Source organism: Streptomyces albidoflavus (genome assembly GCF_000719955.1).
Lineage (GTDB): Bacteria > Actinomycetota > Actinomycetes > Streptomycetales > Streptomycetaceae > Streptomyces > Streptomyces albidoflavus.
Genome location: NZ_JOII01000046.1, coordinates 1 through 45,283, shown reverse-complemented (window position 1 = coordinate 45,283; position 45,283 = coordinate 1). Strand labels below are relative to the sequence as shown.

General features: G+C 74.7%; 39 protein-coding genes and 1 pseudogene. 19 read left to right on the top strand and 21 right to left on the bottom strand.

Annotated elements, in window-relative coordinates; all coding sequences use genetic code 11:
- Positions 1–110 precede the first annotated feature (110 nt).
- Positions 111–1,373 carry a serine hydrolase domain-containing protein gene (locus IF45_RS0128970; RefSeq protein WP_030310473.1) on the top strand — a complete coding sequence of 421 codons (1,263 nt, stop codon included), beginning with the start codon at positions 111–113 and terminating at the stop codon, positions 1,371–1,373.
- 11 nt (positions 1,374–1,384) lie between these two features.
- Here the strand turns inward: IF45_RS0128970 and IF45_RS34500 are convergent.
- Together IF45_RS34500 and IF45_RS0128960 are read right to left on the bottom strand one after the other, a co-directional pair.
- Positions 1,385–1,459: pseudogene (locus tag IF45_RS34500) on the bottom strand (MarR family transcriptional regulator); the annotation flags it as partial.
- A 252-nt stretch (positions 1,460–1,711) separates the two neighbouring features.
- Positions 1,712–2,755, bottom strand: coding sequence for a sodium:calcium antiporter (locus IF45_RS0128960; RefSeq protein ID WP_003950126.1), 1,044 nt, complete (start codon positions 2,753–2,755; stop codon positions 1,712–1,714).
- Between the two features lie 144 nt (positions 2,756–2,899).
- On the opposite strand from IF45_RS0128960, the gene IF45_RS0128955 reads away from it, so the two are divergent.
- Entirely contained in the window at positions 2,900–3,100 is a 201-nt protein-coding gene (locus IF45_RS0128955) for a hypothetical protein (RefSeq protein ID WP_030310471.1), read from the top strand.
- Positions 3,101–3,113: 13 nt separating this feature from the next.
- On the opposite strand, the gene IF45_RS0128950 is transcribed toward IF45_RS0128955, so the two are convergent.
- Genes IF45_RS0128950 through IF45_RS0128935 form a run of 4 tightly spaced genes read right to left on the bottom strand, consistent with a single transcriptional unit; the run spans position 3,114 to position 8,919 of the window.
- Positions 3,114–5,693, bottom strand: coding sequence for a bifunctional FO biosynthesis protein CofGH (locus tag IF45_RS0128950; protein ID WP_003950124.1), 2,580 nt, complete (start codon positions 5,691–5,693; stop codon positions 3,114–3,116).
- 44 nt (positions 5,694–5,737) lie between these two features.
- Complete coding sequence (locus tag IF45_RS0128945; RefSeq protein WP_015507318.1) at positions 5,738–6,055, bottom strand: cupin domain-containing protein; 318 nt, start codon at positions 6,053–6,055, stop codon at positions 5,738–5,740.
- A 45-nt stretch (positions 6,056–6,100) separates the two neighbouring features.
- Positions 6,101–6,712 (bottom strand): GNAT family N-acetyltransferase, encoded by a 612-nt coding sequence (locus tag IF45_RS0128940; protein WP_008404336.1) that lies wholly within the window; start codon positions 6,710–6,712, stop codon positions 6,101–6,103.
- Positions 6,709–8,919 carry a penicillin acylase family protein gene (locus tag IF45_RS0128935; RefSeq protein WP_078842949.1) on the bottom strand — a complete coding sequence of 737 codons (2,211 nt, stop codon included), beginning with the start codon at positions 8,917–8,919 and terminating at the stop codon, positions 6,709–6,711. Before IF45_RS0128935 ends, IF45_RS0128940 begins: the two co-directional genes overlap by 4 nt.
- Positions 8,920–9,097: 178 nt before the next feature.
- Here IF45_RS0128935 and IF45_RS0128930 point away from each other — a divergent pair, with 178 nt between their 5' ends.
- On the top strand, positions 9,098–9,820 hold the full coding sequence (locus IF45_RS0128930; RefSeq protein ID WP_003950120.1) for a siderophore-interacting protein: 723 nt from the start codon (positions 9,098–9,100) through the stop codon (positions 9,818–9,820).
- 18 nt (positions 9,821–9,838) lie between these two features.
- On the opposite strand, the gene IF45_RS0128925 is transcribed toward IF45_RS0128930, so the two are convergent.
- Positions 9,839–10,333, bottom strand: coding sequence for an NUDIX domain-containing protein (locus IF45_RS0128925; protein WP_030310466.1), 495 nt, complete (start codon positions 10,331–10,333; stop codon positions 9,839–9,841).
- A gap of 247 nt (positions 10,334–10,580) precedes the next feature.
- Here IF45_RS0128925 and IF45_RS0128920 point away from each other — a divergent pair, with 247 nt between their 5' ends.
- Positions 10,581–11,471, top strand: coding sequence for a class I SAM-dependent methyltransferase (locus tag IF45_RS0128920; protein ID WP_030310464.1), 891 nt, complete (start codon positions 10,581–10,583; stop codon positions 11,469–11,471).
- A gap of 21 nt (positions 11,472–11,492) precedes the next feature.
- On the opposite strand, the gene IF45_RS0128915 is transcribed toward IF45_RS0128920, so the two are convergent.
- Both IF45_RS0128915 and IF45_RS0128910 read right to left on the bottom strand, forming a co-directional pair.
- Positions 11,493–12,131 carry a pentapeptide repeat-containing protein gene (locus IF45_RS0128915; RefSeq protein ID WP_030310462.1) on the bottom strand — a complete coding sequence of 213 codons (639 nt, stop codon included), beginning with the start codon at positions 12,129–12,131 and terminating at the stop codon, positions 11,493–11,495.
- A gap of 68 nt (positions 12,132–12,199) precedes the next feature.
- Positions 12,200–13,327 carry a baeRF2 domain-containing protein gene (locus IF45_RS0128910; protein WP_030310460.1) on the bottom strand — a complete coding sequence of 376 codons (1,128 nt, stop codon included), beginning with the start codon at positions 13,325–13,327 and terminating at the stop codon, positions 12,200–12,202.
- A gap of 282 nt (positions 13,328–13,609) precedes the next feature.
- On the opposite strand from IF45_RS0128910, the gene afsR reads away from it, so the two are divergent.
- From afsR to IF45_RS0128890, 4 genes are all read left to right on the top strand, one after another.
- On the top strand, positions 13,610–16,633 hold the full coding sequence (afsR, locus tag IF45_RS0128905; protein ID WP_015507322.1) for an SARP-family global regulator AfsR: 3,024 nt from the start codon (positions 13,610–13,612) through the stop codon (positions 16,631–16,633).
- 233 nt (positions 16,634–16,866) lie between these two features.
- Positions 16,867–17,010 (top strand): hypothetical protein, encoded by a 144-nt coding sequence (locus IF45_RS33490; protein ID WP_008415289.1) that lies wholly within the window; start codon positions 16,867–16,869, stop codon positions 17,008–17,010.
- Between the two features lie 222 nt (positions 17,011–17,232).
- Entirely contained in the window at positions 17,233–17,607 is a 375-nt protein-coding gene (locus IF45_RS0128895; protein ID WP_003950114.1) for a VOC family protein, read from the top strand.
- Between the two features lie 50 nt (positions 17,608–17,657).
- The gene (locus IF45_RS0128890) at positions 17,658–18,188 is read left to right on the top strand and encodes a GNAT family N-acetyltransferase (protein WP_018895979.1); all 531 of its coding nucleotides are present in this window, start codon (positions 17,658–17,660) and stop codon (positions 18,186–18,188) included.
- Between the two features lie 36 nt (positions 18,189–18,224).
- On the opposite strand, the gene IF45_RS0128885 is transcribed toward IF45_RS0128890, so the two are convergent.
- Positions 18,225–18,776 carry a hypothetical protein gene (locus IF45_RS0128885; RefSeq protein WP_010643224.1) on the bottom strand — a complete coding sequence of 184 codons (552 nt, stop codon included), beginning with the start codon at positions 18,774–18,776 and terminating at the stop codon, positions 18,225–18,227.
- Between the two features lie 156 nt (positions 18,777–18,932).
- Complete coding sequence (gene afsK / locus IF45_RS0128880; protein WP_015507324.1) at positions 18,933–21,308, bottom strand: protein serine/threonine kinase AfsK; 2,376 nt, start codon at positions 21,306–21,308, stop codon at positions 18,933–18,935.
- Between the two features lie 622 nt (positions 21,309–21,930).
- On the opposite strand from afsK, the gene IF45_RS0128875 reads away from it, so the two are divergent.
- Positions 21,931–22,578: a TetR family transcriptional regulator gene (locus IF45_RS0128875; protein WP_003950109.1), complete on the top strand. Its 648-nt coding sequence runs from the start codon at positions 21,931–21,933 to the stop codon at positions 22,576–22,578.
- Positions 22,579–22,809: 231 nt separating this feature from the next.
- Positions 22,810–23,484 carry a pyridoxine/pyridoxamine 5'-phosphate oxidase gene (locus IF45_RS0128870; RefSeq protein WP_030310458.1) on the top strand — a complete coding sequence of 225 codons (675 nt, stop codon included), beginning with the start codon at positions 22,810–22,812 and terminating at the stop codon, positions 23,482–23,484.
- A gap of 106 nt (positions 23,485–23,590) precedes the next feature.
- Here IF45_RS0128870 and IF45_RS0128865 read toward each other — a convergent pair whose 3' ends face one another.
- Together IF45_RS0128865 and IF45_RS0128860 are read right to left on the bottom strand one after the other, a co-directional pair.
- Positions 23,591–24,031 carry a peptidoglycan-binding domain-containing protein gene (locus tag IF45_RS0128865; RefSeq protein WP_008403996.1) on the bottom strand — a complete coding sequence of 147 codons (441 nt, stop codon included), beginning with the start codon at positions 24,029–24,031 and terminating at the stop codon, positions 23,591–23,593.
- A 196-nt stretch (positions 24,032–24,227) separates the two neighbouring features.
- Complete coding sequence (locus IF45_RS0128860) at positions 24,228–25,118, bottom strand: GNAT family N-acetyltransferase (RefSeq protein WP_030310456.1); 891 nt, start codon at positions 25,116–25,118, stop codon at positions 24,228–24,230.
- 255 nt (positions 25,119–25,373) lie between these two features.
- Here IF45_RS0128860 and IF45_RS0128855 point away from each other — a divergent pair, with 255 nt between their 5' ends.
- Positions 25,374–26,561: a flavin-containing monooxygenase gene (locus IF45_RS0128855; RefSeq protein ID WP_030310455.1), complete on the top strand. Its 1,188-nt coding sequence runs from the start codon at positions 25,374–25,376 to the stop codon at positions 26,559–26,561.
- A gap of 795 nt (positions 26,562–27,356) precedes the next feature.
- On the opposite strand, the gene IF45_RS0128850 is transcribed toward IF45_RS0128855, so the two are convergent.
- Positions 27,357–28,565 (bottom strand): MFS transporter, encoded by a 1,209-nt coding sequence (locus tag IF45_RS0128850; protein WP_010643238.1) that lies wholly within the window; start codon positions 28,563–28,565, stop codon positions 27,357–27,359.
- A gap of 175 nt (positions 28,566–28,740) precedes the next feature.
- Here IF45_RS0128850 and IF45_RS0128845 point away from each other — a divergent pair, with 175 nt between their 5' ends.
- Positions 28,741–29,754: a GlxA family transcriptional regulator gene (locus IF45_RS0128845; RefSeq protein WP_030310454.1), complete on the top strand. Its 1,014-nt coding sequence runs from the start codon at positions 28,741–28,743 to the stop codon at positions 29,752–29,754.
- Positions 29,755–29,770: 16 nt separating this feature from the next.
- Here IF45_RS0128845 and IF45_RS0128840 read toward each other — a convergent pair whose 3' ends face one another.
- The 3 genes from IF45_RS0128840 to IF45_RS0128830 all read right to left on the bottom strand — a co-directional run bounded on the left by IF45_RS0128840 (position 29,771) and on the right by IF45_RS0128830 (position 31,926).
- The gene (locus tag IF45_RS0128840) at positions 29,771–30,250 is read right to left on the bottom strand and encodes an ATP-binding protein (RefSeq protein ID WP_030310453.1); all 480 of its coding nucleotides are present in this window, start codon (positions 30,248–30,250) and stop codon (positions 29,771–29,773) included.
- Positions 30,251–30,747: 497 nt separating this feature from the next.
- The gene (locus tag IF45_RS0128835; RefSeq protein ID WP_003950101.1) at positions 30,748–31,275 is read right to left on the bottom strand and encodes an EF-hand domain-containing protein; all 528 of its coding nucleotides are present in this window, start codon (positions 31,273–31,275) and stop codon (positions 30,748–30,750) included.
- 240 nt (positions 31,276–31,515) lie between these two features.
- Entirely contained in the window at positions 31,516–31,926 is a 411-nt protein-coding gene (locus IF45_RS0128830) for an STAS domain-containing protein (protein ID WP_044474690.1), read from the bottom strand.
- A 441-nt stretch (positions 31,927–32,367) separates the two neighbouring features.
- On the opposite strand from IF45_RS0128830, the gene IF45_RS0128825 reads away from it, so the two are divergent.
- Both IF45_RS0128825 and IF45_RS0128820 read left to right on the top strand, forming a co-directional pair.
- Positions 32,368–32,946 carry an RNA polymerase sigma factor gene (locus IF45_RS0128825; protein WP_008403983.1) on the top strand — a complete coding sequence of 193 codons (579 nt, stop codon included), beginning with the start codon at positions 32,368–32,370 and terminating at the stop codon, positions 32,944–32,946.
- Complete coding sequence (locus tag IF45_RS0128820; protein ID WP_030310452.1) at positions 32,943–34,055, top strand: maleylpyruvate isomerase N-terminal domain-containing protein; 1,113 nt, start codon at positions 32,943–32,945, stop codon at positions 34,053–34,055. Before IF45_RS0128825 ends, IF45_RS0128820 begins: the two co-directional genes overlap by 4 nt.
- A gap of 36 nt (positions 34,056–34,091) precedes the next feature.
- On the opposite strand, the gene purU is transcribed toward IF45_RS0128820, so the two are convergent.
- Positions 34,092–34,991, bottom strand: coding sequence for a formyltetrahydrofolate deformylase (purU, locus tag IF45_RS0128815; protein ID WP_003950097.1), 900 nt, complete (start codon positions 34,989–34,991; stop codon positions 34,092–34,094).
- Positions 34,992–35,832: 841 nt separating this feature from the next.
- On the bottom strand, positions 35,833–36,333 hold the full coding sequence (locus IF45_RS0128810) for an SCO4402 family protein (RefSeq protein ID WP_003950096.1): 501 nt from the start codon (positions 36,331–36,333) through the stop codon (positions 35,833–35,835).
- 115 nt (positions 36,334–36,448) lie between these two features.
- Between IF45_RS0128810 and IF45_RS0128805 the strand changes: the two genes are divergently transcribed.
- Positions 36,449–37,717 (top strand): ABC transporter substrate-binding protein, encoded by a 1,269-nt coding sequence (locus IF45_RS0128805; protein WP_030310448.1) that lies wholly within the window; start codon positions 36,449–36,451, stop codon positions 37,715–37,717.
- Positions 37,718–37,747: 30 nt separating this feature from the next.
- Here the strand turns inward: IF45_RS0128805 and IF45_RS0128800 are convergent, their stop codons facing one another.
- Positions 37,748–39,253 carry a hypothetical protein gene (locus IF45_RS0128800; protein ID WP_030310446.1) on the bottom strand — a complete coding sequence of 502 codons (1,506 nt, stop codon included), beginning with the start codon at positions 39,251–39,253 and terminating at the stop codon, positions 37,748–37,750.
- Between the two features lie 274 nt (positions 39,254–39,527).
- The gene (locus IF45_RS0128795) at positions 39,528–40,910 is read right to left on the bottom strand and encodes an NsdA family TPR-like regulatory protein (RefSeq protein WP_008404015.1); all 1,383 of its coding nucleotides are present in this window, start codon (positions 40,908–40,910) and stop codon (positions 39,528–39,530) included.
- A 442-nt stretch (positions 40,911–41,352) separates the two neighbouring features.
- Here IF45_RS0128795 and IF45_RS0128790 point away from each other — a divergent pair, with 442 nt between their 5' ends.
- From IF45_RS0128790 to IF45_RS0128775, 4 genes are all read left to right on the top strand, one after another.
- Entirely contained in the window at positions 41,353–42,006 is a 654-nt protein-coding gene (locus IF45_RS0128790; protein WP_030310444.1) for a bifunctional DNA primase/polymerase, read from the top strand.
- A gap of 139 nt (positions 42,007–42,145) precedes the next feature.
- Positions 42,146–42,601, top strand: coding sequence for a DUF6003 family protein (locus tag IF45_RS0128785; protein ID WP_008404018.1), 456 nt, complete (start codon positions 42,146–42,148; stop codon positions 42,599–42,601).
- A gap of 152 nt (positions 42,602–42,753) precedes the next feature.
- On the top strand, positions 42,754–43,602 hold the full coding sequence (locus IF45_RS0128780; protein WP_030310442.1) for an ABC transporter ATP-binding protein: 849 nt from the start codon (positions 42,754–42,756) through the stop codon (positions 43,600–43,602).
- A partial coding sequence (locus IF45_RS0128775; RefSeq protein ID WP_037638730.1) for a hypothetical protein occupies positions 43,599–45,283 on the top strand: 1,685 nt, incomplete at its 3' end. The genes IF45_RS0128780 and IF45_RS0128775, both read left to right, overlap by 4 nt.

Below are 45,283 nucleotides of genomic sequence, written 5' to 3'. Positions count from 1 at the left end.
ACCGCCGAGATCTACACGTAAGGAGTCGTCGGCAGCGTCAGATGTGTATAAGAGACAGGCGTTCTGGTCCCCGAGAGGCACCCCGCCCCTCCCCGACCAGGAGACGCCCCATGCCCCAACACCCCACCCGCACGCTCGCCTTAACCCTGTCCATAGCCCTGGCCACCGGCGCGGCAACCCTGCCCCCCGCCTCCGCCACCCCAGCCGAGCACCCGACCACCAGCCCAGCCGCCCCCTCGACCACGCCCACCTCCCCCGCAGCCCAGCCAAATTCCCCCCACCACCAAGCCACCCTCTCCGCCCTCGAAGACCTGGTCGACAAGGGCACCCTCCCCGGCGCCTCCGCCGAAGTACGCCACCGCGAAGCCCGTTGGACAGCCCAGGTAGGCCAAGCCGACACCGCAACCGGCTGTGAACGCACCCCGGACGACCACTTCCGGGGCGCCAGCATCACCAAGACGTTCATCGCGACCGTGCTGCTTCAACTGGAGGCGGAAGGGCGGCTCGGTCTGGACGACTCGGTCGAGGAGTGGCTGCCCGGGCTGGTGCGGGGGGACGGGTACGACGCCGAGGCGATCACGGTGCGGCAGTTGCTCAACCACACCAGCGGGATCGCCAATTACACCGACGACCCGGAGTTCGTCCACCGGGCCGCCGGGCCGGGGTTCCCGGAGCACCGCTACGACTCGCACACGCCCGAGGAACTGGTGGCCCTCGCGATGACGTATCCGCCGTATCCCGAGCCGGAGTCGGCGCCGATGTACTCCAACACCAACTACGTGCTGGCCGGGATGGTGATCGAGGCGGTGACCGGGCGTTCGTACGCGCGGGAGGTCGAGCGGCGGATCATCCGCCCGCTGAAGCTGGGCGGAACGTCCTTCCCGGGCGCAGATCCCACGATGCCGGAGCCGCACCCGGTGGCGTACTCGCGGCTGCACCAGGACGAGCCGGATGCCGCGGTTCATGACGCGACCGAGCAGAACATGAGCTGGCTGGGGGCGGCGGGTGACGTCATCTCGACCGCCGGGGATCTCAACCGGTTCCAGCGGGCGCTCGTGAGCGGGAAGCTGTTGCCGCGCGCCCAGACGAAGGCGATGTTCGCCGAGGTGCCGGCGGGTGACGGGACGGGGTACGGGCTGGGCGTGGAGTTCGCCGAGACCTCGTGCGGGGTGAAGGTGGTCGGCAAGAGCGGGCGGACCAACGGGTCCGTCTCCGCGATGGTCGGCACGCCGGACGGGCGTCATCAGCTCACGTTCAACATCAACGGGGACTGGATCGGGAACGGGCTGCTCTACGTCAACGTGATCGAGGCGGAGTTCTGCGGGAAGGTGCTGGAGCCGGAGGAGGGGCGGGCCGGCCCCGTGGCGCACTAGCGAGCGGCGAGCCGGTCCAGCAGGCCGGTGGCCCGGCCCGGCGGGATGCGGTCCTCGTGGGTGACGCGTCGGGTCAGCCTGCCCATGGCCGTACAGGGAAGGAACTCCACTGTCCGAAGCCGCAGTCGGGATCGGGCGCACCGCCGTCACGGGCGTCGCCGCCCGCCGGGCCATCGGCAGCCGGGGCAATCCGAGGGTGGAGGTGGACGCCGTGCTACGCGGGCGAGGGCGTGCGGCGTACCTCCGCCGAGCGCGCCGCGCACCTGGCGAAGCTCGTCGCCGCGTACCCGGCGGGTCGGTCCTGCGCCGGGCGTGACGGAGCGACAGGGGGGCGCCGCTCAGACCGCCAGTGTCACCATCGTCCCCGCGTAGACAACCACGAGCAGCCAGCCGTCGAAGCCGAGGCGGAGCCAGCCGGTCTTCTGGCGGACCAGGAGGCCGGCCAGGACGACGGTGGTCATCAGCAGGGCGGCGGCGCTGAGGAAGAGTTCGTCGCGGCCGGCGGCGTGGAAGAGGGAGCCGCCGGAGTACGCGAGGTCGCCGATGGCGAGGTTGAGGACGTCGAGGCAGTTGCCGCCGATGATGGCGGCGAAGGCGAGGGTGACGGCGCCCCGGCGGACGGCGGCGATCGAGGTGACGGCCTCGGGCAGGGCGTTGATGATGCCCATGATCCCGGCGCCGACCAGGCCCGCGCGCAGCCCCGTCGAGGAGAGCACCACCTGGGCGGCCTGGGTGACGGCCCAGCCGGCGACGATGACGACGCCCGCGATGGCGCCGAACTCCACCCAGAGGGTGCCGGTGCGGCGGCCGGCGTACGTGCCCTCCGGCTCCTCGTCGGGCACGTCCTCGACGGTCTCCTTGGTGCGGACCGCCTCCCACGCCTGCCACATCGGGTCGTCGGTACGGCGGACCAGATGCAGCCCGCCTATGTAGACCAGGACCAGGACGATCGAGGCGGGGTGGACCCCGGCGACCGTCACCTCGGGGCTGAAGGTGGCCATCAGGGAGAGGCCGAGGAGCCCGGCGAGCAGGACGCCGAAGAGGAGGTTCTGCAGGGAGGCGGCGGCGTGTTCGAGGTTGGCGCGGCGGTGGAAGGCGTCGGCGGCGACCACGGCGAGGGTCTGCGCGGCGATGCCGCCGACGGCGTTGCCGTACGCGAGCCGGGGTTCGCCGTCGACGGCGGCGACGGTGGTCATCACGATTCCGGAGAGCGAGGTGACCAGGCCGAAGAGGACGGCGCCGAAGACCGCCTCGCCCCACCCGGTCCGGTCGGCGAGGGTGTCGCCCACCCCGGCCAGCCGCACACTGCACCAGACCGTCACCGCTCCGGCGAGGAGCAGGACGACCACGCTCCACCCGAGCGTCCACTCCCCCGAGAGCACCCCTGTCGCTGTCATGGGGAGCCGTCTGCCCCGGTGGGGCGGGGGTAGGCCGGGCGGTGTTGAGCCCCTGGCGCGGGCGAGGGGGACGGGGGATCATCCAGGGGCCCGGATGAGGTGTCCGGGCACCTGAACAGGGGGAAATCCATGCGCTTGCGTACCGCCGCGGCCTCCGCCGCCCTCGTCCTCACCGCCGTGCTCTCGGCCGCGGCCTGCTCGCCGGAGTCCGAGGGGCGCCCCGAGTGCGAGGGCACCGCCGGGCAGATCCCGGCCGGCTGCGCGGTCGAGCCCTCCTTCGCCGAGACCGAGGCGGGCGAGCCCGCCGACGGCGAGCCCGCCACGCCCTGACCCGGCGCGCGCCTCAGTCGGCGAGCGGCAGCAGCTCCGGGAGGTGCCCGTCGGACGCCTCGGCCGCCGCGACGCGCTCGGCCGGCACCTCGCCGTAGAGCGTGGTGCGCGGCCGGGCGGGTCGGCCGGCCAGGGTGGCGATGGCACGCAGGTCCTCGATGGAGCGGTACGAGCCGTAACGCGAGCCCGCCATGCGGGAGATGGTCTCCTCCATCAGGGTGCCGCCGAGGTCGTTGGCGCCGGAGCGGAGCATCTCGGCGGCGCCCTCCGCGCCGAGCTTGACCCAGCTGGTCTGGATGTTGGTGATGTGCGGGTGGAGCAGGACGCGGGCCATCGCGGTGACGGCCCGGTTGTCGCGGGTGGTGGGGCCGGGGCGGGCGATGCCGGCGAGGTAGACCGGCGCGTTGGTGTGGATGAAGGGGAGCGTCACGAACTCGGTGAAGCCGCCCGTCTCCTGCTGGATGGCGGCCAGCGTGCGGAAGTGGCCGAGCCAGTGGCGGGGCTGGTCCACGTGCCCGTACATCATGGTGGAGGAGGAGCGCAGGCCCAGTTCGTGGGCGGTCCTGACGACCTCGATCCAGTCGGCGGCGGGCAGTTTGCCCTTGGTGAGGACCCAGCGGACCTCGTCGTCGAGGATCTCGGCGGCGGTGCCGGGGATGGAGTCGAGCCCGGCCTCCTTGGCGGCGGTGAGCCAGTCGCGGATCGAGAGGCCGGTGCGGCTGGCGCCGTTGACGACCTCCATCGGCGAGAAGGCGTGCACGTGCATACCGGGGACGCGTTCCTTGACCGCCCGCGCGATGTCGAAGTACGCGGTGCCGGGCAGGTCGGGGTGGATGCCGCCCTGCATGCAGACCTCGGTGGCGCCGACCTCCCACGCCTGGGCGGCCCGGTCGGCGACCTGGTCGAGGGAGAGCGTGTAGGCGTCGGCGTCGGTGCGGCGCTGGGCGAAGGCGCAGAAACGGCAGCCGGTGTAGCAGACGTTGGTGAAGTTGATGTTCCGCGTGACGATGTACGTGACCTCGTCGCCGACGGTGGCGCGGCGCAGGTCGTCGGCGATGGAGCAGAGCGCGTCGAGGGCGGGGCCGTCGGCGTGCAGCAGGGCGAGGGCCTGGTCGTCGCTGAGCCGGGTCGGGTCGTCGGCGGCCTGGGCGAGGGCTTCGCGGACGTCGCTGTCGATGCGCTGCGGGACCATCCCGGGGGCGGCCTGTTCGCGCAGCGCCTCCCAGTCGCCGTAGACGGCGTCGAAGTCGGCGCGGCGATCGCCGGTGCGGCCCTCGGTGTCGATGGTGCGGTGCAGGTCGGTGCGGCCGGTCGCGGTGAACCCCTCGTCGGGCTCCTGCCAGGGCAGCCCCTCGGGGAGCGCGTCCTCGCGGGCGAGGCCGGTCTCCGGGTCGGCCAGGGCGCGGACGTGCGGGAGGAGGCGCGGGTCGAGCCAGGGTTCGCCGCGGGCGATGAACTCCGGGTAGACGGTGAGGCGTTCGCGCAGCTCGAAGCCGGACTCGCGGGTGCGCTCGGCGAGCTGGTCGATGTGCGGCCAGGGGCGCTCGGGGTTGACGTGGTCCGGGGTGAGCGGCGAGACCCCGCCCCAGTCGTCGATGCCGGCGCCGACGATCAGCGCGTACTCGGCGTCCACCAGGTTGGGCGGGGCCTGGATGCGGGCGGCCGGGCCGAGGATGTGGCGGGCGACGGCGATGCAGGCGGCCAGCTCCTCCAGTTCGGCGTCGGGCATGGCGCGCATCGCGGTGTCGGGCTTGGCGCGGAAGTTCTGGACGATGACTTCCTGGATCGACTGGTACTGGCGCTGGATGCGCCGGAGCTGGAAGAGGGCGTCGGCGCGCTCCTCGTAGCTCTCGCCGATGCCGATGAGGACGCCGGTGGTGAAGGGGACGTTGGAGCGGCCGGCGTCCTCCAGGACGCGCAGGCGGACGGCGGGCTCCTTGTCGGGCGAGCCGTGGTGCGGGCCGCCCGGCTCGGACCACAGCCGGGTCGCGGTGGTCTCCAGCATCATGCCGAGCGAGGGCGCGACGGGCTTGAGCCGCTGGAGGTCGGTCCAGCTCATGACGCCCGGGTTGAGGTGCGGGAGCAGGCCCGTCTCCTCCAGGACGCGGATGGCCATGGCCCGGACGTAGGCGAGGGTGTCGTCGTACCCGTGGGCGTCGAGCCATTCGCGGGCCTCGGGCCAGCGGTCCTCGGGCCGGTCGCCGAGGGTGAACAGGGCTTCCTTGCAGCCGAGTGCGGCGCCCTGGCGGGCCACCTCCACCACCTCGTCGGGCGAGAGGTACATGCCGTGGCCCTCGCGGCGCAGCTTGCCGGGGACGGTGACGAAGGTGCAGTAGTGGCAGCGGTCCCGGCAGAGCCGGGTCAGCGGGATGAAGACCTTCTTGGAGTACGTGATGACGCCCGGCCGTCCGGCCGCCTCCAGGCCGGCGTCGCGCACGCGGGCGGCCGAGGCCGACAGGTCCCGCAACTGCTCGCCCCGCGCCTGGAGCAACACCGCCGCCTCGGCGGTGTCCAGCGCCACCCCGTCCCGGGCCCGCTTGAGCGCTCGGCGCATGGCATTCTCGGTCGGCCGTCCCGGCTGCGCATCAGTCATACAGGCAGCATACGAGCGGGGTCCGGCCGGCGGTGCGGCCCCGGTCAGTCGTTGACGGCGGTCAGCAGCACGGCCGCGTCCTCCACGGCGAGCAGGCCGTGGCGCTCCTGCGGGACCGGGTGGAGCTGGCCCGACCTCAGTTCGGTGTCGCCGGAGACGGTGGTGATGAGGACGACGCCGCGCAGCACCTGGAGGGAGGCGGCCGGGGGCGCGTTGTGCTCGTCCAGACGGGTCCCGGCGGTCAGCGCGATGATGCTCTGTCGCAGGCAGTCCTCGTGGACGAGGAGGTGGGCGCTGCGCCCGTGCGGGTCGGCGTGGGCCGCGGTCACGTGCTCGTCCGCGAGGGCGTTGAGGTCGTCCATGGGGCCACTCTGCCCCAGCCTCGACGCCCTCGCGATCCGGGGCTGTCAGCGGTGGGAGACGGCCTTGACGGCGGCCTCCGCGTCGGCCCGCTCCAGGAAGGCGAGCCGGGCCCGCTTCTCGGGCTTGTCGATCTCCGGGCCGAGCACGAAGCCGACCCGGCGCAGCCGCTCGATGGCCCGCTCGTTGCGCGCGTCGGGCTCGACGACGATCCGCCGGCGGCCGGGGTCGGTGAGGATGTAGTCGATCAGGGCGATGATGAGGCCGCTGCTGAAGTTGGCGACGGGCTGGCCGCCGTGGGCGGGGCCGATCAGCAGGTGGACGCCGTAGTCGCCGGGCCGGACGTCGTAGCACTCGCCGAGCGGGTCGGCCTCGGGCTCGTAGGTCTGGAAGAGGGCGGCGGGGCGGCCGCCGAGGACGGCGAGGAAGGCGTGGTGGGTGGTGAGGCCGTCCAGGAAGGTGTACGTCTCGTGGACCTCCTCGCGGGTGTAGCCGTTCATCCCCCAGAACTTGGCGCGCTCCTCGGTGACCCAGGCGTACAGCAGGTCGAGGTCGGCGTCCGGGTCGACGGGGACGAGACGGACCTCGCCGAAGCCGTCCACGTGGTGGCGGTGGACCGGGGTGCGGTCGCTGAGGTCGGGGCTGGGGATGCTGCTCATCGGGCGGGGCTCCTGTCGGACGGGGTGGGCAGGGGGACGGGGCGCAGCCGGGCGAAGTCGGTGACGACGGGGACCAGGCCGCCCTCGCGCCACAGCGGGAGCTGGTCGCGGGCGTGCGGGTCGCCCGGGACGCCCGAGGCGCCGAAGGGGACGGCCCAGAGGCTGTCGTCGCGGCGGGCGAGGTCCCAGACGTAGCGGGCGGCGGGGCCGCGGGCGAAGAGGTGGGTGATGCCGGGGAGGCTGGAGGTGGAGAGCACGCAGTCGTGGTCGCCGCCGACCGAGGGCCACTCCTCGCCGGAGGCCACCGCCTGCCAGGGCGCGAGCCGGTGCAGGGCGCCCCAGGGCTGCTCGCTGTCGTCCTGTGCGGCCGCCTCCAGCGCGGCGGCGGCCAGCGCGAGCCGCTCGTCCTCGGTGACGGGCCCGCCGGTGAGCAGCGATTCGAGGGCGTAGGCGATCCGGGCGGTGGCGAAGAGCCAGGGCCGGAAGACCGGCGGGTAGCCGTCGGCGCGGGCGGGCCCGTCGGTGCCGGTCAGCCCGGTGAGCGCGGGGTGGGCGGCGAGCAGCCGGACGACCTCGGCGCGGAAGGCGGCGTACCGGGCGGCGTCCACCGAGCCGGTCTCCATGTGCCGGTCCCAGGCGAGCAGCCGCTCCCGCAGGCGGCGGGCGGGCTCGCCGAGGGCGGCCGGGTCGAGGCGGCCGAGGAGCGCCAGCAGCGGCCGGGCGGAGGCGAGATAGGTGTCCGTGTGGACGGCGGCCATCTCCCCGGCGCGCCAGCCGGTGCGGGCGGTGAGCAGGGCACGGATGCGGTCGGCGCGGTACGGCGGGGCGAACTCGGTGCCGAGCGGTCCGGCGAGCCCGCGCTCGTTGGCCATCACGGCGATGCCGGGCTCGGCCCAGCTCGCGGCGGGCGCCTCGGGCAGCGGCTCGGGCTCGTCCTGCCAGGCGTGGTCCGCCTCCCAGGCGGGGACGGGGCCGAGCCGGTTGGCGGCCGGGCGGCGCGGGACGTACCCGGCGGCGCGGTGCAGCAGGCCGCCCTCGGTGTCGGCGGCGAGCAGGACGTTGACCGGCTCCACCCAGTGGTCGACGGCGGCGGACACGTCGGCGACGGTCCGTGCGGCGAGCAGCGCGGGCAGCGTCTCGAAGCCGAGGCGCCCGGAGACGCGCGGGTGATGACGCAGCGCCAGCGCGTTGGCGGGCTCCGCCCCGCCCTCCTCGCCGGGCAGCGGCCCGGCGTCCGGCCCGCCCACGACCACGGTCCCGCGCCCCGTCTCGACCACCTCCACGGTGACCGGCTCCCCGCCCGCGACCTGGTACGTCTCGGTGTGCGCCGCCACCCCCTCCCAGCCGCCGGGCCCGTACGCCTCGACGGCGCCGCCGGTGCGCCGCAGCCGCTCCCGGTAGAGGTCCTGGTAGTCCGCCATGGCGTTGGTGATGGCCCAGGCGACCTGCCCGGTGTGGCCGAAGTGGGCGAGGCCGGGGACGCCCGGGACGGCGAGGCCGACCACGTCGCGGCCGGGCGCCGCCAGGTGGATCTGCTGGTAGACCCCGGGGTCCTCGATGAACCGGTGCGGGTCGCCCGCCAGCAGCGCGGCGCCGCTCGCCGTACGGTCACCGGTGACCAGCCAGCCGTTGCTGCCGGCGGTGCCGGGCCCGTCGGTGGCGAAGAGCGGGACGGCGTCGGGGCCGAGGCGGCGGGTGAGTTCGCCGCGCCAGAGCTTGGCGGGGAAGCCCGCGAAGAGCAGGTGGGTGGAGAGCCACACCCCGAGCGGCGTCCACGGCTCCCAGGGGGCGGGGCTGCTGCCGGTCCGCGCGAACTCGGGGGCCCGCTCGTGCGCCCCGTCCGCCAGCGCGTCGGTGACCCCCTCGGCGTACGCGGCGACCCAGGCGGCCGTGTCGGCGTCCAGCCGCTCGTAGCACCGCCGGGCGGTGTCGGCCAGCCGCGTCCAGCGGGCGAGCCCGTCCCAGTCGGCGGCGTCGGGCCCGAGGAAGGCGGCGCTGGTGCCCAGCACCCTGTGCTGCTCGACATGGAGCTGCCAGGCCCGGTCGAGCGCGGTCACATACCCCTGGCCGTACGCCAGTTCCCGCGCCCCGCCCGCCCGCACGTGCGGGATGCCCCAGTCGTCCCGGAACAACGCGAAGCCTGGCCGCCCCCCGGCTCTGCCCGCTCTCCCGGCCCCGTCGGTTCTCTCGGCTCTCTCGGCTCTCATCCGTCCCCGCTGCTCCCCGCCCGTCACCGGGCATCGGTGTATCGATGTGCCGTCAGGTGTGTCCGCGGCCGCCCGGCGCGCCGCCCCCGGCGGCTCCCCCGAACCTTCCCCCAGCCTCCACACCCGCAAAGATTTAGGTTAGCCTAACCTAAAGTAATCATCAGGGGAGGAGACCACCGTGGGTCACGGCTGGGAGGGCGTCGTCCTCAAGTTGCTGCGTGGCAAGGACTTCACGTTCACCGTCACGGGCACCGAGGAGGTCACCCCGGAGTACCGCAGGGTGCGCTTCACCGACGGCGGGCTGCTGGCCCAGTCGGGCGTCCACCCCACGATGTGGGTCCGCGTCTGGTTCGAGCGCGACGGCAAACCGCACCAGCGCGCCTACACCCTGGTCGACCCCGACCCGGAGCAGGGCACCTTCAGCCTGGAGTTCGCCCTGCACCAGGGCACCGCCAGCGACTGGGCCCGCACCGCCGCCCCGGGCGACACCATCGACGCCACGGTCCAGGGCACCGGCTTCACCGCCCCCGACCCGGCCCCGGCCCACCTCTACGCCGTCGCCGACCCGGCCTCCCTGCCCGCCCTCAACTCCCTCCTCGACACCTTCCCGGCCACCCCGGCCACCATCTGGTTCGAGACCCCGGACGAGGCCGGGCCGGCCACGAAGGGCCTGCCCTTCCGCACCGACCCCTCCCGCCACACGGTCCACACCGTCCCCCGCGAACGCGCCGGCGCCCGCCTCACCGAGACGGTGAAATCCGCCCTCCCCGCCTTCCCCACCGACGCCTACCTCTGGATAGCCACCGACACCCACACCACCCGCACCCTGGCGGGTTGGGCCCGCAAGGAACTGGGCGCGTCCAGGGAACGGGTGAGCGCACTGGGGTACTGGCGGCCGTGACGCCCCGCCCCTGCGCCCTCAGGCGCCCCGGTCGGTCCTGGTGACCGCGGTGTCGCGCTCCGCCCCCACCCCCAGGATCAGCTCCCGGTGCGAGGCGATCAGCCCCGGCGGGAGGCGGTCCGGTGCGTACCATCCGGCGTCCAGGATCTCGCGTGGGTCCAGGCGCATCGTCCCCCCGCTGAGCCGGGCCTCGTAGGCGGCCTCGGCGCGGAGGCGGTAGCCGCTGGTGAGGCGGACCAGGGGGCCGGGGGTGACGTCGAGGCCGGTCTCCTCCTTGACCTCGCGGACTACGGTCTGCTCGAAGGTCTCGCCTCGGCGGGCGTAGCCGGTGGGCAGGCCCCAGGGGGTGTCCTTGCGCCACAGGCGGTGGTGGAGGAGGAGGACGCGGCCCTCGTCGTCGCGGACCACGCCGGTGACGCCGACCATGAAGGTGGCGTGCGCCAGCCACATCACCCGCCATTGCAGCGGGCCGCGCAGCCGGTGCCAGAGCGCGCCGATGAAACGGTTGACCATGTCCGCACCTCGTCCTTCGCACCGCCGCCGCCCGTCCCTGGCAGCGTACGAGGCCGGGGCGGCGGGCGGCGACGCGGCACGGGGGCGGCCGGGGGCAGGGGGGCGTTCGCCTGGGTGCGCGGGCCCGGTTCCGTAGACTCGGGGCCATGACTTCCGCCTGACGTTCCGCATCCCGCCCCGCCACCGGCCGCCGCGCGCTCCTCGCGCGCCCGCCGGGGCAGCCGCACGCGCACGCACCGGAGTCACCGTGACCGACCAGCACCCCCTTTTCGCCGCCCTCACCCGGCTCGCCGCCCGCCCCGCGCCCTACGCGCTCCTCACCACCCCCGAGCTGTGGACCGACCCGCACCTGGCCGGGCGGATGCTCGCCGCCCACCTCGACCCGGCGGTGGACCTCTCGACGTACCGGGCCTCCTTCGTGGCCCGCGCCCTGACCTGGCTCACCGAGACGTTCCAGGTCGGGCCGGGCGTGCGCGTCGCCGATCTCGGCTGCGGCCCCGGGCTGTACGCGACACCGCTGGCCCGGACCGGGGCGCGCGTCACCGGCATCGACCTCTCCGAGGGCTCGCTGGCGTACGCGCGGCGCGAGGCGGCGCGGGAGGGGACGCCGGTGCGGTACGTCCAGGGGGACTACCTGGAGTGGGGCGACGCGGCGGCCGAGGACGGTGAGCGGTACGACCTCGTCCTGCTCGTCATGCGGGACTACTGCGCCCTCGCCCCGCACCAGCGCGCCCGCCTCCTCGCGGCCGTACGGGAACGGCTGGCGCCGGGCGGGTCGTTCGTCCTCGACGTGGACGCGGTGGCGGCCTTCGCCGCGGTCGAGGAGGGGTGTGCCTACGCGCCCGGACTGATGGACGGCTTCTGGTCGCCGGAGCCGTACACCGGCTTCCGGCACACCTTCCGCTACGCGGAGGGCGAGGTGCCCGGCGGCGGGCCCGTCTCGCTCGACAAGTACGACATCCTCACCGCCGGCGGGCACCGGGTCTTCTGCAACTGGGTACGCCACTTCACCCCGGAGACGCTGGCCGCCGAGCTGACCGCGGCGGGGCTGACGCTCCGGGAGGCGTACGGGGACCTGGCGGGCGCCCCGTACGCGCCGGACGGGCCGCACTTCGCGGGGGTGGCGGGCCGGGGCTGACGGCGCGTCCGGCGCCGGGCCTCACGCCACCTCGAACCCCATCGCCACGGCGATCCCCACCGCCTGGGCCGGGTCGATCCGGGCGCCGGCCAGGGCGGTGCGGTCCAGGGTGCGGGCGTCGAGGGCACTGAGGTCGGAGCCGCGCAGGTCGGCGCCGGTGAGGCTGACGCCGGCGAGGAGGGCGCCGGAGAGGTCGGTGCCGGTGACCTCGGCCTCGTCCAGGCGGGCGCCGCGCAGGTCGGCCTCGCGCATCCGGACCCCGTCCAGAACCGCCTTGCGCAGGTCGGCGCGGGGGAAGGAGGTGAACGACCAGTCGCCGCCGGTCACCTTCAGCAGCCGGAAGGAGCAGGCGTCGAAGGTGGAGCCGACCGCCTTGCACTGGTCGAGGCGGGCGTCGAAGAAGGAGCAGCGGCGGAATTCGCAGTGGGTGAAGGCGGTGGCGGTGAGGTGGGAGACGTTGAAGCGGACGCCGGAGAAGGTGCAGCGGTCGAAGCGGGCGCCGCTGCCGGTGGTCTCCGTCCAGTCCGTGTCGTAGAAGTCGCAGGCGGTGTAGGTGAGGCCGGTGAGGTCGCGGCCGTACCAGTCGTCGCCGCGCAGGGTCTCGCCGGTGACGGGGGCGGGGTCCTCGGGGTGGAGGGAGGCGGGGTCGGGTGCGGGCATGAGGCCGATTGAACACCCCGGCACCGACAACGCCCGCCCCGCCCGCCCCCGGGTCGGCCGGGTCCGCCCTACCGCAGCAGCGCCCCGGTCCCGTCCGGCACCTGATGGGGCGTGAGGATCTCGGAGAACTCCGCCCCGGCCGCGACCGCCGAGCGCAGCAGCAGCGCCCCGGCCTGCCCGGCGAAGGCGGTCGGGTCGCCGTCGAGGGCGGGGGCCTGGGTGGCCAGCGCCCGCGGGTCGGTGGCGGAGGCGTACAGCTGCGGGTCGTGGTCGCGGTCGGCGGCGAGGAGGAGGGCGGTGGCACGGCCGCGTGCGAAGGCGGTGGCGGTGTCGGGGACGCCCTCGGCGGCCCGGTGGCGGGCCAGGTCGCCGCGGAACCGTTCCAGGGTGGCGCGGTGGCGGGCGGTGGTCGCGTCGTGCAGGGCGGCGTCGACGCTGCGGCGCAGTGCGGCGAGGGCCGCGGGGTCGCCGCCGCTGGGGCGCCCGCCGGTGACCAGGACCAGGTCGGGCGGGATGTCGCCGGGGGCCGAGAAGGCGGGCGAGAGCCGGTCGCGGAGCGATTCGAGGGCCTGGGGGTCGCCGGTGACCGCGACCATGCGGGCCCTGACCTCGCCGACCGCCGCCAGCACGTCCTGCGCGACCTGGCCGGCGACGTCGGCCCAGGGGCCCTCGCGGCGGCGCCGGGTGACGCCGGTGACGGGCCCGTCGGCCAGCAGCCCGGCCAGGTGCAGGGTGGTGCCGTGGAAGGTGCGGCGGGTGTCGGGCTGTTCGGCGCTGACGGGGAAGGCGTCGACGTCGGCGCCGTGCTCGTCGACGGCCACGACGACGTGCGGGAGCTGGTGGTCGAGGTCGACGACGAGGGCCAGCGCGTCGGGGATCGGCAGCAGCGCGGCCTGGTCGCGCAGCGGCGGTGCGGCGAGGGTGTGCACGCCGAGGAGCCGGCCGTCGGCGGCGAAGACCGATTCGCCCTGTGGTCCCGGCAGGTCGGGGACGCCGCCGACCGCCTTGTCCAGGACGGTCAGGGTCGCCTCGTCGCAGCCGTGTTCGGCGAGGCCGTCGCGCAGGGCCCGCCAGCGGTGCTCGATGTGGGTGGCGGAGAGGCGGTCGTCGTGGGTGGTGTCGAGGTGGACGGAGGCGACGGGCGCCCCGAGGTTCTCGGCACTCTCGTAGAGGGATACGACGGAACGCAGATCCATGACGTCCGGGGCCGGGCCCCGCCACCTCCAGCTCAGACCGGTCCAGCGCGGGCAGGATGCCCTTTTTAGCACGATCGGGGCGTTATGACGGGCGGGGTGGGCCCACCGGCCGGTCGGCGCGCGGACGGCCGGTGGGCGCGGGGCGCGTGGGCGGGCCCTGTGAGAGCTGGCTCTCACGCCTGCCGCAAGCGGAGTGGACAAGGCAGACTGTCCCCTGCGTTTCCCCGTGTGCACAGGGGCGGGACCGAAGAGGCGCGGACGATGTGGACGCAGGGGGTCGGGATGAACGGCGGAGCACCGGTACCGGAGCAGCGCTCGGTCTCCGGCGGCGTGCCGGAGCAGCCCCCGGGGCCGGACTCGGAACGGATCGCTCCGGCGGACGGCACGGGGACCGCGGACGCCTCCGGAGCCCGCAGCCCCGGTTCCGCGATGCGGTACGCGGTCCTCGGCCCCGTACGGGCCTGGCGCGGCGGCGACCGGCTCGCCCCCGGCACCCCGCAGCAGCAGGCCCTGCTCGCCGTGCTGCTGCTGCGCGAGGGCCGCACCGCCACCGCCCCCGAACTCATCGACGCCCTGTGGGGCGAGGACCCGCCCTCGCAGGCGCTCCCGGCGATCCGCACGTACGCCTCCCGGCTGCGGAAGGTCCTCGACCCGGGCGATCTCACCAGCGTCTCCGGCGGCTACGCGCTCACCGTGCCGCACGGCGCGCTGGACCTGACGGTCGCCCAGGAGCTGGCGGCCGAGGCGGAGAAGGCGGCCGGATCCGGCGACCTGTGCCAGGCCCGCGCCCTGCTCAACAAGGCGCTCGGCCTGTGGGACGGCGAGGCGCTGGCCGGCGTCCCGGGCCCGCACGGCCGCACCCAGCGCACCCGCCTGGAGGAGTGGCGGCTCAGCCTCCAGGAGAACCTGCTGGAGATGGACCTCGAACAGGGCTGCCACACCGAGGCCGTCTCGGAGCTGACGGCGCTCACCGCGGCCCACCCGCTCCGCGAGCACCTGCGCGAACTGCTGATGCTCGCCCTGTACCGCTCGGGCCGCCAGGCCGAGGCCCTCGCCGTCTACGCCGACACCCACCGCCTGCTCGCCGAGGAGCTGGGCGTCGACCCGCGCGCCGGGCTGCGGGAGCTGCAGAGCCGCATCCTCGCCGCCGACCCGGCCCTCGCCGAGCCCGAGACCGCGGCCGAGCAGCCCGCCTCGGCGCCGGTGCGCCCCGCCCAGCTCCCCGCCACCGTCCCGGACTTCACCGGCCGGGCCGCCTTCGTCGCCGAACTGGGTGACGCGCTCGGCTCGGTCGGCGGCCGGGTCATGGCGGTCTCCGCCGTCGCGGGGATCGGCGGCGTCGGCAAGACCACGCTGGCGGTGCACGTCGCGCACGCCGCCCGGGCCGCCTTCCCCGACGGCCAGCTCTACGTCGATCTCCAGGGCACCGACGGCAGCGCGGCCGAACCCGAGACGGTCCTCGGCTCGTTCCTGCGCGCCCTCGGCACCCCGGAATCGGCCGTTCCGTCCGGTCTGGACGAGCGGGCCGCCCTGTACCGCTCCACCCTCGACGGCCGCCGCGTCCTGGTCCTCCTCGACAACGCCCGCGACGCCGCCCAGATCCGCCCGCTGCTGCCCGGCGCCGGAAGCTGCGCCGCCCTCGTCACCTCCCGGGTGCGGATGGTGGACCTGGCCGGGGCGCACCTCGTCGACCTCGACGTGATGTCCCCGGAGGAGGCGCTCCAGCTCTTCACCCGGATCGTCGGCGCCGAACGCGTCGGCGCGGAGCGCGAGGCCGCCCTGGACGTCGTCGCCGCCTGCGGCTTCCTCCCCCTCGCCATCCGCATCGCCGCCTCCCGGCTCGCCTCGCGGCGCACCTGGACCGTCTCGGTGCTGGCCGCCAAGCTCGCCGACGAACGCCGCCGCCTCGACGAACTCCAGGCCGGCGACCTCGCCGTCAAGGCCACCTTCGAACTGGGCTACGGCCAGCTGGAGCCCGCACAGGCCCGCGCCTTCCGGCTGCTCGGCCTCGCCGACGGCCCCGACATCTCGCTCGACGCCGCCGCCGCCCTGCTCGACCTGGACGCCGACGCCACCGAGGACCTCCTCGAATCCCTCGTCGACACCAGCCTCCTGGAGTCCGCCGCCCCGGGCCGCTACCGCTACCACGACCTGGTCCGCCTCTACGCCCGCGCCTGCGCCGAGCGCGACGAGGGCCCCGAGCGGAGCGCCACCCTCGCCCGCCTCCTCGACTTCTACCTGGCGACCGCCGCCGGCGTGTACGCCCTGGAGCGCCCCGGCGACCAGCTCCACGCCCACCTGGCCCCCACCGAGGTGCCCGGCCTCGCCTTCACCGACCGCACGGCCGCGTGGGACTGGCTGTACCGGGAGGCGTCCTGCCTGCTGGCCTGCGTACGCCAGCACGCCGGGGGCGCCACGCTGCGGCGCGCCGTCGACCTGCTCTTCGCGGCGAAGGACCTGGCCGAGTCGGGGGCGGACGCCCGCCAGTACGAGCAGGTGGCGGCGGTGGCGCTGGCCGCCGCCGAGGAGCAGGAGGACCTGCTCGCCCAGGCCAGGGCGCGCACCACGCTCGCCCACTCCTACCGGCTGACCGGCAAGTTCGCCCAGGCCGACGAGGAGGCCGACCACGGGATGCGGCTCAGTGCCGCCGCCGGCGACCCGGTGGCGGGCGGCTACGCCTCCAACATCCGGGGCATCGTCGCGATCTACCACAACCGGCACACCGAGGCGGGCGCCTATCTGGGCCGCGCGATCGAGGAGTTCCGCGCCGACGGCAACCGCCCCAGCGAGGCCAGCGCCCTCAGCAACCTCTCCCGCGTCCTGCTCCAGAACGGCGAGCACGCCGAGGCCGTCGCGCTCGCCGAACGCGCCCTCGCCATCTACAACGAGGTCGGCCTCACCTGGCGGCTGGCCAACGGCATGTACGCCCTCGGGCTCGCCCTCGCCGCCTCCGGCCGCCACGACGAGGCGGTGGACCAGCTCAGCGGCGCGCTCCCGGTCTTCCAGGAGAACCGCCAGCCGCTCTGGGAGGGCATGACGCTCTTCCGCATGGCCGAGATCGCGCTCGACACCGGCGAGGCCGCCAAGGCCGCCACCCTCGCCGAACAGGCCCTGGTCCAGCTCCGCGGGATCGGCGGCGACTGGCGGCGCGGCAACGTCCTGACCGTCCTCGGCAAGGCCCTCTTCGCCCTCGGCCAGCAGGGCCGTGCGCGCGCCTGCTGGACGGAGGCCCTGGGCGTCTACGAGCGTCTGAGCAGGCCGGAAGCGGCGGACGTCCGCGAACTCCTGGCCCACGCGCCGCAGTGAGTGTCAGTCACCTGTTCTAGTGTGCGACCACGTTCATCGAACGTTTATCGGCCTCCGCCATGCTCCTCGTATCGATCCGTCGCGTCGGGGGGCAGGCGGATCGGCCGAGGCCGCTCCGCGCGGGCGGCCCGGGTTCTGTCCGGCGTCCTCGGGGGAGGCGCCGGACGGAGCCCTCTCCGGCCCCGGCCGGAGGCACCACCGGACCGTTCAGCCATCAGGACATGGAGTCCCGCATGAGTGATGAGAAGAAGAAGGACCCGACCGTCGTCAAGCCCCAGGACGACCACGCCACGGGTGTCAAGGAGCCGAAGCCGCTCGACGACCACGCCACGGGCGCCAAGCCGCTGGACGACCACGCCACCGGCGAAGAGGTCTGACCTTCCTCACACGTCCTCCTCCCCGCACGGGGGTGCGGGTCCGCGTCCCGGGGGGAGCCGCGGACCTACAGCGGGAGGAGGAACGGGGGGGAATCACGGGGGAATGCACGGGGGATCGGCCGCGGCGGCGCGGAGGGGGAGCCGCCGCGGCCGACGCGCGTCCGGCCACGGCCGGCCCGAAAACCGGATGCGCGGCCGGGGCCGGTACGCCACCGTGCCCCCATGACCTCACGCGTACGCCACATCACCCTCGACAGCCACGACCCCTACGCCCAGGCCCTGTTCTGGGCCCAGGTGCTCGGCGGGAACGTCTCCGACGAGGACTTCCCCGGCGACCCGGAGGCCCTGGTCCACGCCGAGGGCGCCGCCCTCCTCTTCGTCACCGTGCCCGAGGCCAAGACGCTGAAGAACCGCGTCCACCTCGACCTCCAGCCCGAGGATCGCACCCGGGACGAGGAGGTCACCCGCCTGCTGGGCCTCGGCGCCCGCCTCGTCGACGACCGGCGCCGCCCGGACGGGCGCGGCTTCGCGGTCCTCGCCGACCCCGAGGGCAACGAGTTCTGCGTGGAGCCGTCGGCCGCGGAGCGGTCCGCCTGACCCGCCCCGCCCCGCCGGACCCCCGCCCCGCCCGCCCGAAAGTGAGCCACGTGCCCGACCGCTCCCCGGCCTTCACCCCCCGCCCCCTGCGCACCGCCCGCCTCGACCTGCTCCCCCTCCACCCGGACCACGCCGCCGAACTGGCCCCCGTCCTCGCCGACCCGGCCCTCCACACCTACATCGGCGGCGAGCCGCTGGACGCCCCGGCGCTGCGGGAGCGGTACGCGCGCTGGGCGGCAGGCTCCCCGGACCCGGAGGTCGTGTGGGCCAACTGGGCCCTGCGGCTGCGCGAGGCCGGCGCCCTGGTGGGAACGGTGCAGGTGACGGCAGGACCGGGCCCGGTCGCCGAGGTGGCCTGGGTGACGGGCACGGCCTGGCAGGGCCGCGGCATCGCCACCGAGGCGGCGAAGGCCCTGGTGGCCGAGGTCCTGCGCCAGGGCGTGCCGGCCGTCGTCGCCCACGTCCACCCGGAACACGCCGCCTCCGTCGCGGTCGCCTCGGCGGCGGGGCTGCGGCCGACCACCCGCTGGCAGGACGGGGAACGGCGCTGGGAACGGACACAGGAGCCCGCCGGGGCCTGAGCGGCACCCGGCGGGCTCCTCACGTACGCCGGAGCGTCAGACCTTCACCGCCGTCACGCGGTCGACCTCGCAGTCGCGGACCTGGGCGGCCTTGCGCGGGTTGGTCATGCGGACGGTGACGGTGCGGCTCTCGCCGGGCGCCAGGCGCAGCTCGGTGGTGGGGCTGTCGAGGGTGGAGCCGGCGGCGTTCTCGAAGTGCAGGGCGAGGCGCACGCTCAGGTCGTCCGCCGTGGCGTTGGAGGTGACGCGCAGCGCCGCCGTGCTGTCCGCCTTGGCGCGCTTGGTGCGGCCGGGCCCGGCGCAGTCCACGACGGTGACGGTGACCTGGTCGGTGGTGGTGGAGGACGAGGAGCCGCCGGTGGACGAGGAGGTGTCGTCCTGGTGCGTGTCGCGGTAGCCGCCCCGGTAACCGGAGCCGCGCGAGGTGTCGTTGTCCTTCTTCGAGCTGGAACAGCCGCCGCCCGAACTCGACGACGACCGGCTCTTGCTCTTGGAGCCGCTCTTGCCGCTGCTGCTCCCGGTGGAGAAGCCGGTCAGTGCCAGCACCACCACGATCAGCACCGCCGAGAAGCGCAGGTGTCGTCGCATCCGTAGTCCCCCGTGTGTCGCCTGGCGGCGGGCCCGTACCCCGGCGCCGTACGGGAGTTCACGCTAGCGGCGCCCGCCGCCCGGCCGGCCGCCGGGGACAGGGCTGCGACGGGACCTTTACCGACCCTTGACCGAACGCGGACAAGTGCCCCCGGGTCACGGCCGCGGCGCCGTCCCCGTCCCCTTGACCGCGTCCAGCGCGTAGACACAGCGGTCCTTGCTGCACGCGTACACCACGTTGCCGTGGACGACGGGGGTGCCGGTGATCTCGCCGCCGGTGGCGAGCTTCCAGCGGAGCTGGCCGCCGGCCGCGTCGAGGGTGTAGAGGCAGTGGTCGGCGGAGCCGAAGTGGATGCGGCCGCCGGCCGCGACGGGCGAGCCGATGACCTCGCCGCCCGCCTGGAACCGCCACTTCGGGGTGCCGGTGACGGCGTCCAGGGTGTACAGCCCCTTGCCGCTGCCGACGTGCACGTGGCCGCCGGAGACCAGCACCGGTTCGGTGGCCGAGCGGGCCTCGGTGGCGATCCGCCAGCGGTCGCGGCCGTCGGTGGCGTCGAGGGCGTAGACCGTGCCGAGGTAGTCGGTGAGGTAGACGCCGCCGCCGGTGACGGCCGGGCCCGGGGCGAAGGCCGGCGGGGAGAGGAAGACGGCGGGCGACTCGAAGTGCCAGCGGACATGGCCGCCGAGCACGTCGATGGCGAGCGCGCGGGTGCCCGCCGCCACGTACACGTACCCGTCGGACGCCTGGGTGAGCCGGACCGGGACGCCGCCGCAGGAGGCCGCGTCACCGATCGGGTACGACCAGCGCTCCTGGCCGGTACGGGCCTCCAGGGCGCGCAGCCGGGCGTCCTGCCAGACGTAGACGGTGCCGTCGTGGACGACCGGGCCGGCCTCCGGGGTCTCGAAGTCGGTCTGGGCGCCGGTCAGTTCCCACAGCTTCTCGCCGTTGGCCGCCTCCCACGCCTGGACGCCGCCGCCCCGGGTGCCGGTGACGACGGTGCCCCGGTCGGCCTTGAGGGAGTACACCCAGGCGTCGGTCGGCATCCGCCACAGGTCGGAGCCGTCGGCCGCGTCCAGGGCGTAGAGGGTCGGCCCGTCGGAGGCGTGGATGCGGCCGTCGGCGACCGCCATCGACCAGGCGACGTCGCGGGTCTTGAAGCGGCGGCGGCCGGTGGCCACGTCGAGGGCGTGCACCTCGAAGGAGGTGACGTAGACGAGGTCCCCGGCGAGCGTCGGGGTGCCCCACACGTCGTTGGACATGCGGAACCGCCACGGCCGCCAGGAGGCGGGCCCGGCGTCCGGCGGCGCGGTCGGCGGCGGCACGGCCGGCACCGGCGGCGCGGCGGGCCCGCCGGGCGCACCGGCCCCCCGCGACCAGGAGGCGGCCAGGCCCCCGCCGGGCGGGGCGGCGCGGCGGGCGGCCGCCTTGCTGTCGGCGACGCGCGGGCCGGGCCCGATCGGCACGGGCAGCCCGGCGAGGCGGACCGGGCCGCCGTCGGGGGCACCGTCGCCGGGCCAGACCGGCTCGGGGGACTGCTCGTCCGGGGTGTACGCGGGCGGAGGCGGCACCGGCGGCCGGCGCGGGGGCGGCGGGGGCACGGCGGGGCGCCCGCGGTTCCCGGCGGAGACGGCGACGCGGCCGCCGCGGCGCTCCTCGATGAGGCCGACGGCGGACTCGGGCAGCCAGGCGGAGGCGGTGCCGCTGTCGTCGCTGCCGGAGCCGAAGAGGTGCGGGGCGAGCTGCGCCTGGAGGTCGGCGGGGCTGGGGCGCAGCGGCGCCTCCATCTGCATGCAGGACTCGATGAGCGGCCGCAGCTCCTCGGGCAGCCCTTCGAGGTCGGGCCCCTCGCGGAGCAGCATGAAGACCGTCTCGACCGGGTTGGCGCCGTGGTACGGGGCGTGGCCGGTGGCGGCGAAGACCAGGGTGGAGCCGAGCGAGAAGACGTCGCTGGCGCCGGTGACGCTGCGGGAGTCCTTGGCCTGCTCGGGCGACATGTAGGCGGGGGTGCCGACGGCGACGTTGGTCATGGTCAGCCGGGTGTTGGAGACGCCGGAGGCGATGCCGAAGTCGATGACGCGCGGGCCGTCCTCGACGACCAGGACGTTGGACGGCTTGAGGTCGCGGTGGACGAGCCCGGCGCCGTGGATCGACTGGAGGGCCTCGGCGATGCCGGCGGCGAGCCAGCGCACGGCGGGCGCGGGCAGCGGCCCGCACTCGTTCACTATTTCCTCCAGCGAGGGCGCCGGCACGTAGGCGGTGGCGAGCCAGGGGACGGGGGCGCGGGGGTCGGCGTCGACGACGGCGGCGGTGTAGAAGCCGGAGACGGCACGCGCGGCCTCGACCTCGCGGGTGAAGCGGACCCGGAACAGCTGGTCCTCGGCCAGCTCGGTGCGGACCGTCTTGATCGCCACCCGGCGTCCCGAGGCCGACCTGGCCAGATACACCAGGCCCATACCGCCGGCCCCGAGCCGCGACAGCACCTCGAACGGTCCGATCCGTCTCGGATCGTGCTGCGTCAGCTGCTCCACCACTACCTGCCCACCTCCCCGTACGGACCGCCCTTCAGGACGGTCCCGTGCAGCGTCTCACCCACCGCACCGCCCCCGGCGGTACGCCCCCCGATTGTTGCTGGCCGGGCGGTGCGTGGCGAACCCGGTGCGGAACCGGGATGTCTCGTCATGATCCCCTACGAACCGGTCATGCCGACCGCCCCCGGCCCCCACCGCATCCCACCATGCCCGCTACCCGGGGATGCCACCAGCGTTGGGAAGGGGGTGGCACCGAGCCGCCACCCGTCGCCAGCCCCCGCCACCTCGTCCACAGCCTGTGGACGACGAACCCCGGCCGCCGGTACGCGCCGCACGGCCCCGCGCACCACTCGTTCGGCCCAGCGGACGGCGTCCCCGAGATGCCCGCGCGGCCCCGGGAAGGTAACGCGACGGCACCGCCGCAAGGCGCGGGCAATCCCCCGGACAACAGTCCGCACGCCACCCCCGCACCCCTGCCGAATAAGCGTCCGAGCGCAATACGAGGGCCATATTCGGGAGCCGTTCGCGGGCCCCTTTACCCCCTCACGAAGGCCATTTTCCTTGGCCCGACCCCATTTGCAGTCGATCGAATCGCGCTCTGTTCGGCCGTCGGTAAGCTGACAGCATGACAGGACAAGTACGCACCGTCGACGGCCGCGTGGCCGGGCGACGCGGTCAGGCGACACGTCAGAAGTTGCTCGACTGCCTCAGCGAAATGCTCAACTCGTCGCCTTACCGGGACGTCAAAGTCATCGATGTCGCCCGCAAGGCCGGAACATCACCCGCGACCTTCTACCAGTACTTCCCCGATGTCGAAGGGGCGGTGCTGGAGATCGCCGAACAAATGGCCTCGGAAAGCAGCTCTTTGTCGGAAGTCCTGGAAGGGCGCAGCTGGGTCGGGAAGGCCGGCTGGCAGACCGCCCAGGACTTCGTCGACGACTTCCTCGACTTCTGGAAGAAAAACGACGCGATCCTCCGCGTGGTCGACCTCGGCGCGGCGGAGGGCGACAAGCGGTTCGCCAAGCTCCGCCTGAAGATCCTCAACTCCGCGACCACCCCGCTCACCGGCTCCATCAAGGAGCTGCAGGCGAAGGGCCGCGTCGACAAGGACATCAACCCGGCCGCCGTCTCCGGCGCCCTGGTCGTCATGCTCTCGGGCGTCACCTCCCAGCTCAAGGGCTTCCAGACCTGGGGTGTCAAACAGGCCGACCTCCGCCCCACCCTGGCCCAGCTGGTCCACCTCGGCGTCACCGGCAAGAAGCCCACGAAGTAACCCCGCCCCACCCCAGCGGAAACGGTCCTCCGCGCCACCCCGGCGCCCCACCGCCCTGCCCCGCCCCCCGTCCTGTCTGCACACGGCGTCCCGCCCACCCGGGCGGGACGCCGTCGTGGCATGCCCCCCCCTGCCGGCCCGGCCGGCGCCTGAGGCCACCCACCCCGCCCCGAGGCCGAACCACCGGAACGCTCGCACCCCGGGCGAAGGCGCATGGGCGACCATGCCCCCATGAGCACCCCGGCAGAAACCCTGGAAGCCCTGCTGCGCCGACAGCACCCCGAGCAGACCGACCCCCCGCCCTTCGACCCCGCGGGCACCCCGGCGGAGCCCCTCCCCCTGTTCGTCACCTGGTTCGCGGAGGCGACCGAGGCGGGCCAGCCGGAACCCCACACCCTCTCCCTGGCCACGGTGGACCCCGAGAACTCCCCGGACGTCAGAACGGTCACCCTGCGCGGTGCGGACGCACGGGGCTGGCGCGTCGCCACCCGCTCCGACAGCCGCAAGGGCCACCACCTGGCGGCCACCCCGAAGGCCGCCCTGGGCTTCTACTGGCCCGCCCGCGCCCGCCAGATCCGCATCCGGGGCCCGGTCGTCCCCGCCTCCCCCGAGGAGTCCCGCGCCGACCTGCACGCCCGCTCCACCGGCGCCCTGGCGGCGGCCCTGACCGGCCACCAGAGCACCCCCCTCGCCTCCCTCGACGAATTGGCCGACGCCTCCCGCGCGGCCTGGCGCACCGCCGAGGCGGACCCGGAACGCGACGTACCGCAGTGGACCGTCTACATCGTGGCCGCCACCGAGGTCGAGTTCTGGCAGAGCGACCCCGCCCGCCGCCACCTCCGCCTGGCCTACCGCCGCCCGTCCCCGGACACGGACACCTGGACCAAGCACCTCCTGTGGCCGTGAGACGGCCCCCGGCACGCGCGTACGCACCGGAGGCGGCCGGGCGAGGCCGGTCCTCCGGTGTGTACGCGCGTGTGGGTGTGCGTGGGCGCGGAGCGCGCGAGGTGGGTCAGATCCGGTCGGCGAGGCGCTTGAAGGCGGCCTTGGTGCCGGAACCGGCGATGCCGTCGATGGCACCGGTGTAGCCGTAACGGGCCTTCAGCAGCCGCTGGAGCGCCTTCACTGTCTCCTTGCCGACGATCCCGTCGATCTTCCCCTTGTAGCCGTTGTACTTCTTCAGCGGCCGCTGGATGCCCTTCCAGCTCTCGGTGCCGAGCAGACCGTCGATGGCGCCCTTGTAGCCCCAGTTGGCCTTGATGTCGCGCTGGACCTTCTTGGCCTGGGCGGAGCTGAGGCCGAGGTTGTTGACGGCGCGCGGGGCGACGGCCGCGGCGCTCACCGCGGGCTGCGCCGTCGGCGCGGCGGCGGCCGTCCCGGCCACGCCGAGGGTGCCGGCCGCGATCCCGACGGCGGTGGTGACACTGACGAGCGTCCTGGTCAGGGCACGCATGTGATTCCCCTTCACTGGGCGGAGAGCCGGCCCGGCGGCCCGCTCTCCGCCCAGACTGGGGCCGCCACCCCGCCGTCGGCCACGCCCACCGCACCGATGCGGAACGGACGGGACGCCCCCCACCCTGACCTGCTGGGACACAGCGTCCCGAGGGAGACGGTGGGACGCTTCCAAGAGGCGGCGGCCTCCCCTCCTCTCAGGCGTACTCCTCGAAGGCGTACTCCTCGAACTCGGCGAGCGGCTCGTAACCCAGCCTGCGGTACAGGCCGTTGCTGGTCGGGTTGGCGAGGTCGGTGAAGAGCACGGCCTGCTCGCCTCCGGCCGTGACGCGGGCGCTGAGGTCGGCGGTGACGGCGCCCGCGTAGCCGCGCCCCCGCAGGGCGGGCGGGGTGTACACGGTGGTCACGCGGACCGAGCCCGCGACGGGCAGCGTGGCCACGGCCATGGCGACGGGCCGCCCGCCGTCCTCCCAGAGCCGGATGCCGCCCCGGGCGAGCCCCGCGTCGACCCAGGCACCCGCACCGAGCCCGACCGTCGCCCCCACGTCGGCCGCGAACCCGTCGTGCCACCGCTCCAGCGTCGCCCGGTCCCCCTCACCCGCACTCCGGGCCCGCCCCGTCGGCAACGCGGGCCGGCGCAGAGTGCCCAGCCGGTAGAGCCGCTTGCGGAAGGTGCGCCGGGTCGCCTGCCCGGTCGTCCGCGCCCACTCCCCCGCGAAGGCACGAGCCTGTTCCACCGGGGCCCCGACCCCGCCGGGCGCGGGCCCCTCTCCCCCGGCCAGCACCCTGGCCAGCCCCCGCGCGGCCACCTCGTCCCCTCCGACCACCATCGGCACGAATGGCGGCGTCCACAGCAGCGCGGCGGACACCTCCCCCGCCTCCGCACACCACCCGAACCGCGGCGGCTCGTCCCCGTACAGGTCGAGCCCCCGCCGCTCCAGCGCGTCAGAGACCGTCAACGCCACGGTGTGCAGCGCCGGCCGGGACCGCAGGTACGCCCCGGCGACCGCCAGGAACTCCTCCAACGACCCGGACAGCCGCCAGCCACCCTCCTCCTCCGCCCCGTCCGGACCTCCGCCGCTCCCCATGCCCGCTCCTCGTCGTCTCCGGCGGACCGGCGCCGCGCCGCCCCACAGGTTCCGGCATCCTCACAGCGCCCCCGGCCACCCGCCACCGAATTCACCGGCGCGCCACGGGCGACACCCACCCGCTCATACCAACTGCCCACCACCACCGACGATTTCCGGATACGTCCCGCCACATCGGCGACCGTGACCCATTCGCAACGGATTTCGGCCGTCCCCGCCGGTTTCCGTCCGCCGGGATCACTACGCTCGACGCTCATGACCGAAGCACAGCCCCTCACTCTCCCCACCCCTTCCCCCACCCCCGCGCACACCGTGCATCCCGTGTACGTGATCGGCGGCGGACCCGGCGGTCTGGCGGTCGCCGCCGCGCTGCGCGGGCGCGGGGTGCGCGCGGTGGTCCTGGAGAAGGCGGACGCCATCGGCGCGGCCTGGCGCGGCCACTACGAGCGGCTGCGGCTGACCACCACCCGGCGCCACTCGGCCCTGCCGGGCGTCCCCATGCCCCGCTCCTTCGGCCGCTGGACCTCCCGCGCCGACCTGGTCCGCTACCTCGACAAGTACGCGGAGTTCCACGAACTGGAGATCGTCACCGGCGTCGAGGTCGCCCGGATCTCCCCGGCCGAGGGGGACCTGTGGCGGCTGGAGGCGTCCGGCGGCCGGGTGCTCACCGGGAGCGCCGTGGTCGTCGCCACCGGGTGGAACCACACCCCGTACCTGCCGGAGTGGCCGGGCCGCGAGACGTGGACGGGAACGTTCCTGCACGCCTCCCGCTACCGCGACGCCCGCCCCTACGAGGGCCAGGACGTCCTGGTCGTCGGCGCCGGAGCCACCGGCTGCGACCTCGCCGTCGATCTCGCCGAAGGGGGCGCGGCCCGGGTCCGCCTGGCCGTCCGCACTCCCCCGCACCTGCTGCGCCGCTCCACCCTCGGCTGGCCCGCCCAGCGCTCCGCACGCCTGGCCCGGCGCCTGCCGGCCGGGCTCGCCGACGCCCTGCTCCGGCTCCACCGGATCGGCGTGCCCGATCTGTCCGCGCACGGGCTGCCGCGTCCCTCCGACGGCCCCTACAGCCGGGCCCGCGCCGGGCGCCCGCCCGTCCACACCACGGAGCTCGCCGCCCTCGTGGCCGCCGGCTCGGTCGAACCGGTCGCCGCCGTCGAGTCCTTCGACGGGGCCGACGTCGTCCTCGCCGACGGCAGCCGCGTCACCCCGGACACGGTCATCGCCGCCACCGGGTACCGGCGCGGCCTCGAAGAACTCCTCGACGGCCTCGACCTCCTCACCCCCGACGGCACCCCCCGCGCCTGCGCCCCCGGCCTCTACTTCACCGGCTTCGCCGACCCGGCCGACGGCACCCTCCGCCACCTCTCCCGCACCGCCACCCGCACCGCAAAGGCCCTCCCCCGCGACCGCTCCCGCCGCCTCCGCTCCCGCCCCAGCAACTAGCCTCCCCCTCCCGCGCCCCGACAGGGACGCCCCCTCTCGGTCGGCCCCTGACTTGGCCGCACCACCCACTGGCCTCAAACGCCGGCCAGGCTGTTGTGTGCCGGGCTCCGTCTCGACCGTGCCGGTCACCGATTGGCCTCAAACGCCGGCCGGGCTGTCAGGTTCGCGGTTCCTCCGGCACGTGGGTGGGGCGGGGCCGCGCCGGGGTACCTCCTCACAAACTGCAGGGTGCGGGGTCAATTGGAGCAAGACGGCCTAGCGTGCAGTTTGCTGCGGGGGCACCCCGACACGACCCCACCCCACGGTCTCGTACGCGGCCAACCGCCGGAGAGTGGATAAGGCCGTCACCGATAACGGGCCTCTCCACAACCACCACCGTCATCACATTCGCTCGTCACAAAGATCAATCGGGGACGGCCTTGTTCCCCACCCACCGGCGGGACGACGCCGACGAAACGGAAGGGCGGGGACGGGTCGGGGTGCCCCCGCAGCAAACTGCACACACGGCCGCCTTAAAGCGACTGACCCCGCACCATGCAGTTTGTGAGGAGGTACCCCGACCCGGCCCCGCCCGACCCACACGGCGAACGCACCGCGAACCCAACAGCCCGGCCGGCGATTGAGGCCAATCGGTGACCCGCAGGGTCAGAGGCGGGCAGGCAGAGCCGAAGCCCAGCCACAGCGCAACCGAACCAAGCCGGGCCGGCGCTTGAGGCCACCCCACCCCGCGACCGGCACGGCCAAACCGCCGCCCGGCCAAAGGACAGCCCAACCGGGCCGAAGCCCAACCAAGGGCTACCGGCCCCGCCCCACCCGGATCATCAAGGCCAGCAGAGCCGCCACCGCACACAACCCCCCGGAGGCATACCAGACCACGTCGTACGACCCGAACACATCCCGGGCCACACCCCCGGCGAAAGCAACAACCGCAGCCCCCACCTGGTGAGAGGCAAGAACCCAGCCGAAGACGATGGCACTGTCCTCCCCGAACCGCTCCCGGCAGAGCGCCATGGTCGGCGGCACGGTAGCCACCCAGTCGAGCCCGTAGAAGACGATGAAGAACACCATCGGCGGCCGCACATCAGGAGCGAGCAGCATCGGCAGGAAGAGGAGGGAGACGCCGCGCAGCGCGTAGTAGACGGCGAGCAGCCGACGGGAGTCGAACCGATCGGTGAACCACCCGGAGGCCACGGTGCCGACCACGTCGAACACCCCGATCACGGCGAGCAGCGAGGCAGCAGCCGTGACCGGCATCCCGTGATCGTGGGCGGCGGGCACGAAGTGCGTCTTCACCAGCCCGTTGGTGGAGGCCCCGCAGATCGCGAAGGTCCCGGCGAGCAGCCAGAAGGTCCCGCTCCGCGAGGCCCGCCCCAGCACGACGACCGCCCGCCGAGCGGCCCCGCCGACAGGCGCCGGCTTGGGCACGAACTCCCGCGCCCCGTACGGCGCGAGCCCCACATCGGCCGGATGATCGCGGAGCAGCAGCCACACCAGCGGCACCACGGCGAGCGCGGAGACCGCGATGGTGACGGAGGCGGGCCGCCAGCCGTGCGCGGTCACCAGCCAGCCGAGGAACGGCAGGAAGACCAGTTGCCCGGAGGCGGCAGCCGCCGTGAGCACACCGCTGACCAGCCCGCGCCGCGCACGGAACCACCGGTCGGTGACGGTGGCGGCGAAGGCCAGCGCCATCGACCCGCTGCCGAGCCCGACCAGCACGCCCCAGAGCAGCACGAGTTGCCAGGCGGCGGTCATGAAGACGGTGAGCCCGGCCCCGGCGGCGATCACGGCGAGGGCGGCCGCGACGACCCGCCGGATGCCGAACCGGTCCATCAGCGCGGCCGCGAACGGTGCGGTCAGCCCGTACAGCGCGAGGTTGACGGAGACGGCGAAGCCGATCGTCCCGCGCGACCAGCCGAACTCCTCGTTCAGCGGGTCGACGAGGAGGCCGGGCAGGGAGGCGAAGGAGGCGGCACCGACGATCGTCAGGAAGGTGGTGGCCGCCACCCACCAGGCCCGGTGGACACGGCGGCGCGGCGGACGCGGCCCCGGTGGGGCGGCCGGAACACCGGCAGCCGGTACGGGGGTCCGGGGATGCGGATCAGCTCTCACCGAGCCAGCATCGGCCCGCCCCCGGACACCTTCGAGTGGCCGGGAGGACAGCCTTCGCTACGATCGGGCCATGGAGCCCGCCACCCCCGCCCCGCCGGCGCCGCACCGCGTCGTGGTCCTCGCCCTGGACGGCGTCCTCACCTTCGAACTGGGCATCCCGCAGCGCATCTTCGCCCTGCCTCGCGACGCCTCGGGCCGCCCCCTGTACGAGGTGGTGACCTGCTCGGTCCGCGAGCCGGGCCCGGTCCGCACCGACGCCGACTACGCGGTGCTGGTGGAGCACGGCCCCGAGGCGCTGGCCACCGCCGACACCGTGCTGATCCCGGCCACCCACGAACTCGGCCCGCTCCTGGAGGAGGGCGTCCTCGCGCCCGAACTGGCCGCCGCCCTGGCCCTGGTACGCCCCGGGGCCCGCCTGGTCTCGATCTGCACCGGCGCCTTCGTGCTGGCGGCGGCGGGGCTGCTGGACGGGCGGCCGGCCACCACGCACTGGGGGTACACCGCGCTCTTCCGGCGCCTCTTCCCCGCCGTACGGCTCGACCCGGACGTGCTCTTCGTCGACGACGGGGCGGTCCTGACCTCGGCCGGCGTCGTCGCCGGCCTCGACCTCTGCCTGCACCTGGTCCGCCGCGACCACGGCGCGGCCGTCGCCAACGACGTGGCGCGCCGCACCGTCCTGCCGCCCCACCGCGACGGCGGCCAGGCCCAGTACGTCCGCAGCCCGGTCCCCGAGCCGCGGGCGTCGACGACGGCGGCCGCCCGCCGGTGGGCGCTCTCCCGGCTGCACGAGACGATCGGTCTGCGCGAGCTGGCGGCCCGCGAGTCGATGTCGGTGCGGACCTTCACCCGGCGGTTCCGCGACGAGGTGGGGCTCAGCCCGGGCCAGTGGCTGGTCCAGCAGCGCGTGGAACGGGCCCGTGCGCTGCTGGAGACCAGCGACCTGCCGGTGGACCGGATCGCCCGCGACTCCGGCTTCGGCACGGCCCAGTCGCTGCGCCAGCACCTGCAGGCGGCGATCGGCGTCACCCCGACCGCGTACCGCCGTACCTTCCGCGCGGTCGGGGACGGGCCGGGCCGGGGCTGAGCCCGGCCCCGGCGGGTCAGAACCCCTGCGGCAGCGCGTACCCGTGAGCCTCCGGCGCGGCGTCCACCTCGAAGTCGGGGGCCGGGGCGGCCCCGTGCGGGTCGATCTCGCACCAGATGCGCTTGCCCTCGCCCTCGGGCTGCCAGCCCCAGCGGTCGGCGAGCCCGTCGACCAGTTCCAGGCCGCGGCCGTTGGTCTCCTCGCGGTCCGCGTGGCGCTGGAGCGGCGGGTGGTCGCTGGCGTCGGCGACCTCGACCCGGACCGTGCCGGGCGGGCAGCCGGGCGCGGCGGGCAGCTGTATCCGCAGCACGGCCGGCGAGCCGGTGTGCACCACCGCGTTGGTGACCAGCTCGGACACGATGAGGATCAGGGTGTCGGCGAGCGCGTCGTCGACCCCCGTACCGGGACCCGTGAGCCGGGAACGGGCCCATCTGCGGGCCCGCCCGACCTCCGCGGGATCGGCCCCGACCTCCAGCTGTACCTGAAGCACCTGCACCGCTCACACCATCCGAACCGGCGGACACATCGCCTCGCGCCTCCACAGGGTCACGGAACGTGATCCCCTGGAGAGACAGCATGGTTGACGTACAGTCACCCCAACAAGCGCTTCGGGCATATTCCAGCGCGAAGGAGTACGCGTGCTGCATACTGTGCGACGCGTGCCGAGGGGAGTCGAACACGAGGCTCCCCCGCCTCGCCCTGCCCGGCGACCGGCGTACGTGCCGGGCCGCGCGGCCGCCGCGTGGGCGCCACCGTGCCGCGCCGGACGACGCCTTGGCGCTCGCATCTGCCCCAAGGTACCCGAGCGACCGGGTGACTCCGCGCCGTGACGGGTGCGCGCGAGGCCACCACCCGGTGTCCACGGACCGTGACCGTGTGCGCCCCCGGCGCACGCCGTCGGTACGTGTCCGTCGCAGAGGCACCGCCGACCCTCCCGACGCCCCTGCCGCACGCCGCGCACGCCGCCGTTCCCGCTGTCCCCCCGGACCGCCCTCACAGGTCCCGGGCGTCGGGGTCGGCGGTGGTGAAGTAGGCGGCGACGGCCTTGAGCAGGCGGTCCTCGCCGATGCGGCCCTCGTCGCCGTCGAGCGTCTCCACGGCGGCGGTGGCGGTGTCGGGCTCGATGCCCAGCGCGGTGAGCATGCGCACGGTCTGCGTCCGCCCGGCGGCGCGGTCCTCGCCGCCGTCGGCGACGGCCACGGCGGCCCGCACGAAGGGACGGGCGATCTCCGCGAACCGCTCGGGGCTGTCCCGCAGCCGCTTGACCGCGCTGTGCGCGAACTCGGAGCGGGTGATGCGCTGGTCGCCGTCGCGGTCCGCGATGCCGGCGAGCCCCTGCCAGAGGGCCTCGGCGCCGTAGTAGAGGGCCTGGCCCTTCTCGGAGCGGGCGGTGGCGCCGAACTCGGCGAGCAGGGCCGCGGCGGCGGCGCTGAAGTCCTCGCGCGAGATGTGGCCGTTGCCGTCCTGGTCGAACACGGTGAACCTGGCGGCGATGGTGCGCTGGTACTGGGCACTGTCCATGGGCTGGGGGACCGCCTCTCGATCGGTCTGGGCTGCGGCTCCTGACGTGGCCCGCGCACCGGGGTGCGGAACACCGGCCACCGCCTGGGAGATTACGTCGCCCCCGCCACGACCTGCGCCGATTCGCGGAAATCTGTGCCAGGACCGCAACACTGCGCCCCGCGCGGGACGGCGGGGGTCGCGGTGCGGGACCAGCCGGTCACGGCGCGGGGCGGTACGGGGCCGGGGAAGTGGGGCGGGTCAGGCGGTGAGGGGGCGCGTCTGCTCGTCCAGGGCGGCGGTGACGTCCGGGTAGACCTCGAAGAGCCGGCGTACGCCGAGCGCGGCGAGGACACGGTTGACGTGCGAGCCGTCCTCGGCCCCCTTGGCCGGGAGGATCAGCCGCAGACTGCCCTGGCAGGAGCGGATCAGGCGGCGGGTCGCGATCAGGACACCGACGCCGCTGGAGTCGCAGAACAGGACGTCGGAGAGGTCGAGGACGAGTTCGTGCCGTCCCTTCGCCACCACGTCGTGGACCCGCTGGCGCACCACCGGGGAGCTGACCAGGTCGAGTTCGCCCGCCACATGAAGCACGGCCCACCCGCCGTGCTCCGCGTCGGTCACTGTGAGCGCCACGCCGTCCTGCCTCCCGCTCGCTGATCCGGAAGCCATTCCTACGCTTCCGCTTCGTACGCGGCTGCCCGGCCGCACTCCCATGAAACACCCCCGTGCGTACGGTCCATGATCCAGCACACCCGGTCATGGCCGAATACCGCCCCTCCCTGGCCGGCCTGGCCGGTTCCGGCCGCTCCCCCGGCGCGATCAGCGCGATCACGCCGTCCCGCGCGCCCCCTCCCGTACCAAGCGCCCCGGCGGGCGCCCGGCGGCTCCGGGGCGTCCGGGGACTTCCCGGCGGTGTGCGCGGACTGCCGCCCACCCACTACCACCAGCACGTCCCCCGCGTCAGCACATTGCCGCAAAGGGGGGTGTGAACGCATTCCGCGCACTACATTGCCTCCCAGAGCCCGTGCGCGCACCGGCATTCCGGAGAACGGCCGGTTCACATCCGGCCATGTCCGGGCGGAACGGGCTCACGGACCGGGAGGGGGCCGTATGACGCCGGGGACACCGCGCGACCGGGACCGGCTGATGCGCGACCGCCTCCTCGACGGCGAGGCGGCCGCCCTCGGCGAACTCTACGACCGTTACGCGCCCCTCGTGCACAGCCTGGCCCACCGGGTCCTGGAGGACGAGCGGGCCGCCGACCGCGTCACCCGGGACGTCTTCACCCACGCCTGGGAGCGGCCGGGCGACTACACGCCAGGCGAGCGCTCACTGCGCTCCTGGATCGCCTCGCTCGCCCACCACCGCGCGGTCGAACTCCTGCGCGCCACCGGCGCCGCCGAGCACGCCGTCACCGGCCGCGGCAGCGCCGAGGAGCTGGAGCGGACCGTGCACCGGGCCGCCACCGCCGCCCGCGCCGACTACATCGTCACCGCCATGCCCGCCCCGCTGCGGGCCGCCCTGAACCTCGCCTACCACCAGCGGCGCGACCACCGCCAGACCGCCGCCGACCTCGGCGTCAGCGAGGAGGAGGTACGCCGCAGGCTGCGGCTGGGCCTCCAGATGCTGGCCACCGCCGGGGCGCCCCGGCCGCCGGGCGCGCCGTCCGCCTTCTCCGGTGCGATATGACCGCGGCCCGGCTCGACGTGGACCACCGCGCCCTCATGTCGTACCTCGGCGCCTGGGCGCTCTCCGCCTGCTCGCCCGAGGAGGCGGCGGCGGTCGAGAGCCACCTGCCCGAGTGCGCCCGCTGCGCCGAGGAGGCCCACCGGCTGCGGGACGCCGTCGGCCTGCTCCACCACGAGGAGCCGCTCGACCTCGACCCGGGGCTGCGCGCCCGCGTCCTGGAGAGCTGCCTGGACCGGCGCCCGCCGAAGATCCCGGTGCCGGAGTGGGCGGCCGCGTACGACACGGAGACGGCGCGGCTCGACGCGCTGCTCCAGGACATCCAGGACGCCGAGTGGCACGCGCCGGTGCGGCTGCGCTGGTTCGAGGGCGAGAAGCAGGTGGGACGGCGGACCACGGTCGCCGGGGTGATCGGGCACCTGATGACGGTGGACGGGCTGGTCGCGGTCGCCCTCGGCCTGGAGGACCCGCTCGGCGCGCGGACCCCGGCCCACCTGGTGGCGCCGGACGCCCGGACCGAGGCCCTGTGGAACGCCTCACCGCTGCCGCAGACCCGCTCGGTACGCCGGCCGTGGCGGGAGCAGAGCCACCGGCTGGTCAGCGCGCTGTCACTGGAGAGCGACCGCTCGGCCGCCCTGGACGTGGCGTACGGCGGGTACGCGCTGCCGCTGCGGGACTCGCTGCTGGACCGGGCCTTCGAGTGCTGGGTGCACGCCGAGGACATCGCGGGGGCGGTGGACTACCCGTACGACCCGCCCAAGCCGCGCCACCTCAACGGGATGATCGACCTGGCGGCGCGGATGCTGCCCGGGGTGATCGGGCAGCGGCGGCAGGCGGGGCTCGGCCGGGGTGTGCCCGAGCCGGGCGGGGTGCTGCACCTGGAGATCGAGGGCGCGGGCGGCGGCGACTGGTACATCGGGCTGGACGGGGCGGCCGGCGAGGCCGCGACCGGTCCCGGGCGGGCGGTGGCGCACGTGGCACTGGACGGCGTGGAGTTCTGCCGGCTCGCCGCCGGGCACGTGCAGCCCCGGGAGGCGGCGGCCGGGCAGGACGGGGACATGGACGCGGTCCACGAGGTGCTCTTCGCGGCGGCCTCGCTCAGCCGGATGTGAGGCGCGCCCGGATGGGCCGGGCGCGCCGGTGACGCCTCAGGCGAAGACGACCGTGCGGTGGCCGTTGAGCAGGATGCGGTGCTCGGCGTGCCACTTCACGGCGCGGGCGAGCGCCTGGCACTCGACGTCGCGGCCGACGGCGACGAGCTGCTCGGGGGTGACCTCGTGGCCGACCCGCTCGACCTCCTGCTCGATGATCGGGCCCTCGTCGAGGTCGCTGGTGACGTAGTGCGCGGTGGCGCCGATCAGCTTCACGCCCCGGGCGTGCGCCTGGTGGTAGGGCTTGGCGCCCTTGAAGCTCGGCAGGAAGGAGTGGTGGATGTTGATGATCCGGCCGCTGAGCTGCTTGCAGAAGTTCTCCGAGAGCACCTGCATGTACCGGGCGAGCACCACCAGCTCCACGCCCTCCCGCTCGACCAGGTCCAGGACGCGCTGCTCGGCCTCGGCCTTGGTGTCCTTGGTGACCGGGATGTGGTGGAAGGGGATGCCGTACGACTCGACCAGCTCGGCGAAGGCCGGGTGGTTGGAGACGACGGCGGCGATGTCCACCGGGAGGGCGCCGATGCGGGCGCGGAAGAGCAGGTCGTTCAGGCAGTGGCCGAACTTGCTCACCATGAGGACGATCCGCATCCGCTCCTCGGAACGGTGGATCTGCCACTCCATGCGGAAGGAGTCGCCGATCGCGGCGAAGGAGGCGCGGAGCTTCTCGACGGAGACCGGGGAGCCGGCCGAGAAGGAGACCCGCATGAAGAACAGGCCCGTGTCGTGGTCGCCGAACTGCTGGCTGTCCTCGATGTTGCAGCCGGTCATGAAGAGGTAGCTCGACACGGCGTGGACGATGCCTTGCCTGTCGGGGCAGGCGAGGGTGAGGACGTAGCTGTCGGTCGGCTCATCGGTGCCGGGCGGGGCGGCGGCCGGAACGGGCTGGTCAGTCATGCTGGCCAGGGTCCCATATCGTCTGGGCCGTGGCCTCACTCGCCGGCCGGGCTCGTTGGCCTGCGGCCCGGCTGGGCCCTCTTTCGGCCGGGCCCGGTTTGCCCGTACCGGTCACCGATCGGCCTCAAGCGCCGGCCGGGCTATTGGGTTCGCGGTGCGTTCGCCGGTTGGGACGGGCGGGGCCGCACCGGGGTACCTCCTCACAAACTGCAAGGTGCGGGGTCAGTCGCTTCAAGACGGCGCAAACTGCACACACGGCCGCCATACTCCAATTGACCCCGCACCCTGCAGTTTGTGAGGAGGTACCCCGGCGCGGCCCCACCCCACCCACGCACCGGAGAAACCGCGAACCTCCCAGCCCGGCCGGCGCTTGAGGCCGATCGGTGACCGGCACGGTCGAGACGGAGCCCGGCACACACTCAGCCCGGCCGGCGCTTGAGGCCAGTCAGTGACCCGCAGGGGCGGGGCGAGTAGGCCGGGGCGAAACCCAGCCACCGCCTACCCAATCCCAGCCCGGCCGGCGCTTGAGGCCGTCTTTGACCGGCACGGTCGAGACGGAGCCCGGCACACACTCAGCCTGGCCGGCGCTTGAGGCCAGTCAGTGACCCGCAGGGGCGGGCGGGCAGGCCGGGGCGAAACCCAGCCACCGCCTACCCAATCCCAGCCCGGCCGGCGCTTGAGGCCATCTTTGACCGGCACGGTCGAGACGGAGCCCAGCAACCAACAGCCCGGCCGGCGATTGAGGCCAGTCAGTGACCCGGGCACGGGCGAAGGCCGCCCCCCCAGTCGCGGCGCAGCCGGACCCCAGTGGGTGGCAGCCGGGGCCGGGGGCGAGTGGGGGTCAAGCGGCGCGCTTGAGGGTGGTCAAGGCGTCGAGGGTGCGCGGGGGCACATCGGGGTCGTCGCCATCGGCGGAGGCGAGGGCGACATGGGCCTGGCGGGCGGCGAACACCGCTTCGGACCAGCCGGGGTGCTGGAGGTAGACGGGCACGGCGGCGTCCGGCCCGACCTCGTGGAGTATCCGCAGCACCTTGAGCACCGCGGCGTCGACAAGCGCCGCCTCCTGCGCGTCCCGGAAGATCGTGCCGACGTACTTGTCGGCCGACCAGTTGTCGAGCCAGGTGTCCTCGACCAGGCGGTAGACGGCGTCGGTGACGTCCCCGTAGCCGGGGAGGCCGGCGAGCCAGACGTTCTGCTGGAAGGTGACGTCGGAGAGCATGTGCAGCCCTGAGCGCACATTCAGGCGCCAGCGCCACCACGGCATGTCGGTCATGGGCATGCCGCCCATGGTGGAGGAACGGCGGGCACGACGGGAAGACTTCTCCGAGCTTTGCACGGTCATGGATGGTACGTTCCCGGGCATCCCGCCCGCCGCGCACCCCCAATTCACCTGCCCGTTACGCGCTGTTGCACGCGGATGACGCCAGGTGTCGTCCGGGAGGGAGAGCGTGCGGCCCATGACCGGCCGCCGTTCCAGACGCTCGCCCGCCCGCCTCGCCCTCCTCACCGCCCTCACGGCGGCGCTGACCGCCGGCTGCGGCCTGCTGCCCGCCGGCGCCCAGGGCGGCGGACGGGAACCGGTCACGGTGATGACCTGGGCTCCGGAGCGGACGGGCGCGACCGACAAGCCGGGGATGCCCGCCATGGCCGAGGCGATCGCCCGCTGGGTCAACGCCTCGGGCGGCGTCGACGGCCACGAGCTGAAGGTGCTGACCTGCGACGACGGCAACGACAGCGAGGGCGCGGCGGCGTGCGCCCGGCGCGCGGTCCGCGAGGACGTGGTGGCAGTGGTCGGCTCGTACAGCCAGCACGGCCGGTCGTTCCTCTCGCCGCTGGAGGCGGCCGACATCCCCTACATCGGCGGGTACGGGGTGACGGGCGAGGAGTTCACCAGCTCGCTCTCCTACCCGGTCAACGGCGGCCAGGCGGCGCTGCTGGCGGGCAACGGGCGGCAGCTCGGCGAGGAGTGCGGGCGGGTCTTCCTGGTGCGGCCGGACACGGTCGCGGGCGACGCGCTGCCGGGGCTGCTCGACGCGGGGCTGGCCGGGGCGGGCGCGGGCGCGGCGGTCGACGTACCGGCGCCGGAGTCGGCCCGTGAGTACACGGCGCAGGCGGCGCGGGTGCTGTCGGCGGGCCCGTCGGGCTCGGCGAAGCCGGACTGCGTCACGGCGGTCCTCGGCGACCGCACCGACACCTTCTTCGACACCTTCCGCCGGGCGCGTGCCGCCGAGGGCCGGGACGTCCGGATCGCCTCGGTCCTCGGCGGCGTCGACCAGTCCCTGGTGGACCGCACCGGCGGCGCACGCGGCCCGTACGAGGGCGCCTACGTCACCGGCTGGTACCCGGTGGCCTCGGACGACCGGTGGGCGCCGATGCGCCGCGTCATCCGCGACCACGCCTTCGACGACAACCGGATCGACCCGGCCGACGCCGGAGTCCAGACCACCTGGATCGCCTACGAGGTGCTGCGCCGGGCCGTCGCCGAGGTGGACGCGGACCGGGTCACCGCCCGTGCGGTGCACCGCGTCCTGGACGACGGGCTGAGCGTGGAGACCGGCGGGCTCACCCCCGAGCTGCGCTGGCGGTTCGAGGACCTGCTGGCCGCCCGCGACCATCCGCGGCTGGTCAACGCCGAGGTCACCTTCCAGACGGTGCGCTCGGGCCGGCTGACGGCGACGGGGTCCGGGCCGCACGACCTGACGGGGACGCTGGGCGCCACCCCGTGAGGCGGTGCGGCGCCGGGCCGCCCGGAGCGGTCAGAGCTGGGTGGGGGTGTGCTTGGTCAGGCCGTACTCGGTGGCGATGGAGTTCCAGAGCGGGGCGGCCTCGTTCTTGGCCTTGGTCGCCTCGCCACTGGCCCGGTTGCCGGCGGCGTGCTGGCCGGTGGAGCGGGCCTGGCCGTCGCGGCAGGCGCGCTTGCCCTTGGTCTGGTCGGCCCAGGTGGCGTACCGGTTGTCGGCCTCGGCGGAGGCCTTCCACGCCTTGGTGAGGGCGGCGGTCAGCCGCTGGTGCTCGGGGAGCTTGTCCACCTGTATCTCGCCGAGCCGGCGGACCAGGTCGTTCCGCTGCTTGGCGGCGTCCCGCAGGTCGGAGGCGGCCTCGTCGAGCGACTCGCACTTCTGGATGTTGGCGACCGAGCGGATGACGGCGGCGCGGCTGTTGTTGCTGTCGGCGAGGAGCTTGTCGAGAGCGACGGCCTGCTCGCGCACCGGGTCCACGGACGGGGAGGGCGAGGGCTTCTCCTCGGCGGGCGCCGAGGCCGAGACGTTCTCCGGCTCGCCGGACTTCTTCTCGTCGTCCCCGCCGCCGCTGAGCAGCGCGCCCGCGCCGAGGCCGAGGACGGCGCAGCCGACCACGACGGCCGCGACCAGCGGCCCCTTGGAGCCGGTACGGCCCCTCGGCTCCGGCTCGGCGGCCTTGCGGGCGGCGGCCCGGCCGGCGGGCGGCTGGGCGGGCCCGCCGTAGCCGGGTCCGGGCTGGGGGCGGCCGGGGTCGACGCGGGGCATCTGCTGGGTGGCGCCGGCGGCGCCCCCGTCGGCCGGGGCGGAGCGGAAGAGGTTGTCGAACTCGGCCGGGGGCTGGCGCTCGCCGGGCTCCTGGCCGTATCCGGCGGGCGGTCCCTGGGCGGGGACCGGGGGTATGTACTGGGTGGCGTCCTCGTCCGGGGACGGGGGCTGCGCGTGGCCGCCGGTGCCGGGGTGGTGGGCCGCCCCCGAGGGGGCCTCGGGCGGCAGGGCGCCGGGCAGCGGACCGGCGCCGGCCGGGTTGCCGGAGACCGGAGGGATGTACTGGGTGGCGCCCTCGTCGTAGGGCTGCGGCTGCGCGGGCGGCACGGGCGCGATGAACTGCGTGGCGTCCTGGTCGCCGGCGGGCGGCAGGGTGGGCGGCAGCGGTCCGGCGCCCTGCGGGCTTTGCGCGGGCGCGCCGGAGCCGTACGGCGGCGGGGGCTGCCCGTGCGGCGGCGGGTAGCCGTAGCCCTGGGGCGGCCCGGCCTGCTGGGGCGGCGGGTAGCCGTACCCCTGCGGCGGTCCGGCCTGCTGCGGGGGCGGGTAGCCGTAGCCCTGCGGGGGCTGCGGCGCGCTGTCCCAGGAGGGGGCCTGGCCCGTGCCGTACGCGCCGGGCTGCTGGGCGGTACCGGGCTGCCGGCCGCCCCACTGCTGTTCCTGCCCCTGGTACCCGCCCCAGGGCGCGGCCGGGGCCGGTCCCACGGGGTCACCGGTGGTTCCGGGCAGCAGGGGAGAGCTGCCGTCGCCGGGGTGCACGACACCTTCGCGTGCCGGACCCGTCGGGCGTGGGTGCGGCTCTGCGCCCTGTCCGCTCTGACTCACCGAGGACTCCTACGTAGGGGGGAACTTCGTCATCGCCGGTTCACGCTACCGGGTTCCCTCCGTACGGTGCCACGCAGCTCAGGGCGGACCGGCCCCGCCTGGAGGCCGGGCCGGCGGGGTGTAACAGAACGCGGACCGAAGGCGCTGTTGACGGCCATACGGCGGCCACCGGCCGTTCACGGGCACAGCTGGAGGGGGCCGTTCCACCTCAGGCCGCCCGCAGTTCGAGGCGGGCGCCGAACTCCCGTACCACCGGCTCGTCCTGGAAGGGCGTCAGCCGCTGCTGGAGGTCGTCGAGGTACTCGGTGCCGCGGCTGGAGCGGAGCGTGCCGAGGAGTTCGGCGGCGCGGGTGCCGGTGTGGCAGGCGCGCTCGATGTCCCGCTCCTGGACCTGGGCGGCGGCGAGCAGGGTGAGGCCGATGGCGCGCCGCCTGACCCGGGTGACGGGGTGGCCTGCCAGGGCCTGTTCCGCGTACCGGGCGGCCTGGGCGGGGCGGCCCAGGTCGCGGTGGCAGTGGGCCAGTTCGTCGGCGAGGTAGGCGTGGTCGAAATGGCTGATCCACACCGGGTCGTCGGCGCTCTCGGTGCCGGCCTGCTCCATGGAGTCGGCGGCGCGGCCCATCGCGGCGTCGGCGGCGGAGCCGTCGCCGAGGAGGGCGTGGCCGCGGGCCTCGGCAGCGTGGAAGAGGGCTTCGGCGCGCGGGGTGGCCCGGCCCTTGGCCCCTTCCTGGGCGGCGCGGGCGAGCTGGGCGATCTCGCGCGGGTTGCCGAGCTGGGCGGCGAGGTGGCTCATGGAGGCGGCGAGGACGTACCCGCCGTACCCGCGGTCACCGGCGGCCTGGGCGAGGCGGAGGGCCTGGATGTAATAGCGCTGGGCCAGTCCTGGCTGTCCGGTGTCGACCGCCATGTATCCGGCCAGCTCGGTGAGGCGGGAGACGGCGGAGAAGAGTTCCCGGCCGACCGCCTCGCGGTAGGAGCCGGCGAGCAGTCCGGAGACGACGCTGTTGAGGTAATGGACGACGACGGGCCGCACGTGCCCGCTGCCGTACTGGTGGTCGAGGTCGACGAGGGCCTGTGTCATGGCGCGCACGGCGGCGACGTCGGCCTGGCCGACGCGTGGCCCGGCCTGGCGGCTGACCTGGCCGTCGGGGACGGAGATCAGCCAGTCGCGGCTGGGCTCGACGAGGGCCGAGGAGGCGACCGTGGAGCCGGAGAGGAAGTCGCGGCGGCCGACGTCGCTGCGCCACAGCTCGCAGACCTGCTCGATGGCGCCGAGCACGGTGGGCGAGAACTGGAGGCCGACGCCGGAGGCGAGGTTCTTGCCGTTGGCCATGCCGATCTCGTCGATCGTGACCGTACGGCCGAGTTTGCGGCCGAGTGCCTCGGCGATGATGCCCGGGGCGCGGCCGCGTGGCTGCTGGCCGCGCAGCCAGCGCGCCACGGACGTCTTGTCGTAACGCAGGTCCAGTCCGTGTTCGGCTCCGCACATGTTGACCCGGCGGGCTAGACCGGCGTTGGAACAGCCCGCTTCCTGGATGAGCGCCTGCAGCCTTTCGTTGGGCTGGCGCGCGACGAGTGGCCTGGCGGCCATGGCGTACCCCCTGCTGTGCACCGTGGTCCATCGGATGGGCCTGAGGGACCCGCTCCCTCAGGCGGTGGTGGCTGTCTGTCACCGTCCTGGCGTGATCAATGCCCGGACAGTGCGCGGAAGATGCGCGCTTATCCGGAAATGCCCCTCTGTCCGTTTCTTCGAACGGACGCGCTGTGTACCGTTTTTCACTCCAGGGAGTGAGGTTGCGGAGCCGAACCCCCGTGGGGCCGGGGCCCGTCGGGCCGGTAGCGGCGTACGGACACGCCGACCCGCCCCGCCGTCCCCCCGTCCTTGGCTACCCCGGGCCCGCCCCCTCCGCTCGTACGCGCCCCCACAGATGCCCCCGTGCGCCCCAGGTGCGGAATCGATGCGCCATCCCGGCGCACGCGGGGGCCCGTAACCCGAGGTGGGTGCGGGAGTTGAGCCGGGCGTGGAAAAGACCATGGGAGTCAGAGCGGCCGGGCAGATCCCTCAGCAGCGCGGCGAGCAGCCGCTGGACACGGCGGTGCGGTACGCCGAGGAACGCCATTGGGACGTGGTCCCCGGCGCCTGGCTGGAGGCGGTCGCGGGCACCGAACGCTGCTCCTGCGGCGAGGCCGCCTGCCCCGCGCCCGGCGCACACCCGGCGCACACCGAGTGGCAGGCGCAGGCCACCGGCAGCGCCACCGTCGTCCGCAAGCTCTGGACGGCGCAGCCCCGGGCCTCCGTCCTCCTCCCCACCGGCCGCGCCTTCGACGCGATCGACGTCCCCGAGACCGCCGGCTTCCTCGCGCTGGCCCGGATGGAGCGGATGGAGCTGGCGCTCGGCCCGGTCACCCGCAGCCCCGACCGCCGTATGCAGTTCTTCGTCCTGCCCGGCGCCGTCGACAAGGTCCCCGGCCTGGTCCGCTCCCTCGGCTGGCTCCCCGCCCGCCTCGACCTGACCGTCCTCGGCGCGGGCGACTACGTGGCCGCGCCGCCGACCCGCTTCGGCTCCGCCGGCGCCGTCCAGTGGGCCTCCCGCCCGACCCAGGCCAACCGCTGGCTCCCGGACGCCGAGAACGTCATCAGCCCGCTGGCGTACGCGTGCGGGAGGGATGTCGGCGCCGGGGTGTGATCCCCCGGAAGCGTGAGCGCGGGCGGGCAGGGCGGACCGGACGGGCCGCGTGCCCGCCCGCCTGCCGTGACAGGGCGTTTCCTGGGTACGTGTGCCGCACGGCACTCCACCCGGCCTTGTATCTCTCTGAGGAGCACCGATGACCGATGACGCCTACCTCGTCCTGCTGGAGGGCCCGGCGGTGCCGCTCGGCACTCCCCTGGCCGCGACCGGCCCGCTCGCCTGCCTCGACACCCCGGCGGTACGGGCGTGGCTGGCGGCCCACGAGGTCACGGCCACCTCGCCCCGCCTGTACCTCGTCCCGCCCGAGGAGACGGCGGCCCTCCCCGAGGACGCGGAGAAACTGCCCGTCCCGCTCAGCCCCGAGGAACTGAGCACCGTACGCACCCGGAACGCCCCGGAAGCCGTGGCCGGCGTCGAACGGGAGCTGCGCGCCTACCGCTCCTGCACCGAGGACCGGGAGGGCCTGCTGCGCCGTGCCCTGGCGGCCGGGGTGCCGGCGCACCGGGTGGCGGAGCTGACCGGGGAAGAGCTGACGGCAGTGAAGGCGGCCGCCGCGGAGCGCGGCACCGAGGCTGCGGCGACCCGTTCGTAAACCCCTCCGACCTGCGAGTACGCGCTTTATCCACAGGGCGGCGCGGGCCTTCACCGAGGTTGTCCACAGGCTTGCTCGCGTTTCCCCGTCCGCCCGTAGGGTGTGGGCCATCGGGGGCGGAACACCGTCCGACGGGGACGAGAGGGCTGGACATGAACAGGGAGAACGAGCAGGCCCGCGCACGTGACGAGGCGGCCGCGACCGCCGTCTCGGGCGCGGGGACACCGAAGGCCGCCGTGCCGGCCGTGCGGGTGCGCGGGCTGTGGAAGCGGTTCGGGCAGCAGACCGCCGTGGCGGGGATCGACCTGGAGCTGCCGGCGGGCAAGTTCATCGGCCTGGTCGGTCCCAACGGCGCCGGCAAGACCACCACCCTCTCCATGGTCACCGGCCTGCTCCGGCCCGACGAGGGCACGGTGGAGGTGGTCGGCCACGACGTGTGGCGCGACCCCGCCGAGGTCAAGGCCCGCATCGGTGTGCTGCCGGAAGGGCTGCGCCTCTTCGAGCGGCTCTCCGGCCGGGAACTCCTCGCCTACATCGGCCGGCTGCGCGGCCTGCCCGGCGAGGTCACCGACCAGCGCGCCACCCAGCTCCTCGACGTCCTCGGCCTGGCCGGCTCGCAGCACAAGCTGGTCGTGGACTACTCGACGGGCATGCGGAAGAAGATCGGCCTCGCCTCGGCGCTCCTCCACAACCCCGAGGTCCTCTTCCTCGACGAGCCCTTCGAGGGCGTCGACCCGGTCTCCGCGCAGACCATCCGGGAAGTCCTGGAGGGCTACACGGCCTCGGGCGCCACCGTCGTCTTCTCCAGCCACGTCATGGAACTGGTCGAGTCGCTCTGCGACTGGGTCGCCGTGATGGCCGCCGGAACGATCCGGGCCGACGGCGCCGTGGCCGAGGTGCGCGGCGAGGCCGCCTCCCTCCAGGCCGCCTTCCTGGAACTGGTCGGCGCCCAGGACCGCAGCACCGGCGGCACCCTCGACTGGCTGGGCGGTGCCCGATGAGCGACCACGCGACGACGGCGCCCGCGCCGCTCCCGCCCGCCGCCGCCGGACCACCACCGCCCCCACCGGGCGGCCGGCCCCTCACCGCGACCCTGGTCCGCCTCAAGCTCTCCCTGCTGCGCAATGGCTTGCGCCAGTCCTCGGGCCGCCGCGCCGCCTACATCGCCTCCGCCGTCGTCTCGCTGCTCTTCGCGGCACTGCTCGTCCTCGGCCTGGTGGCGCTGCGCGGCCACCCCTACGCGCCGACGGTCACGCTGAGCCTGACGGCGGCGCTGGCGCTCGGCTGGGCGGTGATGCCGCTGTTCTTCCCGAGCGGCGACGAGACGCTCGACCCGACCCGGCTGGTCATGCTGCCGCTGCGCCCCGAGCCGCTGGTCCGCTCGCTGCTGGTGGCCTCGCTGGTGGGGCTGGGCCCGTTCTTCACGCTCTGCCTGCTGACGGGGTCCCTGGTGGCGCTGGCGCACGGCTGGGCGGCGGCCGCCGTCGCGATACCGGCGGGCGTGCTGGCACTGCTGGTCTGCGTGGCGCTGGCCCGGGCCGTCGCCGCCGCCAACACCCGGCTGCTGACCAGCCGCAAGGGCCGCGACCTGGCCGTGCTCAGCGGGCTGATCATCGCGGTCGGCGCCCAGGTGGTGAACTTCGCGGTGCAGCGCATCGGCTCCGCGGGCGGCCTCTCCCAGCTCGACCCGGCCGTCGCCGTGCTGCGCTGGATACCCCCGGTGTCGGCGCTCTCCTCGGTGGCGGAGGCGGGGCGCGGGCAGTGGGGCCAGGCCCTGGCGCAGCTGGTGCTCACCGTGGCCGCCCTCGGACTGCTCCTGCTGTGGTGGCGGCGTTCGCTGACGAAGCTGATGACGGCACCGGACGGCTCGACCCTCGGCGCCGCCGAAGGCCCGGCCCGCAAGAACCGCGCCGACCGCACCTCCCGCCTCACCCTCTTCTCCTACGCGCTCGCCCCTGCGGGCCGGGAGCGGGAGCGGACGGCGGCGGTGATCGAACGGTCGCTGCGCTACATGTGGCGCGACCCGAAGACCAAGGCGGCGTGGATCACCTCCCTGGCGATCGGCCTGATCGTCCCGGTCTTCAACGCCGTCCAGGGCTCCGGCTCGGTCTACCTGGCGTGCTTCGCGGCGGGCATGCTCGGCGTCCAGATGTACAACCAGTTCGGCCAGGACACCTCGGCCTTCTGGATGGTCGCCCTCACCATCTCCTCCGCCCGCGACGCCTACGTGGAACTGCGTGCCCGGGCCCTCGCCCTGCTGACGGTCACCCTGCCGTACGCCACCCTCGTCACCGTCCTCACCGCCGCTCTGCTCGGCGCCTGGACGGAACTCCCCGAGGCCCTGGGGCTCTCCTACGCCCTGCTCGGCGCCATGACGGCCACCGGCGCCTGGGCCTCCGCCCGGTACGCCTACTCGATCCCGCAGGAGGGCAACAAGAACGTCGCCCCCGGCCAGGCAGGACTGGCCTGGATCAGCGTCCTCGGCGGCATGGTCGCCGGCGCGGCCCTCTGCCTGCCGCTCCTCGGGCTCCAGATCGGGCTGCACGTGGGCGGGGCGCACGGGTGGCTCTGGGTGATGCTTCCGGCGGGGGTCGGGTACGGGGTGCTGCTGGCGTACGCGGGGCTGCGGGTGGCGGCGCCGAGGACGGCGGGGCGGCTGCCGGAGATTCTGGGGGCGGTTAG

Coding starts and splice junctions, on each gene's coding strand:
- IF45_RS0128860 (WP_030310456.1), bottom strand. CDS start 25,118: ATGGGGAGCGGCGGAGGTCCGGACGGGGCGGAGGAGGAGGGTGGCTGG.
- IF45_RS0128790 (WP_030310444.1), top strand. CDS start 41,353: ATGGGAGTCAGAGCGGCCGGGCAGATCCCTCAGCAGCGCGGCGAGCAG.
- IF45_RS0128955 (WP_030310471.1), top strand. CDS start 2,900: ATGCGCTTGCGTACCGCCGCGGCCTCCGCCGCCCTCGTCCTCACCGCC.
- IF45_RS0128970 (WP_030310473.1), top strand. CDS start 111: ATGCCCCAACACCCCACCCGCACGCTCGCCTTAACCCTGTCCATAGCC.
- IF45_RS0128820 (WP_030310452.1), top strand. CDS start 32,943: ATGACCGCGGCCCGGCTCGACGTGGACCACCGCGCCCTCATGTCGTAC.
- IF45_RS0128845 (WP_030310454.1), top strand. CDS start 28,741: ATGGAGCCCGCCACCCCCGCCCCGCCGGCGCCGCACCGCGTCGTGGTC.
- IF45_RS33490 (WP_008415289.1), top strand. CDS start 16,867: ATGAGTGATGAGAAGAAGAAGGACCCGACCGTCGTCAAGCCCCAGGAC.
- IF45_RS0128915 (WP_030310462.1), bottom strand. CDS start 12,131: ATGCCCGCACCCGACCCCGCCTCCCTCCACCCCGAGGACCCCGCCCCC.
- IF45_RS0128805 (WP_030310448.1), top strand. CDS start 36,449: ATGACCGGCCGCCGTTCCAGACGCTCGCCCGCCCGCCTCGCCCTCCTC.
- IF45_RS0128885 (WP_010643224.1), bottom strand. CDS start 18,776: ATGCGACGACACCTGCGCTTCTCGGCGGTGCTGATCGTGGTGGTGCTG.
- IF45_RS0128945 (WP_015507318.1), bottom strand. CDS start 6,055: ATGGACGACCTCAACGCCCTCGCGGACGAGCACGTGACCGCGGCCCAC.
- IF45_RS0128785 (WP_008404018.1), top strand. CDS start 42,146: ATGACCGATGACGCCTACCTCGTCCTGCTGGAGGGCCCGGCGGTGCCG.
- IF45_RS0128780 (WP_030310442.1), top strand. CDS start 42,754: ATGAACAGGGAGAACGAGCAGGCCCGCGCACGTGACGAGGCGGCCGCG.
- IF45_RS0128830 (WP_044474690.1), bottom strand. CDS start 31,926: ATGGCTTCCGGATCAGCGAGCGGGAGGCAGGACGGCGTGGCGCTCACA.
- afsR (WP_015507322.1), top strand. CDS start 13,610: ATGAACGGCGGAGCACCGGTACCGGAGCAGCGCTCGGTCTCCGGCGGC.
- IF45_RS0128835 (WP_003950101.1), bottom strand. CDS start 31,275: ATGGACAGTGCCCAGTACCAGCGCACCATCGCCGCCAGGTTCACCGTG.
- IF45_RS0128825 (WP_008403983.1), top strand. CDS start 32,368: ATGACGCCGGGGACACCGCGCGACCGGGACCGGCTGATGCGCGACCGC.
- IF45_RS0128870 (WP_030310458.1), top strand. CDS start 22,810: ATGAGCACCCCGGCAGAAACCCTGGAAGCCCTGCTGCGCCGACAGCAC.
- IF45_RS0128875 (WP_003950109.1), top strand. CDS start 21,931: ATGACAGGACAAGTACGCACCGTCGACGGCCGCGTGGCCGGGCGACGC.
- IF45_RS0128925 (WP_030310466.1), bottom strand. CDS start 10,333: ATGGTCAACCGTTTCATCGGCGCGCTCTGGCACCGGCTGCGCGGCCCG.
- IF45_RS0128795 (WP_008404015.1), bottom strand. CDS start 40,910: ATGGCCGCCAGGCCACTCGTCGCGCGCCAGCCCAACGAAAGGCTGCAG.
- IF45_RS0128950 (WP_003950124.1), bottom strand. CDS start 5,693: ATGACTGATGCGCAGCCGGGACGGCCGACCGAGAATGCCATGCGCCGA.
- IF45_RS0128910 (WP_030310460.1), bottom strand. CDS start 13,327: ATGGATCTGCGTTCCGTCGTATCCCTCTACGAGAGTGCCGAGAACCTC.
- purU (WP_003950097.1), bottom strand. CDS start 34,991: ATGACTGACCAGCCCGTTCCGGCCGCCGCCCCGCCCGGCACCGATGAG.
- IF45_RS0128895 (WP_003950114.1), top strand. CDS start 17,233: ATGACCTCACGCGTACGCCACATCACCCTCGACAGCCACGACCCCTAC.
- IF45_RS0128855 (WP_030310455.1), top strand. CDS start 25,374: ATGACCGAAGCACAGCCCCTCACTCTCCCCACCCCTTCCCCCACCCCC.
- IF45_RS0128865 (WP_008403996.1), bottom strand. CDS start 24,031: ATGCGTGCCCTGACCAGGACGCTCGTCAGTGTCACCACCGCCGTCGGG.
- IF45_RS0128935 (WP_078842949.1), bottom strand. CDS start 8,919: ATGAGAGCCGAGAGAGCCGAGAGAACCGACGGGGCCGGGAGAGCGGGC.
- IF45_RS0128810 (WP_003950096.1), bottom strand. CDS start 36,333: ATGACCGTGCAAAGCTCGGAGAAGTCTTCCCGTCGTGCCCGCCGTTCC.
- IF45_RS0128940 (WP_008404336.1), bottom strand. CDS start 6,712: ATGAGCAGCATCCCCAGCCCCGACCTCAGCGACCGCACCCCGGTCCAC.